This window comes from Jannaschia maritima, from assembly GCF_030973515.1.
Lineage (GTDB): Bacteria > Pseudomonadota > Alphaproteobacteria > Rhodobacterales > Rhodobacteraceae > Jannaschia > Jannaschia maritima.
The window spans coordinates 1-55,216 of record NZ_JARGZA010000010.1 but is presented as its reverse complement, the minus strand read 5'-3'; the positions used below and the strand labels follow the sequence as shown (position 1 = coordinate 55,216).

Below are 55,216 nucleotides of genomic sequence, written 5' to 3'. Positions count from 1 at the left end.
TGGCGCGAGGCGTGGAACAACGACTTCATGACCGGCGTGCGGATGGCGAAGGCGTTCATCCCGGGCATGAACGATCGCGGCTGGGGCCGCGTGGTGTTCGTCACGTCCGAGAACGTCGCGCAGCCCTATCCCGACGAGGTCGTCTACAACGCGTCGAAGGCGGCTGTGCTGACCTTCGCGAAGGGCATGTCCCAGATCTATGCTCAGAAGGGCACGCTGATCAACTGTGTCGCTCCCGCCTTCATAGAGACCGACATGACCGACGGGATGATGGAGAAGCGCGCGAAGGAGCGCGGCACCGACATGGAAGAGGCGATCGATAGCTTCCTGAAGGAGGAACGCCCCCATCTGGCGCTGGACCGGCGGGGCCGCCCGGACGAGGTGGCCTTCGTGATCGCCTGCCTGTGCAGTGAGCGGGCCTCGTTCGTGAACGGCTCCAACTGGCGTGTGGACGGGGGGTCCGTCCAGACGATCAACGTCTGATGTTCGACCCTGGCGTCGACCGCGCCGCCATCGTCGCGCGGATCGAGGCGCACCCCCTGGGCGACACCCCGGAAGCGATGCGGCGCGACTTCCGGCGGTTGATGCTGGGTGACGTGGCCGAGCCGCTGGCCGGTGGCTGGGATGCCGCGCTCCGGGACCATCCGGCTCTGGCGCTCGACGGGGTGACGGTCACGGCGGACCCGCTGACGGTCACCGTCGGGTCCGGCCCCCGGATCGCGTGGCTGCACGGCGGCGGATACGTCTTCGGGTCGCCCGAAACGCATCTGCGGGCCGCCGCCCATCTGGCGCGCCTGCTGGGCGGAACGGTCGTGCTGCCACGCTATCGGCTGGCGCCCGAACACGGCTGGCCCGCGCCCCTGGACGACGTGCTGGACGTCTGCCGGGAGGCGGACGGGATCGTCGGCGACAGCGCGGGCGGCCACCTGGCACTGGTGGCCGGCCTGCGTTTGGCGGCGGCGGGGGTGGGAAAGCCGCTGGCGCTGTTGTCGCCGAACACCGACCGTAGCGGTCTGGCGCGGTATCGCGGGCCGATGGGCGGGGTGGATCCGATGAACGCCGACGATGACGATCGCGCGTTGGCCGCCCTGTGCTTCGGCGACCGGCCCGCGGCGGATCCGGACGTCTCGCCGGCCTTGGCGGACCTGTCCCGCCTGCCGTCCACCTGGATCGAGGCGGGCACGCCGGAGGTGCTGCTGTCGGACGCGACGCTGCTGGTGGAACGGGCCGGCTTGGCGCAGCGGGACGTGACGCTGCATGTCGAGCCGGCACTGCTGCACATGGGCCAGCTCTGGGTGCCGTGGTGGGATGCGGGATGCGCGTCGCTTGCCCGGGTGGCGGCATTCTTCGCCGGGTCGGTCGACTAGGGTGGCGGTCGTTCCCCGTCCAAGCCCACCCGGGCCTTCGCCTTCACGTGCCGGAGCACCGCGATGCGGATGGCGGAGGCGAGGCCTGCGCTGACGCCTCGGTCGCGGTCGATCCTGGCGGCCAGCGCGTTGACGCTGACGCCCCTGTCGGCGGCCATCAGCTGGAACTCGTACCAGAAGGCGTCCTCGAGGGACACGCTGGTCCGGTGGCCGTGGAGCGTCAGGCTGCGCTTGCGGGGCCGCGCGTCGGTCATTCCCGCTCGTGGCCGTCCAGGTCGCGCCGTCGGCGTTCCGCGGCCTTCGCCTCGGCCTCGCGCTGCGCCTTCGTGCGTCCGAAACGGGTCGCGTTCGCGTCCGCCGCCGCGCGCCGCTCGTCGCGGTCCCGCGCCTTCCGGGCCGCACGCAGGTTGACCACCTTGCCCGTCACCGAGGTCCGATCATCAGCTCGGGCCGCACGACGCGGTCGAACGTCTCGGCGTCGACCAGGCCCAGGGCGATGGCCTCCTCGCGCAGGGTGGTGCCGTTCCTGTGCGCGGTCTTGGCGACCTTCGTCGCGTTGTCGTAGCCGATCGTGGGCGCGAGCGCCGTGACCAGCATCAGGGATTCCCGCATCAGCTTTTCGATCCGGTCCGTGTTGGCCTTCGTGCCCGCGACCATGTTGTCCGTGAAGCTGGATGCGGCGTCGCCCAACAGCTGCATGCTTTGCAGGACGTTGTAGGACATCATCGGGTTGTAGACGTTCAACTCGAAATGGCCCTGGCTGCCCGCCATGCCGACGGCGGCATCGTTGCCCATGACGTGGACGCAGACCATGGTCAGCGCCTCCGCCTGGGTGGGGTTCACCTTGCCGGGCATGATGCTGGATCCGGGCTCGTTCTCCGGCAGGATCAGTTCGCCCAGGCCGGAGCGGGGGCCGGAGCCGAGCAGGCGAATATCGTTTGCGATCTTGAACAGGCTCGCGGCGACCGTCTTGAGCGCGCCCGAGAACATGACCATCGCGTCGTGGGCGGCCAGCGCCTCGAACTTGTTCGGCGCGGTGACGAAGGGAAGCCCTGTGATTACAGCGATTTCCGCGGCGACCTTCTCGGCGAAGCCCACCCGCGTGTTCAGCCCCGTGCCCACCGCCGTGCCGCCCTGCGCCAGCTCGTAGATGTCGGCCAGGCAGGCTTCCACCCGTTCGATCCCCTTGGCGACCTGGTGGGCGTAGCCGCCGAACTCCTGCCCTAGGGTCAGAGGGGTGGCGTCCTGGGTGTGGGTGCGGCCGATCTTGATGATGTCGGCGAACTCGTCGGACTTGGCGGCCAGGGCGCGCTGCAGCTTGCGCAATCCGGGCAGCAGGACGTCGCGCGCCATCGTGCCGATCGCCACGTGCATGGCGGTGGGAAACGTGTCGTTCGACGACTGGCCCATGTTGCAATGGTCGTTGGGGTGGACCGGGTCCTTCGATCCGATCGTGCCGCCCATGATCTCGATCGCCCGGTTGGCGACGACCTCGTTGGCGTTCATGTTGGACTGCGTGCCCGACCCGGTCTGCCAGACGACGAGGGGGAAGTGGTCGTCGAACCGACCCTCCGCCACCTCGGATGCGGCTTGGCGGATGGCCTTCGCGCGGTCGGCGTCGAGGTCGCCGAACCCTTCGTTCACCGTGGCGGCAGCCTGCTTGATGACGCCCAGGGCGCGGACGATGGCGACGGGCTGGCGTTCCCAGCCGATCGGGAAGTTGATGATGCTGCGCTGGGTCTGCGCGCCCCAGTACCTGTCGGCCGGCACCTCCAGCGGGCCGAAGCTGTCGGTCTCGGTGCGGGTATCGGTCATCGGGCGGCCCTCTCGTCGTGCGACGACGTGCTAGCGCGCGGCGGGGAGGGGGGCAATGCCGGCGGCGGGTCCGTTAACCTTGGGGTAACTCCGGCTTGGACGCGGGGGGCCGCGAGGCGCTAGCCCTGGGGCGCACCCGAACGAATTTTAGACAAACCGAGGATACAGACATCATGCGCACATTCACGACCACCGCCCTCGCCCTGACGCTCGTCGCCGGCACCTTCGCGGCGGCGCCGCACGCCGCGGACGCGGCCACGCTGACCAGCGCGGATCAGCCGACATTCACCGGCGACGCGGCCACCCGCTTCCGGTCGTTCAACAACACCGGCGGGCAGGAGGTGTATGTCGGGTCGGGCAACCTGGGCAGCCCGTCCAACCGCAACGCGGCGGAATACAATTGGGCGCCGGGTTCCTACGACTTCTCGTTCACAGTCGATCTGGCCAACGACGTGCTGACCACGACGCTGCCGGGCCTGGCGCCGCTGACGCGGGCGTTCACGTCGGACGATGCGATCAACGCGTTCCGCATATCGGTCGTGGACCGTGACGCGAACGGGGAGGTATGGCTGAGCGACCTGTCGGTCAACGGCGAATCACTGGGCGACGTCACCGACGCGAACGACGAGGGGTTCCAGACCTTCTTCGTGACGGGCCTGGCAAGCGCCAGCACCTATTCGGTGACGGGCACGCTGAACCTGAGCGGGTCCTTCGGCAACAGCCAGGAGCGCAGCAAGCTCGACATCGTCGCGGGCGCGACGGACCTTCCGCCGGTTCCGGTGCCCGCCGCGTTGCCGCTGCTGCTGGCGGGCTTGGGCGGGATCGCCGCCCTGGGACGCCGCAAGGCCGCTTGACCGCGTCGGGGCGGTCCCCGGTGGGTCGCCTCGTCCTATTTGCGGAACTTGTCGAGCTGCACCACCTCCGCGTCGCCCTTTGGCGGGTCCTTCGCCACCGGGGCGGGCGCGGGAACGGAGGCGGGCAGGACCTCCGCCTCGGGGTCGTGGTCGTCGTCGGCCGCGTCCTCCTCTTGCGCTTCGAAGCGCAGGCCGAACTCGACGGAAGGGTCCACGAAGGTGCGCAGCGAATCCCAGGGGATCGACAGGGGTTCGGGCGTGTCGCCGAAGTTCAGCGTGACCGAGAAGCCGTCGTCGCGGACCTCCAGGGCGTCGAACCAGTGCTGCAGGACGACCGTCATCTCCTCCGGATAGCGTTCGCGCAGCCAGTCCGCGATGCCCACGTCCGGATGGGTCGTGTCGAAGGTGACGAAGAAGTGGTGGTCCCCCGGCAATCCGTCCTGCGCCACGCCGCGCAGGACGCGCGCGATCAGCTGCCGCATCGCGTCGTGCATCATCCGGCCATAGTCGATCCGGTCCGCCATCCGCCGTTCCTCCAACACGTCGGTCCGACTAGACCAGAGGGTGCGGGGGGCGACAACCCTGCGGGTCGGCGCAACGGGGGCATGGGCGATGTGGGGGAGGTGAAGTGCAGGCTTCTGTTGCCAGGTGCCTGCGAACCCCGCCTTACGCTGCTAGGCGCAAGGGCTTAGGTTTTGGTCTTCCGCACAGCTTACGCTGCGAGGGCAACCGGAGCTTTGTTGTCATTGGCAACTATAAAGCTTGAACCGATAACGGTGGTATCTCACCGAGCGAAAGCTAACCCCTTTAAACGTCCGTCGATCCTGTTTCGGCCCCATCTGTCCCCCAATGAAGGAACGGTTGGTGGAGCCGCCGGGTACCGCCCCCGGGTCCGAGCCGCGTATTACGAGCGCGTTTATCGCCATAGTCCCCGAGGGAACGTCCTAGAAATATGCGAGTGCGGACGGCCGATCAAGAGGGTGCGTTCGCGGAAAGGTTAACGGAGGCGCGGTTCGACCGGATTCATCGTTTTACGTCATGGGTTTGCATCGTCCGAGGGGCATCTGGGGGTGGGATGCACCCCCCGTACACCCCCCGTACACCCCCCGTGCATACGCGGTTCACCGGGGCGGGGGCGTTAGGGACTGTTGCAGCGGATCACGGGCGGGGCGGACGGGACGGGCGGAGGCGACCGGTGCCGTGACCCGCGGCGTTCGGTCGGGCCGCCCGCGGGGCCGTCAGACGATCCGGCACAAGGCGGCGACGATGTCGACGCCCAGGGCGGGCTTGCGGATGACCGGGGCGCCGGAGGACCGGACGAAGCCGTCCCCGTCGCGCTGGTTGCCCGTGTGAAAGACGAACGGGACGCGTAGCCGGATCAGCCGCATCGCGACCCTCTCGCAGGTATGCGAGCCGAGATGGACGTCCAGCACCGCGCCGCCGAGGCGGGGCGACCCGCCGCGTTCCGCGGTGTCGATCACCTCCATCGCGCCGCGTTCGCCTCGGGTCGGCCCCACCACGCGTGCGCCGGCATCCTGAAGCGCCGTTTCCACGTCGAGGGCGATGAGAGGTTCGTCCTCCAGGAGGAGTATGGTGAAGCCCGCGAGGTTCTGGCGGCATGACATGACGTATCCCGTTCCGGTCCCGATCCGGCCGGGTCGCTTCCTTAACGTCGAGTATGCCGCGTTGTTCGGTCCGATCTCCCATTTGTTATGAATTGCCGCGTGGTGTAACATCCCGAAGCCCACCGTCCGGTGGCCGGGACGGGGGAGGCCGATGAGCCACGACGACGACTGGACGAGCCTGGGTGCCGCCGATGCGACCCCTGCGGGGACCGGGGCCCGAAACGCGGGCGGGGGCCGTGGTTCGAAGCTTCCGATCGACGACGCCGACCTTGGCCGCATCATCCTCGACAGCGCGCTGGACTATGCGATCGTGACGCTGTCACCCGAAGGGCTGGTCACGTCCTGGAGCGACGGGGCGGAGCGCATCCTGGGCTGGCGGGAGGACGAGATCGTCGGGCAATCGGTCGAGTTGTTCTTCACGGACGCGGACAACGCGGTGGAGCGTGCCCGGACGGAGATGCGGGAAGCGGCCGCGACGGGGCGAGCGCGCGACGAACGCTATCATATGTGTCGCGACGGCAGCCGGTTCTACGCCGAGGGGATGATGGTCCCCCTGCGTCCGGGGCGGGACGGGCGCTTCGCCCCCGAGGACGGGCCTGTCGAGAACCCCGTCGGGTTCCTGAAGATCTTCCGCGACCGCACCCACGTCCACGAGACGGAGGTCCGCGCGCGCGAATTGGAAACCGGCGTGGCGATGGCGCTGCGGGCTTCGGGATCCATCGGCCTGTATCAGTTCGATCCGGAGGCGCGTCTGGTCTGGGGGGACGAGAGCTGCTCGCGGATGTTCGACCTGGACGCATCCGAGCTAGACGGGGGCATGCCGGCGGATCGCTTCTTCGAGCGCATCCACCTCGACGACGTGGACCGCGTCGCGGACGCGCAGAAGCACGCGGCGGAGGCGGAGGCCCATCTCGACATCACGTTCCGCGTCGTCCACCGCGACGGCGCGACACGCTGGGTCCACACGCTGTCGGACTTCAATCCGCCGGCGGAGGATGCCGGTGGCGACGGGTCGGGCGACGGAACCGTCCGGGTCCGGTCGGGCATGATGATCGACGTCACCCGTCAGCATTACGAGGCGCGGATGAGCACCGCCCTGCTGGAGACCGGCGACCGCCTGCGTGGCCTGGACGATCCCCGCGCGATGGGGGCCCTGGCCGCGGAGGTCCTGGGCCGCACGCTCGGCGTGAACCGGGCCGGCCATGGGGAGCTGGACGCCGACGGCGACACGATCACGATCCTGGACGACTGGACGGCGCGCGGCGCCGAAAGCCTGGCGGGCGTCCTGCGCTACAGCGATTTCGGGACCTTCGCCGAACCGCTGCGCCGGGGGGAAGCGGTGGTGATCGAGGATGCGCGTTCGGACGACCGCGTGCCGGATGCGGCCGCCCTGGAGGGGATCGGCATCCGATCGCTGGTGAACGTGCCGCTGCTGGAACACGGCCGCTTGAAGGCGGTGCTGTTCGTGAACGACGACCGACCCCGGGCGTGGACGGAGACCGAGCTGGCCTTCGTGCGCGGCGTGTTCGACCGCACCTATGCCGCGATCGACCGGACGCGCGCGGTCAACGAGCGCGAGTTGATGAACAAGGAACTGGCGCACCGCATGAAGAACGTGCTGACGATCGCGCAGGTCGTCGCCACGCAGTCGCTGCGCCACGCGCGCACGCTGGAGGAGGGGCACCGGATGGTGGGCGCGCGCCTGGCCGCGCTGGGGCGGGCGCAGGACATGCTGACCCAGGAGAGCCGGGACGCGGTGGACATCCGGTCGGTGATCGAGGACGCGATGCGGCCGCATATGGGCGTGGACGATGCGCGGCTGATGCTGGACGGACCGCGCGTGGTGCTGTCCCCGCAGCAGGTCCTGGGCCTGTCGCTGGGCGTCCACGAACTGGCGACCAACGCGGGCAAGTACGGCGCCCTGGCGGGCGATGCGGGCCGGGTCGAGGTCCGCTGGCGGGTCGATGCGGGGGACGCGTTCGGTCTGACCTGGACGGAAAGCGGCGCGTGCGCGGCCGTGGCGGATGGTGGTGCGGGCCGGGACGCGGTCGCGAAGGGGTTCGGGTCGAACATCCTGGAGCGCGTGGTGGGCGGGTACTTCAACGGCCGATCCAAGCTCGACATCAGGCCGGACGGGGCCGTGTTCACCATCGAGGGGCGGCTGGACGACGTGGAGGCGCGGTAGCGGCGCCACGCGTCCCGGGGTCGCGGCATCGGGGGTTGGGTCGATCGAAGGGGGAGGTCCCCGGGTCGAGCCCGGGGACGACGGCCGGTATCGTGGATGGATGGCGCCTCGCGCGGGGCGGAGCGCCCGTCGTTCAGAAGCCGGCCTTGATCCGCTCGAACTCCTCCGCCTGGCGGGCGCGAAGCTGGCCGTCCATCGGCAACTGGGCCAGGACGGGGGCGTCGATGGGGCCCAGGCCGCCGGCGACCTGCTCGTCTTCCGTGATCTGGTCGGTGAAGGCCGCGTCGTTGGCGTGGCCGAAGCCCGCATCCATCAGGGGCTGCGTCGAGGACGGGTCCAGGATCGCGTTGATGTAGTCGTAGACCAGATCCTCGTCGCTGTCGGATTCGGCCATGTTGACGTAGCCGCAGAGCCACAGGCTGGAGCCTTCGGCCGCTTCCCGCTCGAACCCGATGGGGAAGCCTTCGTCGGCCAGCGTCGGCAGCGTCTCGTTCCAGGCCCAGGCGACCAGCACCTCGCCGGAGGTCATCAGCTGCGCCAGCTCGGCCGGGTCCACCCAATAGGTCCGCAGGTTGCCGTGCGCCTGTCGCAGCCAGTCGGAGGCGGCCTGGAACTGCTCGTCCGTCGCGGTGGTCCAGTCGGTCGTCCCCGTCGCCAGGTAGGCCAGGGCATAGGCGTCGTCGACGTTGTCGGGGATCGACATGCGGCCGGCGTACTGGGGGTCCAGGAACACGTCGAGGGAGGCCACGTCCTCGGCCGGGACTTCCTCGGTGTTGTAGGCGGTGGCGGTGGAGCCGTAATCGGTGGGGATGAAGTAGGTGTCGCCGTCGCCCCGGACGTCCGTGCCCGTCAGGGCGGTGTTCAGGTTGTCGTAGTTCGTGATCCGCGACGTGTCCCACGGCTCTACGATGCCGGATTCGGCGAACTTGGTGACGGAGCCTGCACAGATGTGCGTCAGGCCCGGCGCGGTGAAGCCGGAGGACAGCTTCTGGAACGCCTCCTCCTCGTCGCCGAGGAAGGCGAAGTCGGGGCTGCCGCCGTGGGCGTCGATGTAGGTCTGGTGGTATTCGGGCAGTTCGTAGCCCGAATATTCGAACACGGTCAGGTCCTGGGCCGCGGCGGGGGCGGCGACGACGCCGGCGAGCAGAAGGGCACGGATGGTCATGATGCAATCTCCCGTTGGGACGGACGTCTGGGCGGTCCGTTTCGGGGGGACGATATGCGTCGCGCCCACCCCCCGCAAGGCGCGCCGATTGCGCCGGGCGGCGCCATCTGGAAGGGTGCCCGGCGGATAGGCAGGGGGACCGGATCATGCGCGCCTTGGTGGTGGAGAAGGACGACGACGGCACGCGGGCGTCCGTCCAGGACGTAGACGAGGCGCGGCTGCCGGAGGGGACCGTCACCGTGGCGGTCAGTCATTCGACGGTGAACTACAAGGACGGGCTGTGCTTGGGGCCCGGGGGCGGGCTGGTGCGGACCTATCCGCACGTGCCGGGCATCGACTTCGCCGGCGTCGTGGAAGCGTCGGAGGACGACCGCTATGTGCCCGGGGACGCGGTGGTCCTGACCGGCTGGCGGGTGGGCGAGACCCGCTGGGGCGGCTATGCCGAGAAGGCGCGGGTGGACGCGGACATGCTGGTGCCGCTGCCGGACGGGATGACGGCGCGGCAGGCGATGGCGGTGGGCACCGCGGGCCTGACGGCGATGCTGGCGATCCAGGCGATCGAGGATCGGGGGATCCGGGAGGGGCCCGTCCTGGTGACGGGCGCGGCGGGCGGCGTGGGATCCGTGGCGGTCGCGCTGCTGGCCGCGATGGGGCATCCGGTCGCCGCCGTCACGGGGCGGCCCGAACAGGAAGGATACCTGCGCGACCTGGGCGCGTCGCAGATGGTGGCGCGCGCGGATCTGGCGGACACGGTCAAGCGCCCCCTGGAGGCGGAGACCTGGGGCGGGTGCGTCGACGCGGTGGGCGGCGCGATGCTGGCCCGCGTGCTGGGGCAGATGCGCTATGGGGCGTCGGTCGCCGCCGTGGGCCTGGCGGGGGGCGCGGCCCTGCCGGCGACGGTCATCCCGTTCCTCCTGCGCGGCGTGGCGCTTCTGGGGATCGACAGCGTGATGCAGCCCTTCGACGCCCGCGTCCGGGCGTGGCGGCGGATCGCCGACGTTCTGCCGATGGACCGGTTGGAGGCGATGATCGTCCCCGCCACGCTGGACGACCTGCCCCGGCTGGGGGCCGACATCCTGCAGGGCCAGGTGCGCGGCCGCGTGGTGGTCGAGGTGGCGTAGCCAAGGGGCGCGTCCGTTCTAGCTTGGGGGCCATGACAGCACCCATCCTCCTGTGGCACCGCCGCGACTTGCGGCTGACGGACAACGCGGCGATGGATTGGGCCGCCCGGCAGGGGCGCCCGGTGATCCCGGTCTTCCTGCACGACGAGGTGGTGGAAGGCTGGGGCGCGGCGCCCCGCTGGCGGATGGACAAGGCCCTGCGCGCGTTCCGCGACCGGCTGCGGGAGATCGGGTCCGACCTGGTGCTGCGCCGGGGGCCCGCGCTGCACAACCTGCGCGCGCTGGTGGCCGAGACGGGCGCGGACACGGTGGTGTGGAACCGCCTGTACGTCGCGGACGAGCGTGCCCGCGACACGGACGCCAAGGAGGGGCTTCGCGACGACGGGCTGACGGTGGAAAGCTTCGGCAACCACGTCCTGTTCGAGCCGTGGGAGGTGAAGACGGGGCAGGGCGGGTACTATCGCGTGTATTCCCCCTTCTGGCGTGCCGTGAAGGACAGAGACCTGGACGAGCCCCTGGCCCCCGTGGAGGCGCTGCAGGCGCCCGACGCCTGGCCCGAGGGGGACGCGCTGGACGACTGGGAGATGGGCCGCGCGATGCGCCGGGGCGCCGAGTACGTGGCGCAGCACGCCTGCGTGGGCGAGCTGGCCGCGCGGGACCGGCTGGTGACCTTTATCGAGGAACGGGTCGAGGATTACGCCGAGGCGCGCGACATGCTGGGCGTGGACGGCACGTCCGGCCTGTCGGAGAACCTGACCCATGGCGAGATATCAGCGCGCGAATGCTGGTTCGCGGGGCTGCGGGCGCGCGAGGACGGCAAGGCGGGGGCGGAGACGTTCCTGAAGGAGCTGGTGTGGCGCGACTTCGCGCACCACCTGGCGTACCACACCCCGCAGTTGACGAAGGAGAACTGGAAGCCCGAATGGGACGCCTTCCCCTGGCGCGACGACAACGACGAGGCGGAGGCGTGGCGCCGTGGGCGGACCGGCGTGCCGGTGGTGGACGCGGCGATGCGGCAGATGTGGGTCACGGGCACCATGCACAACCGCGCCCGGATGCTGGTCGCCAGCTATCTTACGAAGCATCTGCTGACGCATTGGCGCGTGGGCTGCGACCACTTCGCGGACTGCCTGATCGACTGGGATCCGGCGAACAACGCCCTGGGCTGGCAGTGGACCGCCGGATCGGGGCCCGACGCGTCGCCGTTCTTCCGCGTCTTCAACCCCGACACGCAGGCGGAGCGGTTCGACCCCGACGGGGTGTACCGCCGCCGGTGGGTCGCCGAGATCCGGGACGCCGGGTCCGATCGGCGGAACGACGACCTGGGGCTGGACTATTTCGACGCCATCCCCCGCAGTTGGGCGATGCACCCGGACGACCCGTATCCGGCGGAGCCGATCGTGGGCCTGAAGGAAGGGCGCGCGCGGGCGTTGGAGGCGTACGGGAACCGCGACGCGGCCTAGCCCCCGACGGGGCGGTCCGGGGGCGTGAACCTTTCGGCAAGGGTTGCGTGGCAAGGTCGCCCGCGACCCCTGACGGAGGCTATCCGATGCCCACGCCCGCCAAGCTGATCGCCGCGCTGGCGCTGATCGCGGCCGCCGTCGCCACGGTGCGCGTGGCGACGGAGCACGCGATGCCGGATGCCCGCGCGGTGCCGGCCGCGCAACTGGTCGCCGGATCGCTGGCCCTGCTGCTGGGGTGGACCACCGTGGGGCGCGCCGCGTCGAAGGCGGGGGCGTCGCGGGTGCCGGTGGTCCACGTGATGTCGACCGGGGCCGCGGCGGCCGTGATCGTCGCGGTCGCGACGCTGACGGTGGCCGTCGCCTGGGACGTCATGGACGCGGCCCTGTCGGGCATGATGCGCGACCCGTCGCGCGCGCCGTCCGTCTTCCTGGACCAGCTGGCCCGCCGGGGGCGGCAGGTCCTGGAGCCCGCCGTCGTCGCCACCCTTCTGGGCGGCGGCGCGCTGGCGGGCCTGGCGGCGGCGGTGGGCGGCCGGATGTGGCGCTAGGGGCGGACGCTCAATAGGGCATGGGGTGGGCGCGATGGGTTGCGTCGATCGCCTTCACCACGTCGTCCGGCAGGACCAGGTCCTGCGCCTTCAGCCCGTGCTCCAGCTGTTCGGCGGTGGTGGCGCCGAGGATGGCGCTGCATGCGAAGGGGCGGGTCTGGAGCCAGGCCAGCGCCATGTGGACGGGATCGAGCCCCGCGTCGCGGGCGACGGCGTGATAGGCGTCGACCGCGGCCTCCACCCGTTCGCCGCCGCGGGTCCATCGACCGCCCAGTTCCTCGTTGATCGCGCGGCGGGACCCGTCGGGCACGGCGCCGCCCTGGTACTTGCCGGTCAGGATGCCCGCCGCGAGGGGCGAGAAGGCCAGCATCGTGACGTCTTCGTAGACCATCATCTCGGTCAGGTCCGTGTCGCCGATGCGGCACAGGAGCGAGTACTCGTTCTGCAGGGACACCGGACGGACCGGGTCGGCGCAGGCCCCGATCCACCGGTCCATGCCCCAGGTGGATTCGTTGGACAGGCCGAAGGCGCGGATCGTGCCGCGCGACACCTCCTCCGCCAGGGCGCCGGCGCAGTCGGCGATGTCCTGCACGATCGCGTCGCGGCGGCCTTCGGGGCGGTAGGACCAGTACTGCCGGAACTGGAAGCTGCCGCGGTTGGGCCAGTGGAACTGGTAGAGGTCGATGGCGTCCACGCCCAGGCGGCGCAGCGATTCCTCGATCGTGGGCCGGATCGTGTCCGCCGTGATCGGTGCGCCATCGCGGCTGGGGCCACCTTCACCGCCATGCTTCGTCGCGATGCGCATGCGGCCCGCGTTGCCCTCCGCCAGCCATTCGCCGACGATCGTCTCGGTCACGCCGACCGTTTCGGCGCGCATGGGGTTCACCGGATACACCTCCGCGGTGTCGAGCCAGGTGACGCCCGCATCGGCGGCCATGTCCATTTGGCGATATGCGTCCGGGCGGTCCGTCTGGGTCCCGTACGTCATGGTGCCCAGCATGATCTCCGAGATGGTGTCGTCGCGGCCCAGGGGGACGTGTCGCATCGATGGCCTGCCTTTGGATGGGGGTGGGGGGGAGTCAGAGGTCCAGCGTCACCCAGACGGGAACGTGGTCGGACGGCCGGTCGCGCGCCCGCATGTTGGATTGGATCGTGCAGTCGGTCATCCGGTCGGCCATCGGGGGCGACAGGAGGACATGGTCGATCCGCAGCCCGTGGTTCCGGTCGAACGCGTTCGCCTGGTAGTCCCAGAAGCTGTAATGCCCCGGCTGGCCCGGATGGCGGACGCGGAACGCGTCGGTCAGGCCGAGGTTCGTGAGGCGCCGCCAGGCCGCGCGGGTCGGCGGCAGCATCAGCGCATCGTCCTTCATGACCTGGGGGCGCGCGACGTCGATGTCCGCCGGCAGGACGTTGAAGTCGCCGGTCATCAGGAACGGCACCTCGTCCGCCAGCAGGGCTTCGGCGCGGGCCTGGAGGCGCTCCATCCAGGCGAGCTTGTAGTCGTATTTCGGACCCGGCGCGGGGTTGCCGTTCGGCAGGTAGAGGCCGCAGATCCGCACGGCGCCCCCGTTCCCGATGGCCGTCGCCTCCATGTAGCGGGCCTGTTCGTCCGCATCGTCGCCGGGCAGGCCGCGGGTGACGTCGTCGAGTTCCACCCGCGTGGCGATGGCCACGCCGTTGAAGCCCTTCTGTCCGTGCGTGTGCAGCGTGTAGCCCGCATCCTCGACAACCTCGCGGGGGAAGGCGTCGTCGGTGGACTTGATCTCCTGCAGGATCGCGATGTCGGGGGCGTCGTCGCGCAGCCAGTCCTCCACCGTCTGCGCGCGGGCCTTGATGCCGTTTACGTTGAACGTGGCGATCCGCATGGGCGGTAGGGGTAGGGGACGGTTCGGGGCTTGTCCATGCGCGACCGCCAGCGATCGTCGATTGACCGGCGGGGAAACCCGGTTAACGCTGACGATCCACCATTCCAGGGGTTCGGGCATGAAGATCACGACCATCGCGGCAGTCGGTCTGCTGAGCGCGGGGGCGGCCGGGGCCGTTCCCTTCGATCTGGCGTTCAACGTCCCCGACGCGGCGACGGACGGGCAGCGCGCCCTTCTGGCGGGTGCGGAATCGTTCTGGGAAAGCGTCCTGGTGAGTTACCGCGACGGATTGGCGGTCGACGTCGTGGTCGTCGACGTCTTCGCCCGCGAGATCGACGGCGCGGGCGGGACCCTGGCCTCCGCGGGGCCGACCTTCGTGAGCGATCAGATCGCGGCGGACGGCACGCCCTATGTGCTGGCCACCGATGGCGAGGTGGAGTTCGACATTGCCGACCTCGATACGCAGTCGGAGGCGCTGCTGTTCGCGACGCTGGTGCACGAGATCGCGCATGTGTTGGGCTTCGGCACGCTGTGGGAGGATAACGGCCTCTACGTGCGGGGCAGCGGTCGGTACACCGGGGCGGAGGGCGTGGCCGCCTATCGCGCAGAGTTCGGGGCGGTGGACTCCTTCGTGCCCGCCGAGCTCGACGGCGGGCCGGGCTCGATCGACGCGCATTGGGACGACGGGTGGCTGGGTCCGGACAACGAGCTGATGCTGGCGGAGGCGGTGGACGACGCGCTGGTCGTGAGTCGCACCACGGTCGCATCGTTCCGGGACCTGGGTTTCGTCACCTTCGACCAGATCGCGCCGATCCCCCTGCCGGCGGGGATGTGGTTGACGATCGGGGCGTTCGGCCTGCTGGCGGGGCTGCGCCGACGCCGCTGACCCCGCCGGTGGCGGAGGGAGCTTTGCGCGGGGAAGCGCCCGGTCCAGACGATGGCATACCATGGTATGCACTTGCGCCCGTGGGGCGCATCGGGCATAGGCCCGTCATGCCATTCCACCACCGGACCGGAGGATAGCCCCCATGACGATCGAAGTCGGAACCGACAGCGCGAAGACCCGCCGCGAGCTGGAGGTCGGTGGCGCGACCTATGCGTATTATTCGCTGGACGCCGCCCAGGAGGCGGGCCTGGGCGACGTGTCGACGCTGCCGGCCTGCCTGAAGGTCGTGATGGAGAACCTGCTGCGGTTCGAGGATGGCGGCCGCACGGTCGGCACGGACGACATCCGCGCCTTCGCCGAATGGGCTGAGAACGGCGGTCGCAGCCCGCGCGAGATCGCGTACCGTCCGGCCCGCGTGCTGATGCAGGACTTCACGGGCGTGCCGGCCGTCGTCGACCTGGCCGCCATGCGGGACGGCATCGTGTCGCTGGGGGGCGACGCGCAGAAGATCAACCCGCTGAACCCCGTCGACCTGGTGATCGACCATTCGGTCATGATCGACGAGTTTGGCAACCCGCGTGCGTTCCAGATGAACGTGGACCGCGAGTACGAGCGCAACATCGAGCGGTATCAGTTCCTGAAGTGGGGGCAAACGGCGTTCGACAACTTCCGCGTGGTGCCGCCGGGCACGGGCATCTGCCATCAGGTGAACCTGGAATACCTGGCGCAGACGGTGTGGACGGATGCCGATCAGACCGGTGCGCAGGTGGCCTATCCGGACACGCTGGTAGGGACGGACAGCCACACCACCATGGTGAACGGCGCGGCCGTGCTGGGCTGGGGCGTCGGCGGCATCGAGGCGGAGGCCGCGATGCTGGGCCAGCCCATCAGCATGATCATCCCAGAGGTCGTGGGCTTCGAGCTGACGGGCGCGATGACCGAAGGGACGACAGGCACCGACCTGGTCCTGAAGGTGGTCGAGATGCTGCGCGAGAAGGGCGTGGTCGGCAAGTTCGTCGAGTTCTATGGCGCGGGCCTGGACGGGCTGCCCTTGGCCGACCGCGCGACCATCGCCAACATGGCGCCTGAATACGGGGCGACATGCGGCTTCTTCCCCATCGACGGCGAGACGATCAGATATCTGCGCACGACGGGGCGCGACGAGGACCGCATCGCGCTGGTCGAGGCCTATGCCAAGGCGAACGGGATGTGGCGGGGCGCGGATTACGCGCCCGTCTATACGGACACGCTGTCGCTGGACATGGGCACGATCGTGCCCGCCATCTCCGGTCCGAAGCGGCCGCAGGACTACATCGCGCTGGACCGTGCCGCGTCGGCGTTCGGCCAGTACGTCAAGGGCATCCGCGAGGGGCGGGACGCGAGCCCGCGGGCCGAGATCCGTTGGGAAGGCGAGGGCGGGGCGCCTGAGCCGGTCGACATCCCCGGCGACGAGGGGCACCATGCCCGCGGCTATGTCCAGGGGGGCGAGGCGGACCGCGCGCAGATCCACGACGGCAGCATCGTGATCGCGTCGATCACATCCTGCACCAATACGTCGAACCCGTACGTCATGATCGGGGCGGGCCTGGTCGCGCGCAAGGCGCGGGCGCTGGGCTTGAACCGCAAGCCCTGGGTCAAGACCTCGCTGGCGCCCGGCAGCCAGGTCGTGTCGGCCTATCTGGAGGCGGCGGAGCTGCAGGACGACCTGGACGCCATCGGGTTCAACCTGGTGGGGTACGGCTGCACGACCTGCATCGGCAACAGCGGACCGCTCGCGCCCGAGATCAGCAAGGCGATCAACGAGAACGACATCATCGCCACGTCGGTCCTGTCGGGGAACCGCAACTTCGAGGGCCGGATCAGCCCCGACGTGCGCGCGAACTATCTGGCGTCGCCGCCCCTGGTGGTGGCCTATGCGCTGGTGGGCGACATGAACGTCGACATCGCTACGGCGTCCTTGGGCAAGGACCGGGATGGCAACGATGTCTATCTGAGGGACATCTGGCCCTCGCAGGCGGAGATCGCCGAATTGGTCGAGGCGACCGTGACGCGGGAGGCGTTCCAGGAAAAGTACGCCGACGTCTTCGCGGGCGACGAGAAGTGGCAGAGCGTCGATGTTCCGCAACAGGAGACGTACGACTGGCCGGCGACGTCGACGTATGTCCAGAACCCCCCGTACTTCCAGGACATGTCGCCCGATGCGGGAACGATCGAGGATGTGCGCGACGCCCGGATCCTGGGAATCTTCGGGGACATGATCACCACCGATCACATCAGCCCCGCCGGGTCCTTCAAGGAGACGTCGCCCGCCGGTCGGTACCTGACCGAACGCCAGGTGCCGCCGCGGGAGTTCAACAGCTACGGCTCGCGGCGCGGCAACCACGAGGTGATGATGCGCGGGACCTTCGCCAACATCCGCATCCGCAACGAGATGCTGGACGGGGTCGAGGGCGGCTATACGTTGGATCCGGACGGCAACCAGACGTCGATCTACGACGCGGCGATGGCCTGGCAGGAGCGGGGCACCCCGCTGGTCGTCTTCGGGGGCGAGCAGTACGGCGCGGGATCGTCCCGCGACTGGGCGGCCAAGGGCACCGCGTTGCTTGGCGTGAAGGCCGTGATCGCCGAATCGTTCGAGCGGATCCACCGGTCGAACCTGGTCGGCATGGGCGTCATCCCGTTCGAGTTCACGGGCGGCGACACGCGCGCGTCGCTCGGTCTGAAGGGCGACGAGAGCGTGTCGATCCAGGGTCTGCCGGACGTCCGCCCCCTTCAGGAGGTCACGGCGACGATCACCCGAGCCGACGGCACGACGCAGGACATCACGCTGAAGTGCCGGATCGATACCGAGGTCGAGATCGAGTACATCAAGAACGGCGGCGTGCTGCATTACGTGCTGCGCAACCTGGCGCAGGCGCCCATGGCGGCGGAATGACGTGACGGTCGACGGGCGGCCCCTGTGCGGCCCGTCGACCACGCTCGAGCGCGACGATGCGGCCGTGGTCCGACCACGTCCCGGCCGTTAACGAACCTCTCAGATTTCCAACGTGCAAAGGGGGTTGGGCATTCCCTTCGGTCATCCGACCGACTAAATCCGGTCGCATTGAAACGAGTTTAGGGAGTGGTTCGATGAAGATACTTGGTATTGCAGCAGCGTTGGTTCTGTGTGGCGGCTCGGCCTTCGGGGCGACGCAGGTCAATTTTCCGGCCAGCTATGGGGACGCGCAGTTCAGGGCCGAATGCGGCGCGAACGGCAACGGCACGCAGGGCTGCGAGACGGCGGTCGCCCAGGTCCTCGGCGGCGACGGCGAGGGCGGTGGACAGCGCTTCAACGAGCTGAAGCTCGTGGACGTGGTGGGCGGTGTCGTTCAAGGTCAACCCGCCGGGACGCAGGCGCAGTTCGACCTGGCCAATCAGAGCTATCGCTTCTCGCTGGACTTCGATGCCTCGACCGACATCCTGTCGCTGACCTTCGGCGGCACGACGATCACCCGTTCCGATGATCTGGCCGGCACTCGGTCGCTGTTCATCCGCAATCGGAACGACCGTGGTTCGGTGTCGGTGTCGAACTTGATGCTGGGGGGCATGTCGCTGGACGGCCTGCCGGGTTCGGGCACGAATTATACCGCCATCGGGGGGGTCGACTTCACGTCCGGCTTCTCGCTGACCGGGGACATCGCGTTCGACTTCACCGGCTCGAACAAGACGCCCAACGCGGCGACGATCGTCGAGTTCAAGTTCACCGATCTCGATGTGGCGCCGATCCCGCTGCCGGCGGGCGGCCTGCTGCTGCTGGGCGGCTTGGGTGCCTTGGGTGCGATGCGCGCCCGCAGGACCCGCGGGTGACGTGACCCCTGGCCGGGCGGGCTCGCCCGGCCCCTCACGATTGGTTGACGGCCGGGCGCTGGCGCGCGCGGCCGTCCGCGGCTAGGTGCTTCGCCCACCAGCGATGGATGTCCCGATGCGCCTTTCCGACGTCACCCCCCGTCTCGCCGCCCTCGCCGCGGCGACGGTCCTGTCCTTCGGACCCGCGCAGGCCGACCCGGTGGTGGTGGAGCTGTTCACGTCGCAGGGGTGTTCGTCCTGTCCCCCCGCCGACGCGATCCTGCACGAGCTGGGGGGGCGCACGGACGTCATCCCCTTGGCGTTCCACGTGGATTACTGGGACTGGATCGGGTGGGCCGACACCTTCGCGGACCCGGCCTTCACGCAACGGCAGCGGGACTATGCCGCCGCCGCGCGGTCGACGATGGTCTATACCCCGCAATTCGTGGTGGGGGGCGTCGATCACGTAGCCGGAGCGAAGCCGATGGCGCTGCGCGACAAGATCGAGGCGCATGCCGATGCCGGGGCGGCGGACGTGCTGTCGGTGCGTGCCGACGGTCAGCTGGCGATGGGCGATCTGGGCCGCCCCGCACGCCTGTACCTGCTGCACGTCGAGCCGCGGGCGGATGTGTCGATCCTGCGGGGGGAGAATGCGGGCCACGATGCGACCTATGCCCATGTGGTCCGGGACTGGCAGGACCTCGGCGCCTGGAACGGTCGGGCCGGGGCGATGGAGCTGCCGCCCGCGCGGGACGGGCTGTACCGCGTGATCCTGGCGCAGGGTTGGAACGCGGACGGCACGATCGGCCCGATCCAGGGTGCCGTGGCGGTCGATTGAGGTGAGCGGGAACGGGACCGCTATCCAGGCGATCCTGTTCGACAAGGACGGGACGCTGACCGACTTTCGCGCGACCTGGGCCGACTGGTTGGGTCGCACCCTCGTGGATCTGTCGGATGCGACAGGCGTGCCCGCCGCCGTCCTGGGGGACGCGGTCGGTTACGACGTCGTGGCGGGAGCGTTCCGGCCCCGGGCGACCTTCGTCACCGCGCCCTTCGCCCGGACCTGCCTGGCGCTGGCGACGGCCGCGGAGCGGCATCCCGCCTGGATGGAGGCGTGGCTGGCGGACCGGCAGCATCCGGTCGCGCAGGTCCCGGTCGGAGACGTCGCCGGTCTGCTTCGTTCCCTGCGGGACCGCGGCTTGCGATTGGGCGTCCTGACCAACGATTCGCAGGAGGGCGCACGGCGGCATCTGGATGCGGGGGGACTGACGCCGATGTTGGACCGTATCGTGGGCGTGGACGACGGCTTCGGTGCGAAGCCCGGTCCGGGCGGCGCCCTGGCCTTCGCGGATGGGCTGTCCCTGGACCCCGCCGGGGTGCTTTTCGTCGGCGACGGTCTGACCGACCTGCAGGCCGCGCAGGGTGCCGGAATGCCGTTCGTCGGCGTCCTGACGGGCACCTTGGACGAAGGGGCCTTCGCGGGCGCCGCCGCGATCCTGCCCGACATTCACCATCTGCCGCGCTGGTTGGACGCGCAGCCCGGCACGCCTGCCGATTAACGCGATCTTGATGTTTGCCCGTCATCGCTGAGCCCCATCACAAGGGACGGGCTCGGTCGATGCATGGCATCATCTGCAAGGCGGTGGAGACGTACCTCACCGCGCAGTACGGACAGGACAGTTGGGCCCGCATCGCCGAGGATGCGGGGTTCGACGCCCTGCATTTCGAGGCGGTCCGGATCTACGACGATTCGCTGATCCGCCGCATCTTCGAGGCGTCCACCGACGTGGTCGGCGTCCGGCCCGCCGCGCTGCTGGAGGACATGGGGACCTGGATCTGCACCCATCCCCCCCTGGAGCCGGTCCGCCGCCTGTTCCGGTTCTCGGGCGCGACGTTCGAGGAGATGCTGTTCGCCTTGGACGAGGTTCACGAGCGGGCGCGGATGGCCCTGCCGGACCTGGAGCTTCCGGTCCTGTCCCTGATCGAGATGGGCGGCGGGAAGTACCGCGTCGCGAGCACCTGGGCCACGCCGGGGGCGGGGGCCGTCGTCATCGGCATCCTGCGCGCCATGGCCGACGATTATGGCGTCCTGGCCTTCCTGGAGTTCGAGACGGGCGCGGAGGTCAACGGCGCCTGGGCCGAGATCATATCGATCAGCACCCTGGACGAGAGCTTCGCGGCCCCGCGGGAGTTCTCGCTGGGAGGGGCGGCATGAAGGTCGCGCGCATCGACGGACGGGCGCTGGACTGCCTGTTACCCATGAACGTGATGTTCGACCGGGCCGGACGCATCCTGCATGCGGGGCCGACGATCACGAAGATGGCGGGCCACGACGTGACGGGCGCGCAACTGGACCACGCGATCCGGTTCCGCCGTCCGCAGATGCAGGGCGATCCGGACGAGTTGCTGGAGCGGCCCGGCCGCCGCCTGATGGTCGACCTGCGATGCGAGGACCGCAGTGGCGGCAAGCCGACGATGCAGCGCCTCCGTGCCGTCGTGGCGCCGCTGCCGCAGGGGGGCGGCATCCTGCAGTTCGCCTTCGGACCCGACATCGCCCAGGCGATCCGGCGGCACGACCTGTCGGCGACCGACTTCTCACCCACCGACCCGGTGATCGAGATCCTGTACCTGTTGGAATCGCAGGCGCTGATCCGGGCGGAGATGGGCGCGATGGCGGAGCGCATGGACGAGGCGCGCCGTTTGGCCGAGAAGGAGGCCGCGACCGACCGGCTGACCGGCCTGGCCAACCGCCGGGCCATGGACCGCCATCTGGCGAACCTGACGGCGTCAGACGATCCCGTCTTCGGAATCATGCATCTCGACCTGGATCACTTCAAGAACGTCAACGACACGCTCGGCCATGCCGCAGGCGACCTGGTGCTGGAGGAGGTCGCGCGCATCCTCCGCGAGGAGACGCGGGAGGACGACTTCATCGCCCGCATCGGCGGCGACGAGTTCGTGATGATCTTCGAGGACTGCACGGATCCCGACATCCTGTCGTCCATTGCGGAACGCGTGCTGATCCGCCTGAACCAGCCGATCCCCTACGACGGCCGGGCCTGCCGGATCTCGGGCAGCATCGGGATCACGCTGTCCCCGCTCTACGACGTGCCGGAACCCGATCGCCTGCTGTCGGATGCGGATGCGGCGCTTTACATGTCGAAGCGGGCGGGACGGTCGCGATACGCGTTCCACCGCCTGCCGCCGGGAGCCGACGATTCCGCAGCCTGACATCTATGGATGTGGGAAAGCACCGCTGGCAGCCCGTAGGGGAATCGAACCCCTCTTTCCAGGTTGAAAACCTGGCGTCCTAACCGATAGACGAACGGGCCATCAGCGGTGGGGGGCTGATACGCAACGCCCCCTCGCCGTGCAACCCCTTTCCGACCGCTATGTCGCCGTCGGGGCGGGTGCGGCATCGTCCAGGCGCAGGCGGACGGTCTCGCGGCCGCGCCACCGGTTGACCTCCAACTTGCCGACCACGTGGACGGGGCCGCCCGCGCCTTCCAGCAGATCGGTCAGGGCGGGGTCTACGCGGAAGCCGAACGCATCGAGCCGGAACGCGCCGTCGGCGAAGGTGGCCTGCAGATGTCCGTCGCCGACGCGCCGCGTGCGGACAACGCGGAGGTCCGGCAGCGCGAAGCGCGGGGCCGGGGCGCCCTGGCCGAAGGGCCCGGCCGCTTCCAGCAGATCGACCAGTTCGCGGGTCGCGGCCCCCGCCATGATCGCGCCGTCGAGGCGCAGGGCTCGCGGTCCCGCGGGCACGCCCATCTGCCGTTCCACCAGTTCCGTCAGACGGGCCATGGCGGGTTCCACCTTCGCGGCCTCCACCGTCAGGCCGGCGGCCATGCGGTGCCCGCCCCCCTTCATCAACAGTCCTTCCGCCGCCAAGCGCTGGATCGCCGCGCCGATATCGATGCCGGACACGGATCGCGCCGAGCCCTGACCCGTCCCGTCGTTCCGCAAGCCGATCACGACCGAAGGGCGATCCGTCGCTTCCTTCAGCCGGGATGCGACGATGCCCACGACGCCCGGATGCCATCCTTCGCCCGCGGCCCAGGACAGCGCGCCGCCCCTGTGGGTCGCCTGATCCAGGGCGGCCTCCACGATCGCGCTCTCGACGGCGCGGCGTTGCCCGTTCAGATCGTCGAGACGCTCGGCCAGGGCCGCGGCCTCCGCCGCATCGGCGGTGGACAGGAGGCGTGCGCCCAGGTCGGACCGACCCACGCGTCCGCCCGCGTTGATCCGCGGCCCAAGGAGGTAGCCAAGGTGATAGGCGGCGGGCGGGCCGTCCATGCGCGCGGCGTCGGCCAGCGCACGCAGCCCGGGGCGGTCACGGCGCGCCATGACGGTCAGGCCGCGCCGGACGAACGCCCGGTTCACGCCGACCAAGGGCGCGACGTCGGCGACCGTGGCCAGCGCCACCAGGTCGAGGAGGGCCATCAGGTCGGGGGCCTTGGTCCCCATGGCCCGGACCTTCCGGTTGGCGTCGACCAGGCAAAGGAACACGACCGCCGCGGCGCACAGATGGGCGAGGGTCCCGTCCTCGTCCACCCGGTTCGGGTTCACGACGGCCAGCGCCGGGGGCAGCGTCTCGATGCCCAGATGGTGGTCCAGGACGACGACGTCGGTCTCGCCCGTAGCGGCCAAGGCATCGTGGGACAGGGTGCCGCAATCGACACAGACGATCAGGTCGTGCGCGTCCGCCAAAGCTGCGATCGCCGGAGCGTTCGGGCCATAGCCTTCATCGATGCGGTCCGGGACGTAGACCGTCGCCTCCCGTCCCAGGGCCCGCAGCCACCAGACCAGGAGGGCCGCCGACGCCGCGCCGTCGACGTCGTAGTCGGCGAACACGGCGATCCGTTCCGCCCGCGTGACGGCCCGCAGCAGGCGGTCCGATGCGACGTCCATGTCCCGCAGGGTGGACGGGTCGGGCAACAGGTCGCGCAACGACGGATCCAGGAAGGTCGGTACGTCGTCCGGGGTCAGGCCGCGCCCGGCAAGGTGCTGCGACAAGGCGCGGGGGTGGCCGGACTGCTCGATCGCCTCCGCCAAGCGCGCGCCGGCATCGTCCGGTCCGATCCAGCGCCGCCCCGTCGCGGACCGTTCTATGCCCAGGAACCCCATCGCCGCGATGTGCCCCGCGCTGCGGGTGCGGACAAGGGGCGGGGGGATCAGCTGCCGCGGAACAGCCGTTCGGGCAGGGGGCGCAGGAACAACCGTCGGATGCCGTCGGGTTCGGTCACGAAGATCTCGGCCCGGGGGCCGGGAACGCCGCCCTGGAGGGTGCCGGACGGTTCCTCGATGCGGAAGCGCGCGGGGCTGCCGCCACGCGCGAACGTCACCGCGAAGGGCATCGCATAGCGGCATCCGCCGGTCACGCCGGACCAGCCCGACTGCACGCCTTCGGGACGCTCCGCCTCGCAGCGCTCGCCATCGGTCATGCGCAGCGACAGGCGGGACGGACGGATCGTCACCTCCGCCACGCGGGCCGGCCCGCTCTCCACGACGGGACCCACGGGTCCGCCGCCGGCGGGCGCGCTGACCGTGTCGATGCAGGCCGCCAGCACGAGCGGAAGCAGCAGGGGGGTGGGACGCATGGAACCTCCGGCTCGGGGTGGCGCGTCAAAGCGGCCAGATCAGCGGGATCATGAACGCCGATATGGCGCCCACGCTCAAGTTCAGCGGGATACCGGCACGCATGAAGTCGGTAAAGCGGTAGCCGCCCGGGCCGTAGACGAGTGTGTTCGTCTGGTACCCGATGGGCGTGGAGAAGCTAGCGGATGCTGCGACCATGACGGTCACGACCAGGGGCCGCGGGTCCACCCCCAGCGCGCCGCCCAGCGCGATGACGATGGGTGTCACGACGACCGCGACGGCATTGTTGCTGACCATCTCCGTCAGGATGCTGGTCATCAGGAAGATCGACCAGATCAGCAGGGGCGCGGGCAGGCCGCTGATATGGGGGGCAACGACGTCCACGATCATGGCCACGGCGCCCGATGCCTGCAGACCCGCGCCCACGGCGAGCATGGAGAAGATCATCACGAGCAGACGCCCCTCGACCAGTTCGAACGCCTCCTCCGCGTCGACGCAGCGCGACACCAACACGACCACTACGCCCAGCACGGCGAGGGGCAGGATGGGGGCCGCGCCGATCGCGGCGAGCGTGACCAGCAGGGCGATGACGAGGACGGGGATCCACCAGCGTTCGCGGCGGAAGGCCATGGCGATGGGATGCGACACCTCCTGCAGGCGCATGTCCTGCGCGAAGCGGTGGATGTCGTCCTCCGCCCCTTCGATCAGCAGCGTGTCGCCGACGCGCAGCTCCGTCGCCTCGATCTTGCCGGACAGGTTCTTGTCGCGGCGGTGGATCGCCAAAGGATAGACGCCGTAGCGACGGCGCAGGCGCAGGACGCCCAGGGTCCGGCCGACCAGGCGCGCCCCCGGGGTGACGAGCACCTCCACCGTCGTCGTCTCGACCGCGCCGATCTGGTCGAGGGGCTTCAGGTCCGCGTCCCGCTGGATGGTCAAAAGCTCCGCCACCTCCGTGCGCAGGACGACCCGGTCGCCGCGTCGCAGGACGACCTCGTCCAGTTCGCGACGCAGGGAGCGGTCGCCGCGCACCACGTCGAGGAGGCGGACGCCCGGCCGCTTGAACGTCTGCTCCTCCGACACCTTGGAGCCGATCAGGTCGGAGCCGTCGGGGATGACGATCTCGGCGAAAAACTTGGCCTTCGACTTGTCGCCGCCCGCCAGCATGGCGCCGACGGAGGTGCGCTCCGGCAGGAGGCGTGGGGCGATCAACCAAAGGTAGAGCAGGCCCCAGACGCAGATGATCGCGGCCAGGGGCGTGACCTCGAAGATGGTGAAGGGCGCCAGTCCCTCGGCCCGGGCGACGCCGTCGACCAGCAGGTTCGTGGACGTGCCGATCAGCGTCAGCATCCCCCCCACGATGGAAGCATAGCTGAGGGGTATCAGCATCTTGGACGGCACGACGCCCAAGGTTGCGGACAGCTGCACCATCACGGGGATCATCACGACCACGACGGGGGTGTTCGCCACGAAGCCGGACGCCAGCACCACGGCCCCGATCAGGAGCGCCACGGCCACGCGGGGGCGGGACCGCGCGCGGGCCTCGGCGAAGCGGGTGAAGGCGTTCAGGGCGCCCGTGCGGATCAGTCCGCCCATCAGCAGGAACATCGCCCCGATCGTCCAGGGCGCGGGGTTCGACAGAACGGCGAGCGCGTCGTCGTAGGGCAGGATCCCCAGGGCCAGCAGGGTCGCGGCGCCGGTCATGGCGACGACCTCCGTGGGATAGGCTTCGGTCACGAAGAGGACGAACATCCCCAGCACGATCGCCAGCGCGTAATAGGCCTGGACGTCCTGGGGGAGCGAGAGCCAGGTCAATCGGCGGGTCCCTGCGGGGCGAGGCGGCCACCCTGACGGACGGGTACGATCTGGCGGGCCAGGCCCGTGGCGTCATCGGTGTCGACGAAGGCGCCGGAAAGGGTGGCGGGTCCGCCCGCGGGCTCGAACCGGGCGCGGGTCATGCCGGTCACGAAGCGCCGCAGGGGTTCGACCTTGTCCATGCCGATGACGGAATCGTAGTCGCCGCACATGCCCGCATCGGTCAGGTAGGCCGTGCCGCCCGGCAGGATCTGGGCGTCGGCGGTGGGGACATGGGTGTGCGTGCCCACGACGAGGGAGGCGCGGCCGTCGCAGAAATGTCCGACGGCCATCTTCTCGGAGGTGGCTTCGGCGTGGACGTCCACGATCGTCGCGTGGACGGCCCGGCCGAGGGGATGGGCCCGCAGGGGGGCGTCGAGCGCGCTGAACGGGTCGTCGTAGGTGCGCGACATGAAGACCTGGCCGAGCACCTGTATCACGAGGATCTTCCTGCCCGCGACGTCGAACGTCCGTGCGCCCCTGCCGGGGGCCGCCTTGGCGTAGTTGACGGGCCGGAGGATGCGCGGATCCCGTTCGACGGCCTGCAGCATGTCCTTCTGATCGAAGGCATGGTCACCCAGGGTGACGACGTCGGCGCCGGCCTCGAACATCGCCGCCGCCTGCGCCGCGTTGAGGCCCCGGCCGGAGGATGCGTTCTCGCCGTTCACGATCACCGCGTCGAGGCGCCAATCGCGTCGTAGCTGCGGCAAACGCTCCTGCAACGCGGTGCGGCCCGCACGGCCCATGACGTCGCCTAAGAACATGATTCGCATGGACGGGACCTAGGCCCCGCCCCTGGGCCGCGCAATACACGCCGGAGCGGAGCCCAGAGCAAGCGTCAGGCGCCGCGTCCGGTCTTGCCCTGCAGCGCATCGATGCGCTTGGACGCGTCGGCCTTCGACAGGCCGGGGTCGAACTCCTCGCCGGCTTCTTCCGACAAGGTCTTGAGATAGCTGGCCTGAGCGCCAGTCATCGCCTCGTCCCCCGTGGTCCAATCGTCGGGGTTCTTGGCGGCGTTTCCGGGGGCGTCCTGCTTCGGCGTCTCGGTCGGTCGGTCGGTCATGGGGGTCTCCGATGGTCGTGGATGTTCGCACAACGTTCCGGGTCCACGGAGGTTCCAGGGAGGGGGCACCCCCCGTACACCCCCCGTACACCCCCCGTGCATACGCAGCAGCCCCCCCCAAGGGAGCCGCATCAGGCCGGCTCGATCAAGTCCCAACGGTTGCCGCAGGGGTCGGTCCAGACGGCGACCGTGCCATAGCCCTCCATCCGGGGATCTTCGGCGAACGTGCCGCCGGCCGTCCGTATGCGGGCGGAGTCGCGGGTGAAGTCGTCGGTATGGAGGAACAGGCCGACCCGTCCGGCGAACTGATCGCCGATGCCCCGCGCCTGCTCGCCTGCGGCGCGGGCAAGCAACACGTCCGCGCCGCCGCCGGGCGGGCGGACCGTCACCCAACGCTTCCGGCCCTGGTCGATGTCGGCCGTGCACGTCCAGCCGAGGCCTTCCACGAAGAAGCGCAAGGCCTCGTCGTAATCGGGAACCAGCAGGGCGATGAGGGCGAGGCGCATGACGCGATGCATGCCCCCGGGGGGCCATCCGTGCAAGACGCCGCGTCAGTCATGGTCCTTGCGCCTTGCCAAGGGCTTGCCCGGTCCCGTTAACCTGTTCCGGGCGGCCCCGTGGGCTGCGACGATCCTGGGGAGGTGAGGACGATGGCGTATCGGATGGTGATTGGCGCGGCGCTCTGCGTGGCGGCGGCGGGGCCGGTGGCGGCGCAGAACGTGGTGGATGGCCTGTCGGCGAACGCGCCCGCGCTGGCACCGCAGGAACCGCGGTCGGTTGGTGTCACGACGCTGACGCTGACGAATCCGGATCAGCCGGACATCACGGCGGCGGTGGCCGGGCAGACGTCGCTGGGCGCCGTGCCGTCGCGGGACCGCGACTTGGTGCTGGACGTCTGGTATCCGGCCGTGGACGGCGCCACCGGCGACACCACGCTGAACGCGTTCCTGCGCGACGGCGTCACGCAGGTCGAACTGCAGGGCCGGGCGGTGCGCGACGCGCAGGCCGCCGATACGGGGCCGCTGCCCCTGGTCCTGCTGAGCCATGGGTATCCGGGGAACCGTTACCTGATGTCCCATCTGGGCGAGAACCTGGCGTCGAAGGGTTATGTCGTCGCCAGCATCGACCACGACGAATCGACCTATCGGACCGCCAATGGGTTCGCGACGTTCCCGTCCACCCTGCTGAACCGCCCTCGGGATCAGATGTTCGTCCTGGACCAACTGGCACGGAAGAACGGGGAGGCCGGCTTCGCGCTCGAAGGTCGGATCGATGCGGAGAACACGGGCATCGTGGGCTATTCGATGGGCGGCTATGGCGCGCTGATCGCGGCGGGCGCGGGGCTCGCCGACAGGACCGGATTGTTCGGTCTGGACCCGTACCTGACCGCGAACCAATCGGGGACGCAGTCGCATGCCGACCTGCAGGATGACCGGTTGAAGACGGTTGTGGCGATCGGCCCCTGGGGTCGGCAGCGGGACGCGTGGGACCGCGACGGCCTGTCGGAGATCGACATCCCAGCGCTGTTCATCGCGGGATCGGCCGACGACGTGTCGCTGTACGAGGACGGGGTGCGCCAGATCTTCGCCGACACGGTGGGCACGGACCGCGCGCTGCTGACCTTTGAGGGGGAGGGCCACAACGCTGCGGCGCCGATCCCCGCGCCCGACGAGGCGGTGGCCATCGGGGGGAACGTGCTGGCCCATTACGAGGGGCGGGCGTTCTCGAACCTGTTCATGAACGACGTGGCGCAGCATTTCCTGACCGCCTGGTTCGACGCGGAACTGAAGGGCGACGATGCGAAGCGGGCGTTCCTGGAGCTAGTCGAGGACGGGGCGGACGGTTGGACCGGCTTCGCCGACGGCGCCGCGGACGGGCTGCGCTGGGAGACGCTGGCGGCGGGCGCCACGTTGCAGCCGATCCCGTTGCCCGCGGGTGTCTGGTTGCTGGGTGGCGCGCTGCTGGGCCTGGGGGCGTTGCGGCGGCGCTGAGGCGCGGTCTTCCGACCCGCGGTCCGTTCGCGGACCGGGGCGGGATCGGCGACGGAAGGTCCCCGCGCTGGGCGAGGACCTTCTGCCGGACGTGACCCGTCAGCCTTCGCCGGGGCCGGTGAAGCCTTCGACACGGCCCCAGTTGCACGGCACGTTGGTCGTCGACGCGCCTTCGGGGATGGAAGCGCAGTCGACCAGGTCGACATGGATGTCGAGGTCGATCACCGTGCCCGTGGGCGAGCCGGGGAACGCGATGAAGTCCATGCCCCAGGCCGTGCGGTCGAGCGAGCCGGTCGCCTCGAACGAGGCGGTACGGATCTCGTCGTAGTTCGGGATGAAGTCGGGATAGCGGCGATCCGCCTTCAGGACGAAGTCGAGCGTGAGCGGCGCCTCCACCCCCAGCATCGTCAGGGTCCCATCGATCGTGCCCGTCGTGTCGGAGGTCATCGCGATGGCGGCGGAGGTGAAGGTGATCTTCGGGAAGGTCGCCGCGTCCAGGTAGTCGGCGGTCCGGACGTGATTGTCGCGGCCCAGGTGGTTCGAGTTCACGGACGCCGCATCAACGGTGACTGTGATCGTGCTGTTCGCCGGGTCGTCCTCGTCGATCAGGAAGGTCCCGTCGAAATCGTCGAACCGCCCGGCTGTGCGGGCGAGGTCCATGTGATCGACCTCCCACCCGATATGGGCATGGCCCTTGTCGAGGGTCCATTCCGTGGGGTCGGCGAGGGCAGGGGCCGCCAGGACGGCCAGGGCGGCGAGGAGGGTGGGGGTGCGCATGTCGCGTCTCCGCTTCGGTGTCGTTACGGGGCGATCATGGCGGGTGGGTGTCGTGCGCGATACGGGTTGCCCCGCACGGCGGGCGTGCGCATCCTGCACGGATGGATCTGAACGGATTGCAGATGGCCCTGCGCGTGGCGGAGCTGGGAAGCTTCGCGGCCGTGGCGCGCGAGGTGGAGGTCAACCATTCCAGCGTGTCCCGCGCGGTCGCCGCGCTGGAGGACCGGTTGGGTCTGCGCTTGTTCCAACGCACGTCGCGCCATCTGTCGCTGACCGCGGAAGGGGAGCGGTACCTGGACCGGGTCGCGCCGTTGCTGGCCGAACTGGAAGCGGCGCGCCTGGACGCGCGGGGCGACCGCGCGCGTCCGCGCGGGCACCTGCGGCTGACGGCGTCCGTGGCCTATGGCACGACGCGGTTGGTGCCGCTCCTGCCCGCGCTGCGGCGCGCGGCGCCCGATCTGGGGGTCGAGCTGGTCCTGTCCGACGGGAACCTGGACCTCGTGGCCGACCGGATCGACCTGGCGATCCGCTTGGCGCCAGCCCCGTCCGGGGACGTCGTGTCGTCGCGGCTGCACGGGACGCGGTACCGCGTGGTCGCCGCGCCCGGCTGGGTGGACGCGCACGGCGCGCCGGAGATGCCAGCGGACCTTGCGGAAATCGACTGCCTGCGCAACGCCCTGCCTGGACACCGGGACGCCTGGCGCTTCCGCCGCGCCGGCGTGGAGACGGGCGTGACGGTGGGGGGCACGGTCCTGATCTCGAACGCCCTGGCCCTGGTGGAGGCGGCGCGCGCGGGCCTGGGTCCCGCCCTGCTGGCCGATTGGTTGATCGGCCCGGACCTCGCGGCGGGCCGCCTGGTGGATCTGTTCCCGGATCACGAGGCCACGGCGACCACGTTCGAGACGGCGGCCTGGATCCTGTATCCGAGCCGAACCTATCTTCCAGCGAAGGTCCGGGTGACGATCGATCTGCTGCGAGCGTCCGCGCGCGCGGCGTGACCGGCGGCGGAACGCCGACGTCTCGCAAGTGTGTTCCCCTTACCTCTTGGGAATATCCCGAACGAATTCTATACGCGCGGCAACATATTGTTGTCGGAGTTGCCCATGCCGCAGGCGGAGATCCATTTCCCGTCCGAACTGGCCGAATTCTCGGTCGTGTTCACGGACCGAAGTCTGAATCACATGTCGAGCGCGTTCCAGACGGCGTTCCGCGACATCCATCGCGGTCTGTGCGCCGCCTACAACGCGGCGCATGCCGTGGTGGTGCCCGGCGGCGGCACCTTCGCGATGGAGGCGGTGGCCCGGCAGTTCGGTCGCGACGCGGACGTGCTGGTCGTGCGGAACGGCTGGTTCAGCTATCGCTGGACGCAGATCTTCGAGGCGACGGGCGACGCCGCCTCCGTCGACGTGATGACGGCGAGGCCGATGGACAACGCGACCGCGCAGCCCCGGTACGCCCCACCGCCCGTAGACGAGGTCGTGGCCCGCATCCGCGAAACGCAGCCCGACGTCGTGTTCGCCCCCCACGTGGAGACGTCGGCCGGCATCATGCTGCCCGACGATTACGTGGCGGCATTGGCGGACGCGGCGCACGGCGTCGGCGCCCTGATGGTGCTGGACTGCGTGGCGTCGGGCTGCGTGTGGGTGGACATGCAGGCCACCGGCGTGGACGTCCTGATCTCCGCCCCGCAGAAGGGCTGGTCGTCCACGCCGTGCGCGGGGCTGGTGATGCTGTCGGACCGGGCGGTCGAACGGCTGGGGCAGACGACGTCCGACAGCTTCGCGGTGGACCTAGCCAAGTGGTCGGGGATCATGCGGGCCTATCTGGATGGGGGGCACGCGTATCATGCGACGCTGCCGACGGATTCGCTGGTTCAGTTCCGCGATGCCCTGCACGAGACGCGCGACTTCGGGTTCGAGGCGGCGCGCGCGGCGCAGCTGGGACTGGGGCGCCGGGTCCGCGCGATGCTGGGGGCCAAGGGCCTGACGTCGCTGGCCGCGCCTGGCTTCGAGGCGATGGGCGTCGTGGTGTATCACGCCCCCGGCCGGGAGGTGCAGAGCGGACGCGCCTTCGCCGCCGAAGGGGTGCAGATCGCCGCGGGCGTGCCCTTGCAGGTGGGCGAGCCGGACGGGTTCAGCACGTTCCGCATCGGCCTGTTCGGTCTTGACAAGCTGCGCGACGTGGACGGCACGGTCCGGCGCCTGGCGCCCGTGCTGGACAAGGTGTTCGGCTGACGGCATCGGCGCGGGGCCTGCGGCCCCGTGCCCGCCTTGACCCGCCATCCCCCTGCGATAGCGTCCGGGTGGAGCCATCCGAAGGACGCCGCCCCATGACCCCCTTTCCGCCGAAGTTCGGCCTGCACCAATCCGCCCCCCGGTCGGAGGACCCGCGCTTCCTGACGGGGCGGGGGCGTTACGTCGACGACACGGCGCCCGCGGGCGCGCTGCATGGCGTGATGGTGCGCGCGCAGGTGGCGCACGGCACGGTCGCCGAGCTGGACGTCGCCCCGGCGCGAGAGATGGACGGCGTGCGTCTCGTTCTGACCGCCGCCGACCTGGTGGCCGCCGGGCTGGACGCCACCCTGCGCACCACCCCCGCCGAAAGCCCCGTGGGCGGGCGAAAGGGGGCGACGCCGGTGCGGCCCCTGCTGGCGTGCGACCGGGTGCGGTTCGTGGGCGAGGGGGTCGCCTTCGTCGTGGCCGACACCGCCGCGCAGGCCCGCGACGCCGCGGAGGCCGTGTCGCTGGACGTGGACGACCTGGCGGTGAAGATGGACCTGGCTCCGGGCGGGCCCGCAATCCACGACGCGGCGCCCGACAACGTCGCCTATGTCTGGGAAACGGGGGACGGGGCGGCCGTGGACCGTGCCCTGGCGGGGGCCGCGCACCGCATCGCCCTGCGGGTGGAGGACAACCGCGTCATCTGCGCATCCCTCGAGCCGCGGGGCACCTGGGCGGAGCCGTCGGGCGACGGACGGCTACACGTCTGCGTCAACGGGCAGGGCGTCTGGGGGATGAAGCGCGACCTCGTCCGCGTGCTGGGGCTGGGCAAGGACGACGTGCGCGTCACCAACCCCGACGTCGGCGGGGGCTTCGGCATGAAGGCCATGGCCTATCCGGAGACGTTCCTGGTGGCCCATGCGGCGCGGGTGCTGGACCGGCCCGTCCGGTGGATGGCGGACCGGTCGGAGTCGATGCTGTCGGACAATGCGGGCCGGGATCTGGTCTGCGACACGGAGCTGGGCTTCGACGCCGACCTCCGGCTGGTGGCCTATCGCTGCACCAACGTCGCGAACATGGGAGCGCACAATTCCGGCTATGCGCAGAACATCCAGTCGGAGCTGTTCGCCAAGGTCCTGACCGGCGCCTACGACGTGCAGGCGGCGCATCTGGTCAGCACGGGCGTCTATACGAACACGACGCAGGTCGACGCCTATCGCGGCGCGGGCCGGCCGGAAGCGATCCACGCGCTGGAGCGTTCGATGGACCACGCCGCCGCAGTGCTGGGGGTGGACCGCTTCGACCTGCGGCGGCGGTCGTTCATCCGACCCGAACGATTCCCGTACCGCTCGGCCACGGGCGAGACCTACGACGTGGGGGATTTCGGCCGCGTGCTGGACCGAGCGCTCGATCTGGCGAACGTCGCCGGGTTCGCGGACCGCAAGGCCGCATCGGCACGGGACGGCCGCCTGCGGGGTCTGGGGGCGTGCTACTACATCGAATCGATCCTGGGCTCGCCGGAGGAGACCGCGGAGATCGCGTTCGAGGACGCGGGGCGCGTCACACTGTATGTCGGCACGCAGTCGAACGGGCAGGGGCACGAAACCGTGTACCGCCAGTTCCTGGCCACCGACCTGGGCGTGCCGCCCGAGGCGATCGACGTCGTGCAGGGCGACAGCGACCGCATCGCCAAGGGCGGGGGCACCGGGGGGTCCCGGTCGGTGACGGTGCAGGGCACGGCCAACCGCGCGACCGCGCGGGCGGTGGTGCAGCGGTTCGTGTCCTTCGTGGCCGAATGGATGGGGCAGGACGACGTGGCGTTCGAGGACGGGATCTTCCGGTCGCGCGGCACAAACCAGGTCGCCGACATCCTGGAGGTGGCGGACGCGGCGCGCCGGCATGGCCGCGACGACCTGCTGCGCACGCGGGAGACGACGACGCTGCCGGGCCGGTCCTATCCCAACGGGTGCCACATCGCGGAGGTGGAGGTGGACCCGGAGACGGGGCAGCTGGACGTGGTCAAGTACTCGGTCGTGGACGATTTCGGCGTCCTGATGAACCCGATGCTGGCCGAAGGGCAGGTCCATGGCGGCGTGGCGCAGGGCATCGGGCAGGCGATCAGCGAACGTGTCGTGTTCGACGCCGATGGCCAACTGCTGACGGCGTCGTTCATGGATTACGGGATGCCCCGCTCCGTGATGATCCCAAGCATCGCCTTCGCGTCCGAACCCGTGCCGTCGACGGCGAACGTCCTGGGCATGAAGGGCTGCGGCGAGGCGGGGACCGTGGGCGCCATGGCCGCCGTGGGCAACGCCGCGTTGGACGCGATGTGGGACAGCGGGGTGCGCGTGGCGGACATGCCGTTCACGCCCGCACGGGTCTGGGCCATGCTGCGCGACGCCCGCGCCGCGCCCCTGGCCGCGGAGTAGCGCTCCCGCCCGGGTGGCCCTGCGCGGCGGCCCGCTGATGCGGCTGGTCGTTTGGGGTGGATCCCGCCGAACGGGGTCCTCCCGGACCCGCCCCCTGGCCCTTCGATTTGCAGTCTGACAGCCCCTGCGGGCGGTCCATGTCGGACCGCGGGCACGAGGAGCAGGACATGACCGGAATGGAACTGGCGGAGGACGCGCTCGCCGGCGCGAAGCGGGCGCTGGACGCGGCTTTGATGCGCGCGGCGGCGGAGGCCGCCGATGACGGGGCCGTGGGCGGACGGGTCGTCGTCCGGGGAACGGACGGGGCGGAAACGCTGCACCGGGGCGGGACGTCCGGCGACGTGTTCCTGGCCGGCGCGGGCGACGACCAGGTCTGGATGGGCGCGGGCGACGACATCCTGCGCGCGGGTGCGGGCGACGACATGGCATCGGGCGATGCGGGCGACGACCGCATGTACGGCGAGGCCGGGAACGACCGCCTGTGGGGTGGCGACGGCGCGGACGTGATCGATGGTGGCACGGGCGACGACCGGGTCCACGGCGGTGACGGCGACGACGTCCTGCTGGGCGGCGCGGGCGCGGACCGCATCGTCGGCGGGGCCGGCGACGACGTGGCCGATGGGGGCGACGGCGACGACGAGATGACCGGCGAAGGCGGCGCCGACCTGATGCAAGGCGGGGGCGGAAACGACCGCATCTGGACCGGATCGGGCAACGACGTGGCCGATGGCGGCGCGGGCGACGATCGCTTGGGCGGCGGGGACGGCGACGACACGCTGCTGGGCGGGGCGGGCGACGACACGCTGACCGGCGATGGCGGGGACGACCGCCTGTCGGGCGGCGACGGCGACGACCACCTGGGCGGCGGCGATGGCGACGACGTGCTGCTGGGCGGCGACGGCGACGACGAGTTCGCGGGCCAGGCGGGTGCCGACACGATCGCGGGCGGGGCGGGTGACGACCGCATCTGGGCCGGATCCGGGAACGACACGATCGAAGGTGGCGATGGCGACGATCACATCGTGTCGGAGACGGGCGACGACGTGGCCGACGGCGGCGCGGGCGACGACGTCGTGTGCGGCAACGACGGCGACGACATCGTGCGCGGCGGCACGGGTGACGACGTCGTCAACGGTCAGAACGGCGATGACACCGTGATGGGCGGGGACGGGAACGACACCGTAACGGGCGGATCGGGCCGCGACGTCTTCGTCGGCGGCAAGGGGCGCGACCTGTTGCTGGACTGGGAGCCGGGCAACCAGGCCGACGTCTTCGTCTTCGCCGACGGCGACACGGGCGTCACGGATGCCACGCGCGACGAGATCCGCGGCTTCACGCGGGGCACCGACATGATCGATCTGACCGCGTTCGGGGGCCTCGACTTCGTAGGCGAGGCGGGCTTCGATGGCGGCGGCGCGGGGCAGGTGCGTGCGGTGCGCGACCTGGTCGAGATCGACGCCGACGGCGACGGCAGGGCGGATGGCGCCATCGCGCTGGAATGGGGCGGCGTGCTGGGGGCGGACGACTTCGTCCTCTGACGCCCGGGGGGCGGGGCGCCGGTCCGGGCGCCCCGCTACAGCATCCACATCGCCGCGAGGCCGAGGAAGGCGAAGAAGCCGACGACGTCGGTGACGGTGGTGACGAACGCCCCCGATGCGAGGGCCGGATCGACGCCGATCTTCTGCAGCAGGACGGGCACGCCCACCCCCGCGAGGCCCGCGACGGCGAGGTTGATGACCATCGCGACCGCGATGACGAGCCCCAGCATCGGCTCGCCGAACCAGACGATCCCGACGATCCCCATGATGACGGCGAAGGCCAAGCCATTGATGGCGCCGCCCACGACCTCCCGCCGTATGACGCGCAGGACGTTGGCGCCCGTCAGGTCGCGCGTGGCGAGCGCGCGCACGGCCACGGTCAGGGACTGCGTGCCCGCGTTGCCGCCCATGGAGGCCACGATGGGCATCAGCACCGCCAGGGCCACGATCTGGGTCAGCACGTCCTCGAACTGAGCGATGACGAGGGAGGCTAGGATCGCCGTGACCAGGTTCACGAACAGCCAGGGGAAGCGACGGCGCACGACGTCCACCGTGCGGTTCGACAGCGACTCCTCCGAATCTACGCCCGCAAGGCGGAGGATGTCCTCCTCCGCCTCCTCGTCGAGGATGCGGATGGCGTCGTCGATGGTGATGATGCCCAGCAGTCGGTCGGCCTCGTCCACCACGGGGGCGGAGATGAGGTGGTACTGGTTGAACGCATAGGCGACCTCGGATTCCGGATCGGTCGCTTCGAAGGTGCGGAAGCTGTCTTCCTCGATGTCAGCGAGCGGCGTGTCGGGGGACGACGACAGGATGCGCCCCAGCGTGACATAGCCGACGGGCCGATGGCGCGGGTCGATCAGGACGACGTGATAGAACTGCTGGGGCAGGTCGCCCGCGTCCATGGCCTGGATGTGCCGCGTGACCTGTTCCACCGTCCAATGGGACGGCGCGGTCACGACCTCGCGCTGCATCAGGCGGCCGGCGGAGTATTCGGGGAAGCCCAACGCCAGCTCGACCGCGATGCGGTCGGAATCGTCCAGCGCCTCCATGATGGCGTCGGCGCGGTCCCCGTCCTCGATGTTTTCGATCAGGTCGACCAGGTCGTCGGTGTCGAGTTCCCGGACGGCTTCGGCGACGTCCTCCGGGGGCAGGTCCTCGATCACCTCCTCGCGCAGGGATTCGTCCAACTCGGACAGGATCTCGCCGTCGATCGTGCCGGACCACAGGCGCAGGAGGGCGCGGCGGTCGTCCTCGTCCAGCTGTTCCAGCAGGTCCGCGATGTCCGCGTCGTGCAAGGGTTCGAGCAGGGCGTCGACGGCGGGCGCGTCCTCGTCGTCGATGGCCTGCGCGATCAGGCGGATGCGCGCCTCGTCGAGGGTCTGCTCCTCCTCCGCGGGGGGGTCGATGGTGGTCTGGTCATCGGTCATGGGGGACCCTCCGTCCGGGTGGTGGGGGTGGGATAGCGGGTCGGGCCGGGGGCCGGAAGTGGGGCGCGACGGCTGTCTGCATCGCGTCTGCTCCGCGTCTGCGGACCGTCTGCCCTTTCCGCCGCCGCGCACCGGCGATCAGGCGCGGCGCGGACCCCGCGCGGCCAGCCAGACGAGCGAGCCGCCCGCCAGCGCGAGGAACGGCGCCATGGCCCAGTTGACCGCCGACCAGCCCGCGACCGCATCGACCGCGGTGCCCATCAGTCCGCCCGAGGACAGCGACGCGATCGTGACGCAGCCGAAGACGATGGCATCGTTCATGCCCTGCACGGTGCCGCGTTCGTGCGGCGCGTGCGCCCGGGTCAGCATCGTGGTCGCGCCGATGAAGCCGAAGTTCCAGCCGAGCCCCAAGAGGATCAGCGCGACGTAGAAGTGGACGAGCGTCACGCCGGACAGGCCGACCAGACCCGCCGCCGCCAGGAGGATCAGGCCCGTCGACACGATCGTGCGGACGCCGAACCGCGCGATCAGGTGGCCGGTGAAGAACGACGGCGCGTACATCGCGACCACGTGGGCGGACACGATGTCGGCGGCCGTGGCCGTCGCGAAGCCGCAGCCGACGACCGCGAGCGGGGTGGAGGTCATCACGAGGTTCATCAGCGCATAGCTGACCATCGCGCACACGATGCTGACCGCGATGGCGGGCTGCGACAGCAGTTGCAGCTTGGTCCGCCCCGCCGCCGTGCCGGGGGCCGGGGGCGCCGGGCGCGGGATGTCCAGGGCTAGGAACAGCCACATCCCCGCCAGGTTCATCAGCGCCGCCGCCCCATAGGTCGCGACGAAGGGGATCACCGTCGTTTCGGCCGTCAGCTTGACCAGCTGCGGACCGATGATCGCGGACAGGAGGCCCCCCGCCATGACGTAGCTGATGGCCTTAGGCTTGAACGCGTCGGACGCCGTGTCGGCGGCGGCGAAGCGATAGAAGCCCAAGGTCGACATGTAGATGCCCGTGACATAGCTGCCGAGCAGGAAGACGGGGAAGGACCCGGTCCACAGACCCGCCATGCCGATCAGGCTGCCGACCGCGCCCGCTAGGCTGCCGATCATGAAGCCCGCGCGCCGTCCGTGCCGCTGCATCAGGGGGCTGATCCAAGGCGCGGTGGTCATGGAGCCGAAGACGATGAGGCTGATGGGCAGGGTCGCCAGCAAGGGCGTCGGCGCGAGCGTCATGCCAGCCAGGCCGCCGACCACGAAGTACATCGACATCTGCGCCCCAAGGAACGCCTGGGCGGCCACGAGGATCCAGACGTTGCGCCGCGCGCGGGCGTCGTCGACCGGGTCCGGGGTGTCGGCGAGGGTGGTCATGGTCCCCGCCTACGCCCGGCGGGGATGGGGGTCCAGCATCGCATTGTACCGCTACATCCCGGCGGGTGCGATGAGGTGCGCGAAGGACCCCGTGGCCCCGCCCTCGCGCAGGCCCATCGGGGGCAGGGCCGCGCCGGTCGCGTCCGCCGCGTCGTAGAGCGGCGCGCCCTGCGCGCGCAGGGTCGTGGCGTAGTGATATTCGTGCCCGTTCCAGGCGCCGTCGAAGGGCCCGCCCCGCGCCCTCAGGCGGCGATAGCCCAGGTGGAGGCGGGGCCGGGCGAACGACGTCTCCAACCGCAGGAGGCCCGCCATCCGGTGGCTCCGTCCGTCCGCGTCGGTCAGTGCGTCGCCCATGACCATGTAGCCGCCGCATTCGCCGTGGACGGGGCGGTCCCGCAGACTGCCCAGGAACGCGGCGTTGGCGGCGAGGCGGCCGGCGTGCAGCTCCGGATAGCCACCGGGGAGGTACACGAGGTCGGCGGGCGGCGCGGGCTCGTCCGCCAGGGGCGAGAAGGGGAGGAGGGTCGCGCCCGCCGCGTGCCAGGCGTCGAGCAGGTGAGGGTAGGCGAAGGCGAAGGCGTCGTCGCGCGCGACGGCGATGGTTCCGGCCGGGGGCGGAAGGCGGATGGGGGCCGGGTCCGGCAGGGGGCGGGCGAGCGCCGTCAGAGCGTCGAGGTCGACGCTGCGGGCCACGCTTTCGGCTGCACGGGCCAGGAACGCGTCGAGGTCGGGACGCTCCCCCGCCTGGACGAGGCCCAGGTGTCGAGACGGGGTGGACAGCGCGGGGTCGCGGCGGACTGCGCCCAAGACGGGCAGGGGGCAGGCCGCGCGCAGCATGGCGTCGTGCCGGTCGCTGCCGACGCGGTTCAGGATGATCCCGGCCACGTCGACGCGGGGGTCGTGGCGCGCAAAGCCCGCGACCAGGGGGGCCACGGACTGCGCCATGCGCGCCGCATCCACGACCAGCACGACGGGCAGGTCCATCAGGCGCGCCAGGTCCGCGACCGCGCCCCGCCCGTCGGGGGCCGCGTCGAACAGACCCATCGCGCCCTCGATCAGCAACAGGCCCGGTCCGGCGGCCAGCGCGCGGAGGGTGTCCGCGTCCATCGCCCAGGCGTCGAGGTTGGGGCAGGGACGCCCCGTGGCGGCGCGGTGGAACTGGGGGTCGATGTAGTCCGGGCCCGACTTGGCGCCGCGCACGTCGCGCCCCGCGTCCCGCAGCGCCCGCAGCAGCCCCAGCGTCACGGTGGTCTTGCCCGCGCCCGAGGACGGGGCGGCCAGGATCAGGCCGGGCATGTCAGGCGGATTGCGCCGGTCTCCCCCGGCCCAGGGGGTCGAGGTTCCGGGGCGGGTCGCCGCCGGCCATCGCGCGCCATTCCAGCACCTGCCGCATGGCGACGGCGTGGCCCACGCAGATGATTGCGGGCGGTTCCAGGTCCGCGTCGCGGGCGTCGGCGGCGCAGGTGCCGAGCGTCGTCTCGATCGTGCGCTGGGCGTCCAGCGTGGCGGTCGTGGTGATCGCGACGGGTTCGGCCGGGTCGCGGCCGGCGGCGATCAGCTTGCTGGCGATGCCGTCCAGGTGCTTCATGCCCATGTAGATCACGATGACCTGGCTGCCCCGGGCGATGCCGTCCCAGTCAAGGCTGGCGGTCTGGTTGCCGGTCGCGTCGTGGCCCGTGACGAAGGTCACGGATTGGTTCACGTCGCGGTGCGTGACGGGGATTCCGGCATAGGCCAGTCCCGCGATGCCCGCCGTGATGCCCGGGATCACGCGGATGGGGATCCCGTGCTGCACGAGGGTCTGCGCCTCCTCGCCCCCGCGGCCGAACACGAAGGGGTCGCCGCCCTTTAGGCGCAGGACGCGGCGGCCCGCGCGCGCCAGCTCGATCAGACGCAGCGAGATGTCGCGCTGCTTGGGGCTGGGCTTGCCGCCGCGCTTGCCCGCGAAAACCTGCTCCGCCCCCGGGGCCCAATCCAGGATGCCGTCGTGGACGAGCGCGTCGTAGACCACGACGTCCGCCTGCCGCAGCGCGTTCAGGGCGTGCAGGGTCAGCAACCCCGGATCGCCCGGCCCCGCACCGCAGAGCCAGACCCATCCGGGCTCGAATCGGGGCCAGTCGTGGCGGGGCAGGTCGGTCATGGACCGTTCATGGAGCGCATCGGACCCGATGGAAAGCGTGTTGGCGACCCGTGCGGGGCGTGGCACGACGGATGGCATGACGGATGCCCCCCTTCGCACCGGGTTCACGACGGGCGCCTGCGCCACGGCGGCCTGCAAGGCGGCCCTGACGGGCCTGTGGGGCGGGGCGTTGCCCGATGCGGTGACCATCGCGCTGCCGCGCGGGCAGACCCCGCGCTTTGCGGTCGTGGACGCCCGGCGGGGCGACGGATGGGCGGAGGCCGGGATCGTCAAGGATGCGGGCGACGACCCGGACGTGACCCACGGGGCCACGGTGCGGGTCCGGGTGACGCCGTCGGCGGGCGGCGTCGTGTTCCGCGCGGGCGAGGGGGTGGGGACGGTGACGAAGCCTGGCCTGCCGCTGGCGGTGGGGGAGCCTGCCATCAACCCGGTCCCGCGCGCCATGATGGACGAGGTGGTCGCTGAACTGGCGGTCCGGTTCGAGCGGTCCCCGGACGTCGCGATCACGGTCGCCATCCCCGGGGGCGCGGCCATCGCGGAGCGCACCTGGAACCCGCGCCTGGGCATCGCGGGCGGCCTGTCGATCCTCGGCACGACGGGGATCGTCCGGCCGTTCAGCTGCGCGGCCTGGATCGCGTCGATCCACCGCGGCGTGGACGTGGCGCGCGCGAGCGGCCTGGATCACGTTGCCGGCTGCACGGGCGCCACGTCCGAGCGGGTGGTGCAGACGATGCACGGCCTGCCGGACCACGCGATGCTGGACATGGGCGACTTCGCGGGGGGGCTGCTGAAGTACCTGGCGAAGCACCCCGTGCCGCGCGTCACGGTGGGCGGCGGCATCGGCAAGATGACGAAGCTGGCGCAGGGTGCGCTGGACCTTCATTCCGGACGCTCCCGGGTGGACTTCCGGGCGCTGTCGGATTGGGCCGGATCGGACCTGACGGGATGCAACACGGCGTTGGAGGCGGTGGGCCGGGCGCCCGTACTGGCCCGGATCGTGGCGGACCGGGCGCGGGCGCGGGTCGGCGGGATCGTCGCGGCGGACGTGGACGTGGTGGTGATCGACCGGGCGGGCACGGTGCTGGCCCATGCTCCCTAGACCCGTCCTGATCCTGGCCGGCACGCGCGAGGCGCGCGCGCTGTGCGGCCGGGCGGCGGCGGCAGGGCTGGACGTCCTAGCCTCGCTCGCCGGGCGGACGGCGCGGCCCGACCTGGGCGTTCCGGTGCGCGTGGGCGGCTTCGGGGGCGACGACGGGTTCCGGGCCGCCCTGGCCGGGGTCGGCGCCGTGCTGGATGCCACGCATCCCTTCGCGGCGACCATGTCCCGCCGCGCCGCCACGATCTGCGCGGCGGAGGGCGTTCCGCACCTGCGCCTGACCCGCCCGCCCTGGCCGGTCGAACCGGGCTGGCGGCTGCATCCGGACGCGGGCGCCGTCGCGCGCGCGATCCCGCCCGACGCCCGGCTGCTGATCGCGTCCGGGCCCGGCACGCTGGACGCGCTGGCGGGGGCGGGCGCGCGGCGATGGTGCCGCCGCGTCGATCCCGCGCCGCCCGATCGCCGCGCGGCGTGGATCGTGGGGCTGCCCGCCGACGAGGATGTGGAGGTCGCGACGATGCGGGACCTGGACGTCACGCATCTGGTCGCCAAGAACAGCGGCGGGTCCGGACGCGCCAAGCTGGACGCGGCCCGCCGTTTGGGCGTCGCCGTCCACATGATCGAACGCCCGCCCGTGCCCGCGGCGGGGGAGGAGACCCATGATCCCGAACGCGCCTTCGCCTTCCTCCGCGCCCATGCGGATCATCCACGGTCCGGCTGACGTCGCCGAAGGGGCGGCCTGGCTGGCGGCGCGCGATCCCGCCTTCGCGGCCGCCCTGGCGGTCACGGGGCCCTTGCCGCTGCGCCGGCGGGGGGACGGGTTCAAGGCGGTGCAGGCCGCGATCGTGGGCCAACAGGTCAGCGTGGCCGCGGCGCGGGTCATCAACGGGCGTCTGCGGGATGCGGGCCTCACCGGCCCGCGCAAGGTGATGTGGGCCACCGACGACGACCTTCGGGCCTGCGGCCTGAGCCGGCAGAAGATCCGGTACATGCGCGAGCTGGCCGCGGCGCGGATCGACTGGGCGGGGTTGCGCACGGCCCCCACGGAGGAGGTGGTGGACACCTTGGTCCGGGTGCCCGGGATCGGTCGCTGGACGGCGGAGATCTATGCGATGTTCAGCCTGGGCCACGCGGACGTCTTCGCGCCCGGCGACCTGGCCCTGCAGGAGAGCGCACGCCTGGTCTTCGGCCTGACGGAGCGGCCGTCCGAGCGGGCCCTGCGCGCGATGGCGGAACGCTGGTCGCCCTGGCGGGCCGTTGCGGCGCGGCTGCTGTGGGACTACTACGCCCGGGCGAAGGCGCGGGAGGGCGTGATATGAGCCTGAACTACGAACGTCGGGGCCCCGACGCGCCGGACCGGCTGGTCGTGCTGGTCCACGGTTACGGGGCGAACGGGGCCGACCTGATCGGCCTTGCGGATCCCCTAATGCCGCATCTGCCGGGAACCGCGTTCATAGCCCCCGACGCACCGGAGGTCAGCGCCGCGAACCCGGCCGGGTTCCAATGGTTCCCCATCCCCTGGATCGACGGATCGTCGGAGGAGGAGGCGACCGCCGGCATGGAGCGCGCGGTGGCCGATCTGGACGCCTTCCTGGACGAGACCTTCGCGCGCGAAGGGGTCGCGCCGGCCGCTGTGGCGCTGTTCGGGTTCAGCCAGGGCACGATGATGTCGCTGCATGTCGGGCCCCGCCGGACCGAGGGCGTGGCGGGCATCGTCGGCTTCTCGGGCCGCCTGCTGGCGCCGGAGCGCCTGGCCGAGGAGGTCGTGACGCGGCCCCCCGTGCTGCTGGTCCACGGCGATGCCGACGAGGTCGTGCCGCCCCAATCGCTGCCCCTGGCCGCGGAGGCGCTGGAGCAGGCGGGGTTCGAGAAGATATTCGCCCACGTGATGAAGGGCACCGGCCATGGGATCGCGCCGGACGGGCTGTCCGTGGCGCTGGCCTTCCTGCGCGACGTCTTCGCGTTGGAGGAGTGACGGGACCCCCGTCCCGTCCGTGCCGCCGGCCGCGTCACATGGGCGGTTGAACGCCCACGGCGCGGAGATATAGTCCCGCGCAAGGGCCGCGCGCCCGAGGTCGGGTGCGGGTCGGAGCGAGGAAGCGACCGGATGCACGCCGAGAGTCCCGATACCGATTTCCGCACCGCGTTCACGCGGGACCCGGCCGGATGCAGGCACTTCCCCGCGCTCGTCCTGAACGCGGACTACCGGCCGCTGTCCTATCTGCCGCTGTCGCTGTGGCCCTGGCAGGACGCGATCAAGGCGGCGGTGCTGGACCGGGTGACCATCGTCAGCGAGTACGACGAGGTCGTGCGCTCGCCCTCGACCACGATCCGGATCCCGTCGGTGGTGGTGCTGAAGGACTACGTCGCGCCGCAGAAGACGGTGGCGTTCACGCGGTTCAACCTGTTCCTGCGCGACGAGTTCCGGTGCCAGTATTGCGGCGCCAAGGGGGATCTGACCTTCGACCACGTGGTGCCGCGGGCCCGGGGCGGCATCACGTCGTGGGAGAACGTCGTCGCGGCCTGCGGGCGGTGCAACCTGCGCAAGGGGTCGCGGTCGCTCAAGCAGGTGGGGTTCACCCTGCGCAAGCCGCCCGTGCGTCCGGCGGCGGGCCAGTTGATGAACCTCGGCCGCAAGTTCCCGCCCAACCACCTGCACGAGAGCTGGATGGACTTCCTGTACTGGGATGCGGAGTTGGAAGCCTGAGGGGGACCGGTCCGGCGCCCCGTACCGTCAGCGGGCCGGGATGTCGAATCCGGGTGGTGCCAACTCGAACCCGTCGAAGGTGAAGCCCGGGCAGACGGTGCACGACACGAGCGTCCAGGGCCCGGTGGTCCGGGCCGCCTGCCAATGACCCGCGGGGACGACCACCTGCGGACGCATGGAGGTCAGGTCCGGGCCCAACGGGTGCGACGCGGTCGGCCCTTCGGCATTCGCGGCGATGCGCAGGTCGATGGGCGCGCCCGCGTGGAACAGCCATATCTCCGCCGCATCGACCCGGTGCCAATGGCTCGCTCCGCCGTCGCGCAGGAGGAAGTAGATCGCGGTTCCCGCCGGGCGTTCCCCCGCCGCGGCGGGCGCGGCCCAGGTCTGGCGATAGAAGCCCCCCTCGGGATGGGGCGACAGGTCGAGGGCTGCGATCACGTCGTCGGCGGTCATGGCTCACCTCGGCATCGACGCCGCACCTTCGACCTCCCCGGGGTCACTTGAAGGGTCGGGGGGGCTGGGTCGTCTGGCTGTCCAGATCGATCGGCAGGGTCAACTCGACGCGCGTCCCCTGGCCCACCTCCGAGTTGATGCGCAACGTGCCCTCGGCCTCGTCGACGAAGGACGCCACCATCGCCAGGCCCAGCCCCGTGCCCTGGCCGGGGGGCTTCGTCGTCTCGTAGGCTTCCGTCGCGCGGGACAGGACCGCCGGGGTCATCCCGGTCCCGTCGTCCGCCACCATCAGGCGGACGTGCCGGTCATCGGCACGCTCCGCCGTGACGCGGATCGTGCCGCCCTCGGGCATCGCGTCGCGCGCGTTCACCGCCAGGTTCAGGAGCGCGAGTTCCAGTTGCGCCGTGTCGCAGGCCAGGCGGTCAGGGACGTCCCCCATGTCGGTGCGAAGCGCCACGTTGGCGGGCAGGGTCCGCTGCGCCATCTGCACGAACCGCGCGATGGCGGGCCGCAGGCGCGTCGTGCGGGCGGCGGAAGGGCGGGGGCGGCCCGTGCGGGACAGCCGGTCGACCAGCTCGCCGCCGCGGTTGGCGGCCTCCTCGATCTGGGCCAGCAAGGCGGGGCGTTCGCGCTCGGGAACCTCGTGAAGAAGCTCCAGGTTGCCGCGCATCACGGTCAGCAGGTTGTTGAAGTCGTGCGCGATGCCGCCGACCAGCTCGCCCACCAGGCGGGACCGCTGCGCCTGCGACAGCTGGTCCACCGTCACCTGCAGGCGGGAATGCAGTCGCCAGGACTGATAGGCCGCGACGGCGTAGAAGCACAGCAACATGAACAGCAGGGCGTGGTAGTAGATCGCCAGGCCGGGCGGCGCCCAGTCGCCGAACCACAGGCCCGTGGCGTGGGCGCCCACGAAGATGACGAGCACGTCCATCGATAGGACATGGCCCGACGGCGCGTTGCTGCTGGTCGAGTGGATCGCGTGGCCCGCGATCAGCATGACCGCGGCCAGAAGCGTGATGACCCGCCCGTCGGAGGCGAGCCAGACTGCGAACGCCACCGAACCGGTCTGCCCGAGGGCATGCTGCACCATCAGCGACGCGAAGGCGGCGCCCGTCACGCGACGGCGCGCCGCGATCCGCCGGACGCGCCACCGAAAGACGAGGTCGGTCATGACGTTCAGCGGTGCGAACAAGAGGACGAGGGGGTTGCCCGTCAGGAACGTGAGGAGGAGGACGCCGCCCGCGATGATGATGTGCTTGGGCACCAGCATCGCGGCCTGCGCGTCGATCGTGGACAGCACGCCGCGCAGCGCGGGACGCCAATCGTCCCGATGGAATCCCACCCCTGCGGTCATCGAAGGTCCCCGAGCATTCGACGTAAAATGCGCCATAATCCGCCGACTAGCACAGCCCCAAGGAATTGTCTTTTCGCAAAACGAGATCCGTGGAGGAATTACCGCCTCGTGACCGAAGTGCCCGCATAGGTCGCCGTCTCGCCCAGCATCTCCTCGATGCGGATCAGTTGGTTGTACTTCGCCAGCCGGTCGGACCGTGCCAGACTGCCGGTCTTGATCTGCCCGCAATTGGTGGCGACGGCGAGGTCGGCGATCGTCGCATCTTCCGTTTCGCCGGAGCGGTGGGACATGACGCAGGTCATGCGGTTGCGGTGCGCCAGCGACACGGCCTCCAGCGTCTCCGACAGGGTGCCGATCTGGTTGACCTTGACCAGCAGCGAGTTCGCGCAGCCCTTCTCGATCCCTTCCGCCAGGCGGGTGGGGTTCGTGACGAACAGGTCGTCGCCCACCAGCTGCACCTTGTCGCCCAGCGTCTGGGTCACCGCGGCCCAGCCGTCCCAATCGTCCTCCGCCATGCCATCCTCGATCGACAGGATCGGATAGTCGCGGACCAGCGCCGCCAAATAGTCGACGTTCTCGTCGGACGACAGGACCTTTCCTTCGCCGTCAAGGCGATACGCGCCATCCTTGAAATACTCGGTCGCGGCACAGTCGAGTGCCAGCCAGATGTCCTCCCCCGGAGTATAGCCCGCCGTCTCGACCGCCTTCAGCACGAAGTCCAAGGCCTGCCGGGTGCCCGGCAGGTCGGGCGCGAACCCGCCCTCGTCGCCCAGGCCCGTGGACAGGCCGGCCGCCGACAAGTCCTTCTTGAGCGTGTGGAACACCTCCGACCCCATGCGAACGGCATCGGCGATGCTGCCCGCCGACACGGGCATGATCATGAACTCCTGGATGTCGATGGGGTTGTCCGCGTGCTCGCCGCCGTTGACGATGTTCATCATCGGCACGGGCAGGACGCGCGCCGCCGTGCCGCCGACATAGCGGAACAGCGGCATCGCGGACGCGTCCGCAGCCGCGCGCGCCGTCGCCAGCGACACCCCCAGGATGGCGTTCGCCCCCAGGCGGCCCTTGTTGTCGGTGCCGTCCAGCTCGATCATCAGGGCGTCGACGGCTTCCTGCTCAATCGCGTCGTGACCCACCAGCGCGTCCGCGATCTCTCCGTTCACCGCGTCCACGGCCCCCAGCACGCCCTTGCCCAGGTAGCGCGCCTTGTCGCCGTCGCGCCGCTCCACCGCCTCGTAGGCGCCGGTCGATGCGCCCGACGGCACCGCGGCCCGGCCCATGGTGCCGTCCTCCAGGGTCACGTCGACCTCCACCGTCGGGTTGCCCCGGCTGTCCAGGATCTCGCGGGCGTGGATGTCGGTGATCGTGAACATGGCGGGTCCTTTCGGCCGTGGGCTGATCCTCGCCCGGTTACCGCAGGGGACCGCCGGGGGAAAGCGGGCGGGGTCAGGCGCGGGCTCGCGCCTCCCGCCGCAGGGCATAGAGGCCGGACGCGACGATGATCGCCACCCCCGCGAGCGTCGTCGCGTCGGGCCGTTCGCCGAAGGTTAGCGCGCCGATCACCAGGGCGAACACCACGCGAGAGTACCGGAACGACGACACCACCGCGATGTCGCCCGTGCGGGTCGCGCCAACCACCGCCAGATAGCCCGCCATGCCGATCACCACGCAGATGCCCAGGATGCCCAGGTCCCGCCCGGTCGGGACGACCAGCGAATCGCCCTGCACCGCGTGCATCGCGACCGCCGCGGGGACCATTGCCGCGAAGGCCAGGAACGACAGGCGGACGCCCGACAGCGAGGGGGGCAGGCCGCGGGTCGCCAGGTCGCGCACGGCCAGGCCCAGCATGCCGCCCACCGCCAGCAGCGTCGCAGGGTCGAAGCTGTCGGCCCCGGGGCGCAGGATCAGCAGGACCCCCGCGAAGCCCGCCGCGATGGCCGCCCAGCGCCTGGGACCGACCCGCACCCCCAGGAACAGGGCCGCCCCCAGCGCCACGACCAGCGGCGTGGCCTGTATGACCGCGGACGCGGTGGAGAGCGGGATGGCCACGATGGCCGACACGAAGCACAGCCCCCCGAACACGTCGCCCGCTGTGCGGACCAGGACGCGGGGGCGCCACATCTCCGGGGTGGACAGGGACCGGCCTCGCGCCAGCAGGGCGGCGCCGAAGGCCAGGCCGCCGCCGCAGGCCAGCATCCAGATGATCTGCGCCGCGCCGAACCGCCCGCCCAACGTCTTGATGAACGCGTCCTCCACCGCGAAGCACAGCATGGAGGCGACCATCAGCGCGGCCCCCCGCAGCGTCCCCGCCCGCTCGGCGGCGTCCGAGAGATCCGGGACCGGGGCCGCGCCCGGCGGCGGGGCTGCGGGGTCAGCCAAGGTCCGGGTCGCGGCGGCTGCGCGGCGCGCCGCTCCGATCGGCCGGGGCGGTCACTTGCGGCGGACCCCGAACAGTTCCAGCCGATGGCCCCGCAGGTCATAGCCCAGGCGACGGGCGATGCGTTCCTGCAGGACCTCGATCTCGGGGTCCACGAACTCGACCACTTCGCCGGTCTGGAGGTCGATCAGATGGTCGTGGTGGTCGCGCTCCGCGTCCTCCCACCGCGCGCGGCCGTCGCCGAACTCGCGCCGTTCCAGGATGCCCGCCTCCTCGAACAGGTTGACGGTGCGATAGACCGTGGCGACAGAGATGGCGGGGTCGACCGCCGCGGCGCGGGCGTGGATCGTCTCGACGTCGGGATGGTCGTCCGCCCGTTCCAGCACGTCCGCGATCACGCGCCGCTGCCCGGTCAGGCGCAGGCCGCGATCCTCGCAGCGTCGGGTGATGGAATGGACCATGGCGGGCGTCTAGTCCGCCGCGTGGCGGAGGGGAAGCTATTCGACCACGATCTCGTCGGCGCGGGCCAGGCCCAGCACGTCGCGCGCGCGCTCGTCCAGCAGGTCCAGGTCGAGGTAGTCGTCGGACAGGCGCCGCGTCCGGTCGCGCATGGCCGCGACCCGATGCTGCAACGCGGCGAGGTTTTCTTCCAGCCCTTCGCGCTCGGCCTCCAGTTCGATGCGGTGGAACAGGCCGCCGTCGCCCTGCACCGCGGCGAAGGCGAAGTACCCGCCGAACGTCAGCAGGCACAGGGGCGCGAGGAAGCCGTAGCCGGGGGTGATGCGTCTGCCCATGTCGCCGTCCTTCGCCTGCGCCGCGTGGCCCGCGGTCCGATCGCGGGATGGCAGGGAACGGATTGGGGGACCAGTGAAAACGCGCCGCCCACGGCACGGGGCGGCGCGGTGTCGTCAGCCGGCGACAGAGGCCGCGGCGATCGAGTCGATCGTCTGCGCGATCGTCCGGTCGAACTCCTCCTCGGATTGCCCGGCCGACAGCCCTTCGGCGAGCGCCCGGCTGAAGCTGGCGATCATGCCGCGGTTCTGCGCCAGACGGCGGTTCGCCTCCTCCCGGCTGTAGCCGCCGGACAGCGCGACCACGGACAGGACCTTCGGATGATCGACCAGATCGGCGTAGAGGTTGCCCTGCTCGGGCAGGGTCAGCTTGAACATGACCCGCTGCCCGTCCGGCACGCCGTCCAGCCCCCGCAGCAGGGCGTCGCGCAGCATCGCCTCCGCGTCCGCCTTGTCGGGGATGCTGATCGTGACCTCCGGCTCCAGTATGGGCACCATGTCGTGGCGCAGGACGCGGGCGCCGACCTCGAACTGCTGCTCCGCCACCGCGGCGATGCCGTCGCGGTCCGCGCGACCGATCACCGAACGCTCCTTCGTGCCGAGGATGCCCTTGTCCTTCCCGCGCGACAGCGTGGCGTCCAGGTCGGGCATGTCCTTCATCAGCTGCATGCCGTCCCGTTCGTCGGCCAGTCCCTGGTCGATCTTCAGGAAGGGCACGACGCCGCGGTCGTTCCACAGGTATTCCGCCGCGGGCTTGCCGTGGAAAGTGCGGTCCATCGTCTGCTCGAACAGGATGGCGCCGATGACCTTGTCGCCGCGGAAGGCCGGCGCGCCGACGATGCGCTCGCGCATCTCGTGGATGCGGTCGAACATCTCGTCGTCGTTCGAATACGCGTCTTCGTCCACGCCGTAGAGCTTCAGCGCCTTGGGCGACGACCCCCCCGACTGGTCCAGCGCGGCGATGAAGCCCTGACCCCGGCGGATCTGCTCGGCTTGTTCGGAATGGGGCATGGGGGTCCTCGGGGGCTGTGGTCAGGGTGGCATGGACCTATTGTGCAGACGGCCCGTCAGCAAGCGCGCGGTTGCGCTAACGGTTCACCGGTCCATCAGGGCCGCGACGCCGGGCAGATCCTTGCCCTCCATCCATTCGAGGAACGCGCCCCCGGCGGTGGAGACGTAGGTGATGTCGTCCGCCACGCCCGCGTGGTTCAGGGCCGACACGGTGTCGCCGCCGCCCGCGACGGAGATCAGCGCGCCCGCCTTCGTCCGTTCGGCCGCGTGCCGGGCCAGCGCGGTGGTCGCGGCGTCGAAGGGGGGCACCTCGAACGCGCCCATGGGACCGTTCCAGACCAGCGTCGCGCAGCCGTCCAGCACGGTGGCCGCGTGGACCGTGCTGTCGGGCCCGGCATCGAGGATCATCCAGCCGTCCGGCACGTCCTCCACCCGGACGGTCCGCGTCTCGACGTCCGCCTCCAACCGCGGGGCGGTCACGACGTCGCGGGGCAGGAGGATCGTGCAGCCCTGCGCCTCCGCCTTCGCGGCGATGTCGCGGGCGGTGTCCAGCAGGTCGTGCTCGCACAGCGATGCGGCGACGTCGATGCCCTGCGCGGCCAGGAACGTGTTCGCCATGCCGCCGCCGATGATCAGGTGCTGCACGCGTCCGACCAGGTTCGACAGGAGGTCCAGCTTCGTGGATACCTTCGCCCCGCCCACCACGGCGGCGACGGGGGGCTTGGGATCGCTCAGCGCCTGCTGCAGCGCGTGCAACTCCGCCTGCATGGACCGCCCGGCGCAGGACGGCAGCAGGCGGGCCAGAGCATGCGTCGTGGCATGGGCCCGGTGGGCCGCGCTGAACGCGTCGTTGCAATAGACGTCGCCCACGGATGCCAGGCGGCGGGCGAAGCCTTCGTCGTCCGCCTCCTCGCCCGGGTTGAAGCGGACGTTCTCAAACAGGATCACGCCGTCGGCTGGCAGGTCGGCCACTCCCTGTCCATAGGATCCGTCGGCGAACGCGACCTCCCGGCCCAGCGCCTCCGACAGGGCGGGCACGACCTGGCGCAGCGACATCTCGGGCACGACCCGTCCCTTCGGACGGCCGAAATGGGCGAGCAGCACGACCTTCGCGCCGGCTGCGGAGAGGTCGCGGATGGTGGGGATCACGCGGTCGATGCGGGTCGTGTCGGTCACCTTCCCGTCCTTCACGGGGACGTTCAGGTCCACGCGGGTGAGCACCGTCTTGCCGGACAGGTCCATGTCGTCGATGGTCTCGTAGCGCATCCGTGCCTCCGTCGGCTGGGTGTCTGCTTTGCGTCTGCTGCGCGTCTGCCCGGCGTCGGACAAACCGTGCCGCCGGGGACGCCCGCCGGACGCCCCGGGGAATGGTCAGATCAGCTTGCCCATGGCGACGGCGGTGTCCGCCATCCGGTTCGAGAAGCCCCATTCGTTGTCGTACCACGTCAGGATGCGGACCATCTTGCCCGCGTCCATCACCTTGGTCTGGTCCAGCGCGAAGATCGACGACCGGGGGTCGTGGTTGAAGTCGGACGACACCAGCGGCTCGTCGGTATAGCCCAGGATGCCCTTCAACGGACCGGCATCGGCGGCGGCCTTCACCGCGTCGTTCACCTCCTCGACACTCGTGTCGCGGGCGGCGGTGAAGGTCAGGTCCACGACCGACACGTTGGGCGTGGGCACGCGGATCGCCACGCCGTCAAGCTTGCCGTTCAGCTCCGGCATCACGAGCCCCACGGCCTTCGCCGCCCCGGTGGAGGTCGGGATCATCGACAGCGCCGCGGCGCGGGCGCGGTAAAGATCCTTGTGCATCGTGTCCAGCGTCGGCTGGTCGCCGGTATAGCTGTGGATGGTCGTCATGAAGCCGCGCTCGATCCCGATGGCGTTGTTCAGAACGTAGGCCACGGGGGTCAGGCAGTTCGTCGTGCACGACGCGTTCGACACGATCAGGTCGTCCGCCGTGAGCGTGTCGTGGTTGACCCCATAGACGATGGTCTTGTCCGCGTCCTTGCCGGGGGCCGAGATCAGCACGCGGCTGGACCCGTTCTCCAGATGGGCCTGGCACTTCTCCTTCGACGTGAAGATGCCGGTGCATTCCATCACGACATCCACGTCCGACCACGGCAGTTCGGCGGGGTCGCGCATCGCGGTCACGCGCATCGGGCCCCGGCCCACGTCGATCGTGTCGCCGTCCACCGTGACGGTGGCGGGGAACCGCCCGTGGACGCTGTCATAGCGCAGCAGGTGGGCGTTCGTCTCGACGGGGCCCAGGTCGTTGATCGCCACGACCTCGACGTCGGTGCGGCCCGATTCGACGATCCCGCGCAGGACGTTGCGCCCGATCCGACCGAACCCGTTGATTGCTACCTTGACCATGTCGTGCGTCCCCCAGGGGTGTTCGTGTGCGTGTGCCGCGCCACCGGAACGAACGCCCGGGGCGGCGGTTCCGGCGCTAGCACGGGGGGCGTGGAACCCTCAACCGGCGGCCCGCGTCGACAGGGGGGCGGATGCGGGCTAGGTCCGCCGAAAAGCGGAAGGGTGGGACATGAGCGGACTTCTGGCGCTGCTGGACGACGTGGCGGCCATCGCCAAGGTGGCCTCGGCCAGCGTGGACGACATCATCGGCCAGGCCAGCCGGGCGGGCATGAAGGCGGCGGGCGCGGTGATCGACGACGCGGCGGTCACGCCGAAATACGTCCACGGCTTCCCCGCCGCGCGCGAGCTGCCGATCGTTTGGAAGATCGCGCGCGCGTCCGCGTTCAACAAGCTGGTCATCCTGCTGCCCGCGGCTCTTCTGCTGGGGCAGTTCGCGCCCTGGCTGATCCCGCCCCTGCTGATCCTGGGGGGCGGATACCTCTGCTACGAGGGGGCGGAGAAGATCTGGCACGCTTTGACGCACGAGGAGAACCACGCCGCCATCGACATGCCGGAGGTCCAGCCCCTGTCCGCCGCCAAGCTGGAGGAGCAGCGCGTGCGCGGCGCGATCAAGACCGACTTCATCCTGTCGGCCGAGATCATGACCATCGCGCTGGCCGCCACGGATGCGGAGGCGGGCTGGGTCATGCAGGCCGCCGTGCTGTTCGTCATCGCGATCGCCATCACGGTCGCCGTCTACGGATCGGTGGCCCTGATCGTGAAGGCCGACGACGTGGGCCTCGCACTGGCGTCGAACGGCCGGACGTCGTTCGGGCGGGCCCTGGGCCGGGGCATCGTGAAGGGCGTGCCCCCCTTCATGACGGTGCTGACGGTGGTGGGCACGGCGGCCATGCTGTGGGTCGGCGGCAACATCATCGTCCACGCCCTGCACGAGATGGGGTTCGACCTGTTCTACGACGCGATCAAGGGGGCGGCTGCCTATGTCGCCGGGCTGGTGGCGGCGGCCGAAGGGCTGATGCGCTGGCTTGCGACCGCGACGCTCGACGGGATCCTGGGCCTGATCCTGGGCTCGCTGATCGTGCCGGTCCTCGGCTTCTTCCGGGGCGGCAAGGCGAAGGGGGCGCATTGACGTCCGACGCACGACCGGACCCCGCTGCTGGGGCGGTCTGCAACGGGCCCGCCCTGTGGCGGGCGGCGTTCCCCTGGCCCGACGCGGAGGGCCACAAGTACGACCGGGGCCACGCCGCGATGCTGTCGGGACCGGCGGGGCGGGGCGGGGCGATCCGCTTGGCCGCGCGCGCGGCGCTGCGCGTGGGCGCGGGGCTGGTGACGGTGCTGGCCCCGGCCGACGCGGTCGCCGAACACGCCGCCCGGCTGGACGCCGTCATGGTCCGCGAGGCGGCCGACGACGGCGCGCTGGCCCGGATGGCCGCGCGGGACGGTCGCTTCGACGCGGTCTGCCTGGGCCCCGCCTTCGGCCGGGACAGGGCGGCATCTGTCCTGCCCGCCCTTCTGACGTCGGACCGGGCGCTCGTCCTCGACGCGGACGCCCTCCACGCGCTGCCGCCGCCCGCCACGCTGCGCGGGGCCGCGGGCCCGGTCGTTCTGACCCCCCATGCGGGCGAGTTCGCGGCCGCTTTTCCGGACATCGACCCTGCCGATCGCGTGGACGCCGCGATGCGGGCGGCGGAGCGGACGGGCTGCATCCTGATCCTGAAGGGGTCGCGCACGGTCGTCGCCGCCCCCGACGGGCGGCGCGCGGTCAACGATCCGGCCACCCCGTTCCTGGCCACGGCCGGCAGCGGGGACGTGCTGGCAGGGATCGCCACGGGGCTTCTGGCGCAGGGCATGCCCGCGTTCGAGGCCGCCGCCGCGGCGATCTGGCTTCACGCGGAATGCGCGGCTGCCGTGGGCCCGGGCCTGATCGC

At 70.8% G+C, this 55,216-nt stretch carries 54 protein-coding genes, 1 tRNA gene and 1 other RNA gene (1 of these 56 cut by a window edge); 26 read left to right on the top strand and 30 right to left on the bottom strand.

The window, feature by feature from the left end:
• Together P0084_RS11225 and P0084_RS11220 are read left to right on the top strand one after the other, a co-directional pair.
• Positions 1–483: the 3' portion of an SDR family NAD(P)-dependent oxidoreductase gene (locus tag P0084_RS11225; protein ID WP_308916940.1), read on the top strand. The gene continues 318 nt to the left of window position 1, outside the view; the window shows 483 of its 801 coding nt (coding positions 319–801); the start codon falls outside the window, past its left edge; it ends in the stop codon at positions 481–483.
• Entirely contained in the window at positions 483–1,367 is an 885-nt protein-coding gene (locus P0084_RS11220; RefSeq protein ID WP_308916939.1) for an alpha/beta hydrolase fold domain-containing protein, read from the top strand. Before P0084_RS11225 ends, P0084_RS11220 begins: the two co-directional genes overlap by 1 nt.
• Here the strand turns inward: P0084_RS11220 and P0084_RS11215 are convergent.
• The 3 genes from P0084_RS11215 to fumC are packed head-to-tail and all read right to left on the bottom strand — an operon-like array spanning position 1,364 to position 3,182.
• On the bottom strand, positions 1,364–1,621 hold the full coding sequence (locus tag P0084_RS11215; RefSeq protein ID WP_308916938.1) for a ribbon-helix-helix domain-containing protein: 258 nt from the start codon (positions 1,619–1,621) through the stop codon (positions 1,364–1,366). The genes P0084_RS11220 and P0084_RS11215 overlap by 4 nt on opposite strands.
• Positions 1,618–1,794, bottom strand: coding sequence for a DUF4169 family protein (locus P0084_RS11210; protein WP_308916937.1), 177 nt, complete (start codon positions 1,792–1,794; stop codon positions 1,618–1,620). Before P0084_RS11210 ends, P0084_RS11215 begins: the two co-directional genes overlap by 4 nt.
• Positions 1,791–3,182, bottom strand: coding sequence for a class II fumarate hydratase (gene fumC / locus P0084_RS11205; RefSeq protein ID WP_308916936.1), 1,392 nt, complete (start codon positions 3,180–3,182; stop codon positions 1,791–1,793). The genes P0084_RS11210 and fumC overlap by 4 nt, the downstream gene beginning before the upstream one ends.
• A 173-nt stretch (positions 3,183–3,355) precedes the next feature.
• Here fumC and P0084_RS11200 point away from each other — a divergent pair, with 173 nt between their 5' ends.
• Positions 3,356–4,036, top strand: a complete 681-nt coding sequence (locus P0084_RS11200; RefSeq protein ID WP_308916935.1) for a VPLPA-CTERM sorting domain-containing protein — start codon at positions 3,356–3,358, stop codon at positions 4,034–4,036.
• Positions 4,037–4,071: 35 nt separating this feature from the next.
• On the opposite strand, the gene P0084_RS11195 is transcribed toward P0084_RS11200, so the two are convergent.
• The 3 genes from P0084_RS11195 to P0084_RS11185 form a co-directional block, all read right to left on the bottom strand.
• Positions 4,072–4,560 carry an SspB family protein gene (locus P0084_RS11195; RefSeq protein ID WP_308916934.1) on the bottom strand — a complete coding sequence of 163 codons (489 nt, stop codon included), beginning with the start codon at positions 4,558–4,560 and terminating at the stop codon, positions 4,072–4,074.
• A 103-nt stretch (positions 4,561–4,663) separates the two neighbouring features.
• Positions 4,664–5,016: a transfer-messenger RNA gene (gene ssrA, locus P0084_RS11190) on the bottom strand.
• Positions 5,017–5,274: 258 nt separating this feature from the next.
• The gene (locus P0084_RS11185) at positions 5,275–5,661 is read right to left on the bottom strand and encodes a response regulator (protein ID WP_308916933.1); all 387 of its coding nucleotides are present in this window, start codon (positions 5,659–5,661) and stop codon (positions 5,275–5,277) included.
• A gap of 151 nt (positions 5,662–5,812) precedes the next feature.
• On the opposite strand from P0084_RS11185, the gene P0084_RS11180 reads away from it, so the two are divergent.
• The gene (locus P0084_RS11180) at positions 5,813–7,846 is read left to right on the top strand and encodes a PAS domain-containing sensor histidine kinase (protein WP_308916932.1); all 2,034 of its coding nucleotides are present in this window, start codon (positions 5,813–5,815) and stop codon (positions 7,844–7,846) included.
• A 133-nt stretch (positions 7,847–7,979) separates the two neighbouring features.
• On the opposite strand, the gene P0084_RS11175 is transcribed toward P0084_RS11180, so the two are convergent.
• A complete protein-coding gene (locus P0084_RS11175; protein ID WP_308916931.1) occupies positions 7,980–9,011 on the bottom strand; it encodes an ABC transporter substrate-binding protein in 1,032 nt (343 codons plus the stop codon).
• A gap of 143 nt (positions 9,012–9,154) precedes the next feature.
• Here P0084_RS11175 and P0084_RS11170 point away from each other — a divergent pair, with 143 nt between their 5' ends.
• The 3 genes from P0084_RS11170 to P0084_RS11160 all read left to right on the top strand — a co-directional run bounded on the left by P0084_RS11170 (position 9,155) and on the right by P0084_RS11160 (position 12,143).
• Entirely contained in the window at positions 9,155–10,132 is a 978-nt protein-coding gene (locus P0084_RS11170; RefSeq protein ID WP_308917033.1) for an MDR family oxidoreductase, read from the top strand.
• Between the two features lie 32 nt (positions 10,133–10,164).
• A complete protein-coding gene (locus tag P0084_RS11165; RefSeq protein WP_308916930.1) occupies positions 10,165–11,595 on the top strand; it encodes a cryptochrome/photolyase family protein in 1,431 nt (476 codons plus the stop codon).
• Between the two features lie 86 nt (positions 11,596–11,681).
• On the top strand, positions 11,682–12,143 hold the full coding sequence (locus P0084_RS11160) for a TrgA family protein (RefSeq protein ID WP_308916929.1): 462 nt from the start codon (positions 11,682–11,684) through the stop codon (positions 12,141–12,143).
• A gap of 10 nt (positions 12,144–12,153) precedes the next feature.
• On the opposite strand, the gene P0084_RS11155 is transcribed toward P0084_RS11160, so the two are convergent.
• Complete coding sequence (locus P0084_RS11155) at positions 12,154–13,188, bottom strand: aldo/keto reductase (protein WP_308916928.1); 1,035 nt, start codon at positions 13,186–13,188, stop codon at positions 12,154–12,156.
• 34 nt (positions 13,189–13,222) lie between these two features.
• Positions 13,223–14,008, bottom strand: a complete 786-nt coding sequence (gene xth, locus P0084_RS11150; protein WP_308916927.1) for an exodeoxyribonuclease III — start codon at positions 14,006–14,008, stop codon at positions 13,223–13,225.
• A 118-nt stretch (positions 14,009–14,126) separates the two neighbouring features.
• Between xth and P0084_RS11145 the strand changes: the two genes are divergently transcribed.
• The 7 genes from P0084_RS11145 to P0084_RS11115 all read left to right on the top strand — a co-directional run bounded on the left by P0084_RS11145 (position 14,127) and on the right by P0084_RS11115 (position 21,950).
• Positions 14,127–14,894: a leishmanolysin-related zinc metalloendopeptidase gene (locus P0084_RS11145; protein WP_308916926.1), complete on the top strand. Its 768-nt coding sequence runs from the start codon at positions 14,127–14,129 to the stop codon at positions 14,892–14,894.
• Positions 14,895–15,036: 142 nt separating this feature from the next.
• Complete coding sequence (acnA, locus tag P0084_RS11140) at positions 15,037–17,829, top strand: aconitate hydratase AcnA (protein ID WP_308916925.1); 2,793 nt, start codon at positions 15,037–15,039, stop codon at positions 17,827–17,829.
• A 194-nt stretch (positions 17,830–18,023) separates the two neighbouring features.
• Entirely contained in the window at positions 18,024–18,740 is a 717-nt protein-coding gene (locus P0084_RS11135; protein ID WP_308916924.1) for a choice-of-anchor W domain-containing protein, read from the top strand.
• 115 nt (positions 18,741–18,855) lie between these two features.
• Positions 18,856–19,557 (top strand): DUF1223 domain-containing protein, encoded by a 702-nt coding sequence (locus P0084_RS11130; protein ID WP_308916923.1) that lies wholly within the window; start codon positions 18,856–18,858, stop codon positions 19,555–19,557.
• Position 19,558: 1 nt separating this feature from the next.
• On the top strand, positions 19,559–20,278 hold the full coding sequence (locus P0084_RS11125; RefSeq protein ID WP_308916922.1) for an HAD family hydrolase: 720 nt from the start codon (positions 19,559–19,561) through the stop codon (positions 20,276–20,278).
• A 59-nt stretch (positions 20,279–20,337) separates the two neighbouring features.
• Positions 20,338–20,934, top strand: a complete 597-nt coding sequence (locus P0084_RS11120; RefSeq protein WP_308916921.1) for a heme NO-binding domain-containing protein — start codon at positions 20,338–20,340, stop codon at positions 20,932–20,934.
• Complete coding sequence (locus P0084_RS11115; RefSeq protein ID WP_308916920.1) at positions 20,931–21,950, top strand: GGDEF domain-containing protein; 1,020 nt, start codon at positions 20,931–20,933, stop codon at positions 21,948–21,950. Before P0084_RS11120 ends, P0084_RS11115 begins: the two co-directional genes overlap by 4 nt.
• 26 nt (positions 21,951–21,976) lie before the next feature.
• Here P0084_RS11115 and P0084_RS11110 read toward each other — a convergent pair.
• The 7 genes from P0084_RS11110 to P0084_RS11080 form a co-directional block, all read right to left on the bottom strand.
• Positions 21,977–22,051: transfer RNA gene (locus P0084_RS11110), tRNA-Glu, on the bottom strand.
• Between the two features lie 58 nt (positions 22,052–22,109).
• Positions 22,110–23,846, bottom strand: coding sequence for a single-stranded-DNA-specific exonuclease RecJ (recJ, locus tag P0084_RS11105; protein WP_308916919.1), 1,737 nt, complete (start codon positions 23,844–23,846; stop codon positions 22,110–22,112).
• A 47-nt stretch (positions 23,847–23,893) separates the two neighbouring features.
• Entirely contained in the window at positions 23,894–24,319 is a 426-nt protein-coding gene (locus P0084_RS11100) for a hypothetical protein (RefSeq protein ID WP_308916918.1), read from the bottom strand.
• 25 nt (positions 24,320–24,344) lie between these two features.
• Positions 24,345–26,129, bottom strand: coding sequence for an SLC13 family permease (locus tag P0084_RS11095; protein ID WP_308916917.1), 1,785 nt, complete (start codon positions 26,127–26,129; stop codon positions 24,345–24,347).
• Positions 26,126–26,941 carry a TIGR00282 family metallophosphoesterase gene (locus P0084_RS11090; RefSeq protein WP_308916916.1) on the bottom strand — a complete coding sequence of 272 codons (816 nt, stop codon included), beginning with the start codon at positions 26,939–26,941 and terminating at the stop codon, positions 26,126–26,128. The genes P0084_RS11095 and P0084_RS11090 overlap by 4 nt, the downstream gene beginning before the upstream one ends.
• A 65-nt stretch (positions 26,942–27,006) precedes the next feature.
• Entirely contained in the window at positions 27,007–27,231 is a 225-nt protein-coding gene (locus tag P0084_RS11085) for a DUF3072 domain-containing protein (protein ID WP_308916915.1), read from the bottom strand.
• A gap of 131 nt (positions 27,232–27,362) precedes the next feature.
• Entirely contained in the window at positions 27,363–27,737 is a 375-nt protein-coding gene (locus P0084_RS11080) for a VOC family protein (protein WP_308916914.1), read from the bottom strand.
• 144 nt (positions 27,738–27,881) lie between these two features.
• Here P0084_RS11080 and P0084_RS11075 point away from each other — a divergent pair, with 144 nt between their 5' ends.
• The gene (locus P0084_RS11075) at positions 27,882–29,222 is read left to right on the top strand and encodes an alpha/beta hydrolase family protein (protein WP_308916913.1); all 1,341 of its coding nucleotides are present in this window, start codon (positions 27,882–27,884) and stop codon (positions 29,220–29,222) included.
• 99 nt (positions 29,223–29,321) lie between these two features.
• On the opposite strand, the gene P0084_RS11070 is transcribed toward P0084_RS11075, so the two are convergent.
• Positions 29,322–29,999, bottom strand: coding sequence for a YceI family protein (locus P0084_RS11070; protein WP_308916912.1), 678 nt, complete (start codon positions 29,997–29,999; stop codon positions 29,322–29,324).
• 101 nt (positions 30,000–30,100) lie between these two features.
• Between P0084_RS11070 and P0084_RS11065 the strand changes: the two genes are divergently transcribed.
• The 4 genes from P0084_RS11065 to P0084_RS11050 all read left to right on the top strand — a co-directional run bounded on the left by P0084_RS11065 (position 30,101) and on the right by P0084_RS11050 (position 36,185).
• Complete coding sequence (locus tag P0084_RS11065) at positions 30,101–30,997, top strand: LysR family transcriptional regulator (RefSeq protein WP_308916911.1); 897 nt, start codon at positions 30,101–30,103, stop codon at positions 30,995–30,997.
• Between the two features lie 105 nt (positions 30,998–31,102).
• Positions 31,103–32,233, top strand: coding sequence for an aminotransferase class V-fold PLP-dependent enzyme (locus tag P0084_RS11060; RefSeq protein WP_308916910.1), 1,131 nt, complete (start codon positions 31,103–31,105; stop codon positions 32,231–32,233).
• A 95-nt stretch (positions 32,234–32,328) separates the two neighbouring features.
• Positions 32,329–34,647, top strand: coding sequence for a xanthine dehydrogenase family protein molybdopterin-binding subunit (locus P0084_RS11055; RefSeq protein ID WP_308916909.1), 2,319 nt, complete (start codon positions 32,329–32,331; stop codon positions 34,645–34,647).
• A 137-nt stretch (positions 34,648–34,784) separates the two neighbouring features.
• Positions 34,785–36,185 (top strand): calcium-binding protein, encoded by a 1,401-nt coding sequence (locus P0084_RS11050; RefSeq protein ID WP_308916908.1) that lies wholly within the window; start codon positions 34,785–34,787, stop codon positions 36,183–36,185.
• A gap of 35 nt (positions 36,186–36,220) precedes the next feature.
• On the opposite strand, the gene mgtE is transcribed toward P0084_RS11050, so the two are convergent.
• From mgtE to cobA, 4 genes are all read right to left on the bottom strand, one after another.
• Complete coding sequence (mgtE, locus tag P0084_RS11045; protein ID WP_308916907.1) at positions 36,221–37,615, bottom strand: magnesium transporter; 1,395 nt, start codon at positions 37,613–37,615, stop codon at positions 36,221–36,223.
• Positions 37,616–37,753: 138 nt separating this feature from the next.
• The gene (locus P0084_RS11040) at positions 37,754–38,980 is read right to left on the bottom strand and encodes an MFS transporter (protein ID WP_308916906.1); all 1,227 of its coding nucleotides are present in this window, start codon (positions 38,978–38,980) and stop codon (positions 37,754–37,756) included.
• Positions 38,981–39,031: 51 nt separating this feature from the next.
• A complete protein-coding gene (locus tag P0084_RS11035; RefSeq protein ID WP_308916905.1) occupies positions 39,032–40,276 on the bottom strand; it encodes a cobyrinate a,c-diamide synthase in 1,245 nt (414 codons plus the stop codon).
• 1 nt (position 40,277) lies between these two features.
• Complete coding sequence (gene cobA / locus P0084_RS11030; protein ID WP_308916904.1) at positions 40,278–41,120, bottom strand: uroporphyrinogen-III C-methyltransferase; 843 nt, start codon at positions 41,118–41,120, stop codon at positions 40,278–40,280.
• Between the two features lie 76 nt (positions 41,121–41,196).
• On the opposite strand from cobA, the gene P0084_RS11025 reads away from it, so the two are divergent.
• The 5 genes from P0084_RS11025 (at position 41,197) to P0084_RS11005 (ending at position 44,923) form a co-directional block, all read left to right on the top strand.
• A complete protein-coding gene (locus P0084_RS11025) occupies positions 41,197–42,219 on the top strand; it encodes a cobalt-precorrin-5B (C(1))-methyltransferase (protein ID WP_308916903.1) in 1,023 nt (340 codons plus the stop codon).
• Positions 42,209–42,937, top strand: a complete 729-nt coding sequence (locus P0084_RS11020) for a precorrin-6A/cobalt-precorrin-6A reductase (protein WP_308916902.1) — start codon at positions 42,209–42,211, stop codon at positions 42,935–42,937. Before P0084_RS11025 ends, P0084_RS11020 begins: the two co-directional genes overlap by 11 nt.
• A complete protein-coding gene (locus P0084_RS11015) occupies positions 42,912–43,535 on the top strand; it encodes a DNA-3-methyladenine glycosylase family protein (protein ID WP_308916901.1) in 624 nt (207 codons plus the stop codon). Before P0084_RS11020 ends, P0084_RS11015 begins: the two co-directional genes overlap by 26 nt.
• A complete protein-coding gene (locus P0084_RS11010; protein ID WP_308916900.1) occupies positions 43,532–44,191 on the top strand; it encodes an alpha/beta hydrolase in 660 nt (219 codons plus the stop codon). The genes P0084_RS11015 and P0084_RS11010 overlap by 4 nt, the downstream gene beginning before the upstream one ends.
• A gap of 132 nt (positions 44,192–44,323) precedes the next feature.
• Complete coding sequence (locus P0084_RS11005) at positions 44,324–44,923, top strand: HNH endonuclease (protein WP_308916899.1); 600 nt, start codon at positions 44,324–44,326, stop codon at positions 44,921–44,923.
• Between the two features lie 27 nt (positions 44,924–44,950).
• On the opposite strand, the gene P0084_RS11000 is transcribed toward P0084_RS11005, so the two are convergent.
• From P0084_RS11000 to gap, 9 genes are all read right to left on the bottom strand, one after another.
• Complete coding sequence (locus P0084_RS11000; protein WP_308916898.1) at positions 44,951–45,376, bottom strand: cupin domain-containing protein; 426 nt, start codon at positions 45,374–45,376, stop codon at positions 44,951–44,953.
• 43 nt (positions 45,377–45,419) lie between these two features.
• Positions 45,420–46,718, bottom strand: a complete 1,299-nt coding sequence (locus P0084_RS10995; protein ID WP_308916897.1) for a sensor histidine kinase — start codon at positions 46,716–46,718, stop codon at positions 45,420–45,422.
• Positions 46,719–46,828: 110 nt separating this feature from the next.
• The gene (eno, locus tag P0084_RS10990; RefSeq protein WP_308916896.1) at positions 46,829–48,106 is read right to left on the bottom strand and encodes a phosphopyruvate hydratase; all 1,278 of its coding nucleotides are present in this window, start codon (positions 48,104–48,106) and stop codon (positions 46,829–46,831) included.
• Positions 48,107–48,179: 73 nt separating this feature from the next.
• Complete coding sequence (locus tag P0084_RS10985; protein ID WP_308916895.1) at positions 48,180–49,112, bottom strand: DMT family transporter; 933 nt, start codon at positions 49,110–49,112, stop codon at positions 48,180–48,182.
• A gap of 51 nt (positions 49,113–49,163) precedes the next feature.
• Positions 49,164–49,571, bottom strand: a complete 408-nt coding sequence (locus P0084_RS10980) for a Fur family transcriptional regulator (protein WP_308916894.1) — start codon at positions 49,569–49,571, stop codon at positions 49,164–49,166.
• Positions 49,572–49,607: 36 nt separating this feature from the next.
• Positions 49,608–49,904: an FtsB family cell division protein gene (locus tag P0084_RS10975; RefSeq protein ID WP_308916893.1), complete on the bottom strand. Its 297-nt coding sequence runs from the start codon at positions 49,902–49,904 to the stop codon at positions 49,608–49,610.
• A gap of 114 nt (positions 49,905–50,018) precedes the next feature.
• Positions 50,019–50,912, bottom strand: coding sequence for a fructose bisphosphate aldolase (locus P0084_RS10970; RefSeq protein WP_308916892.1), 894 nt, complete (start codon positions 50,910–50,912; stop codon positions 50,019–50,021).
• 84 nt (positions 50,913–50,996) lie between these two features.
• Complete coding sequence (locus P0084_RS10965; protein ID WP_308916891.1) at positions 50,997–52,178, bottom strand: phosphoglycerate kinase; 1,182 nt, start codon at positions 52,176–52,178, stop codon at positions 50,997–50,999.
• Positions 52,179–52,283: 105 nt separating this feature from the next.
• Positions 52,284–53,288: a type I glyceraldehyde-3-phosphate dehydrogenase gene (gap, locus tag P0084_RS10960; RefSeq protein ID WP_308916890.1), complete on the bottom strand. Its 1,005-nt coding sequence runs from the start codon at positions 53,286–53,288 to the stop codon at positions 52,284–52,286.
• A gap of 169 nt (positions 53,289–53,457) precedes the next feature.
• Here gap and P0084_RS10955 point away from each other — a divergent pair, with 169 nt between their 5' ends.
• Positions 53,458–54,417: a DUF808 domain-containing protein gene (locus tag P0084_RS10955; protein ID WP_308916889.1), complete on the top strand. Its 960-nt coding sequence runs from the start codon at positions 53,458–53,460 to the stop codon at positions 54,415–54,417.
• Positions 54,414–55,216 (top strand): NAD(P)H-hydrate dehydratase (locus P0084_RS10950; protein WP_308916888.1); only part of this gene is annotated, 803 nt, incomplete at its 3' end. The genes P0084_RS10955 and P0084_RS10950, both read left to right, overlap by 4 nt.

What these genes read in the sequence shown, in the direction of transcription:
- P0084_RS11220 (WP_308916939.1), top strand. Translation starts at nt 483, where the DNA reads ATGTTCGACCCTGGCGTCGACCGCGCCGCCATCGTCGCGCGGATCGAG.
- P0084_RS11215 (WP_308916938.1), bottom strand. Translation starts at nt 1,621, where the DNA reads ATGACCGACGCGCGGCCCCGCAAGCGCAGCCTGACGCTCCACGGCCAC.
- fumC (WP_308916936.1), bottom strand. Translation starts at nt 3,182, where the DNA reads ATGACCGATACCCGCACCGAGACCGACAGCTTCGGCCCGCTGGAGGTG.
- P0084_RS11200 (WP_308916935.1), top strand. Translation starts at nt 3,356, where the DNA reads ATGCGCACATTCACGACCACCGCCCTCGCCCTGACGCTCGTCGCCGGC.
- P0084_RS11195 (WP_308916934.1), bottom strand. Translation starts at nt 4,560, where the DNA reads ATGGCGGACCGGATCGACTATGGCCGGATGATGCACGACGCGATGCGG.
- P0084_RS11185 (WP_308916933.1), bottom strand. Translation starts at nt 5,661, where the DNA reads ATGTCATGCCGCCAGAACCTCGCGGGCTTCACCATACTCCTCCTGGAG.
- P0084_RS11180 (WP_308916932.1), top strand. Translation starts at nt 5,813, where the DNA reads ATGAGCCACGACGACGACTGGACGAGCCTGGGTGCCGCCGATGCGACC.
- P0084_RS11175 (WP_308916931.1), bottom strand. Translation starts at nt 9,011, where the DNA reads ATGACCATCCGTGCCCTTCTGCTCGCCGGCGTCGTCGCCGCCCCCGCC.
- P0084_RS11165 (WP_308916930.1), top strand. Translation starts at nt 10,165, where the DNA reads ATGACAGCACCCATCCTCCTGTGGCACCGCCGCGACTTGCGGCTGACG.
- P0084_RS11160 (WP_308916929.1), top strand. Translation starts at nt 11,682, where the DNA reads ATGCCCACGCCCGCCAAGCTGATCGCCGCGCTGGCGCTGATCGCGGCC.
- P0084_RS11155 (WP_308916928.1), bottom strand. Translation starts at nt 13,188, where the DNA reads ATGCGACACGTCCCCCTGGGCCGCGACGACACCATCTCGGAGATCATG.
- xth (WP_308916927.1), bottom strand. Translation starts at nt 14,008, where the DNA reads ATGCGGATCGCCACGTTCAACGTAAACGGCATCAAGGCCCGCGCGCAG.
- P0084_RS11145 (WP_308916926.1), top strand. Translation starts at nt 14,127, where the DNA reads ATGAAGATCACGACCATCGCGGCAGTCGGTCTGCTGAGCGCGGGGGCG.
- acnA (WP_308916925.1), top strand. Translation starts at nt 15,037, where the DNA reads ATGACGATCGAAGTCGGAACCGACAGCGCGAAGACCCGCCGCGAGCTG.
- P0084_RS11135 (WP_308916924.1), top strand. Translation starts at nt 18,024, where the DNA reads ATGAAGATACTTGGTATTGCAGCAGCGTTGGTTCTGTGTGGCGGCTCG.
- P0084_RS11130 (WP_308916923.1), top strand. Translation starts at nt 18,856, where the DNA reads ATGCGCCTTTCCGACGTCACCCCCCGTCTCGCCGCCCTCGCCGCGGCG.
- P0084_RS11120 (WP_308916921.1), top strand. Translation starts at nt 20,338, where the DNA reads ATGCATGGCATCATCTGCAAGGCGGTGGAGACGTACCTCACCGCGCAG.
- P0084_RS11115 (WP_308916920.1), top strand. Translation starts at nt 20,931, where the DNA reads ATGAAGGTCGCGCGCATCGACGGACGGGCGCTGGACTGCCTGTTACCC.
- recJ (WP_308916919.1), bottom strand. Translation starts at nt 23,846, where the DNA reads ATGGGGTTCCTGGGCATAGAACGGTCCGCGACGGGGCGGCGCTGGATC.
- P0084_RS11100 (WP_308916918.1), bottom strand. Translation starts at nt 24,319, where the DNA reads ATGCGTCCCACCCCCCTGCTGCTTCCGCTCGTGCTGGCGGCCTGCATC.
- P0084_RS11090 (WP_308916916.1), bottom strand. Translation starts at nt 26,941, where the DNA reads ATGCGAATCATGTTCTTAGGCGACGTCATGGGCCGTGCGGGCCGCACC.
- P0084_RS11085 (WP_308916915.1), bottom strand. Translation starts at nt 27,231, where the DNA reads ATGACCGACCGACCGACCGAGACGCCGAAGCAGGACGCCCCCGGAAAC.
- P0084_RS11080 (WP_308916914.1), bottom strand. Translation starts at nt 27,737, where the DNA reads ATGCGCCTCGCCCTCATCGCCCTGCTGGTTCCCGATTACGACGAGGCC.
- P0084_RS11075 (WP_308916913.1), top strand. Translation starts at nt 27,882, where the DNA reads ATGGCGTATCGGATGGTGATTGGCGCGGCGCTCTGCGTGGCGGCGGCG.
- P0084_RS11070 (WP_308916912.1), bottom strand. Translation starts at nt 29,999, where the DNA reads ATGCGCACCCCCACCCTCCTCGCCGCCCTGGCCGTCCTGGCGGCCCCT.
- P0084_RS11065 (WP_308916911.1), top strand. Translation starts at nt 30,101, where the DNA reads ATGGATCTGAACGGATTGCAGATGGCCCTGCGCGTGGCGGAGCTGGGA.
- P0084_RS11060 (WP_308916910.1), top strand. Translation starts at nt 31,103, where the DNA reads ATGCCGCAGGCGGAGATCCATTTCCCGTCCGAACTGGCCGAATTCTCG.
- P0084_RS11055 (WP_308916909.1), top strand. Translation starts at nt 32,329, where the DNA reads ATGACCCCCTTTCCGCCGAAGTTCGGCCTGCACCAATCCGCCCCCCGG.
- P0084_RS11050 (WP_308916908.1), top strand. Translation starts at nt 34,785, where the DNA reads ATGTCGGACCGCGGGCACGAGGAGCAGGACATGACCGGAATGGAACTG.
- mgtE (WP_308916907.1), bottom strand. Translation starts at nt 37,615, where the DNA reads ATGACCGATGACCAGACCACCATCGACCCCCCCGCGGAGGAGGAGCAG.
- P0084_RS11040 (WP_308916906.1), bottom strand. Translation starts at nt 38,980, where the DNA reads ATGACCACCCTCGCCGACACCCCGGACCCGGTCGACGACGCCCGCGCG.
- P0084_RS11035 (WP_308916905.1), bottom strand. Translation starts at nt 40,276, where the DNA reads ATGCCCGGCCTGATCCTGGCCGCCCCGTCCTCGGGCGCGGGCAAGACC.
- cobA (WP_308916904.1), bottom strand. Translation starts at nt 41,120, where the DNA reads ATGACCGACCTGCCCCGCCACGACTGGCCCCGATTCGAGCCCGGATGG.
- P0084_RS11025 (WP_308916903.1), top strand. Translation starts at nt 41,197, where the DNA reads ATGACGGATGCCCCCCTTCGCACCGGGTTCACGACGGGCGCCTGCGCC.
- P0084_RS11020 (WP_308916902.1), top strand. Translation starts at nt 42,209, where the DNA reads ATGCTCCCTAGACCCGTCCTGATCCTGGCCGGCACGCGCGAGGCGCGC.
- P0084_RS11015 (WP_308916901.1), top strand. Translation starts at nt 42,912, where the DNA reads ATGCGGATCATCCACGGTCCGGCTGACGTCGCCGAAGGGGCGGCCTGG.
- P0084_RS11010 (WP_308916900.1), top strand. Translation starts at nt 43,532, where the DNA reads ATGAGCCTGAACTACGAACGTCGGGGCCCCGACGCGCCGGACCGGCTG.
- P0084_RS11005 (WP_308916899.1), top strand. Translation starts at nt 44,324, where the DNA reads ATGCACGCCGAGAGTCCCGATACCGATTTCCGCACCGCGTTCACGCGG.
- P0084_RS11000 (WP_308916898.1), bottom strand. Translation starts at nt 45,376, where the DNA reads ATGACCGCCGACGACGTGATCGCAGCCCTCGACCTGTCGCCCCATCCC.
- eno (WP_308916896.1), bottom strand. Translation starts at nt 48,106, where the DNA reads ATGTTCACGATCACCGACATCCACGCCCGCGAGATCCTGGACAGCCGG.
- P0084_RS10980 (WP_308916894.1), bottom strand. Translation starts at nt 49,571, where the DNA reads ATGGTCCATTCCATCACCCGACGCTGCGAGGATCGCGGCCTGCGCCTG.
- P0084_RS10975 (WP_308916893.1), bottom strand. Translation starts at nt 49,904, where the DNA reads ATGGGCAGACGCATCACCCCCGGCTACGGCTTCCTCGCGCCCCTGTGC.
- P0084_RS10970 (WP_308916892.1), bottom strand. Translation starts at nt 50,912, where the DNA reads ATGCCCCATTCCGAACAAGCCGAGCAGATCCGCCGGGGTCAGGGCTTC.
- P0084_RS10965 (WP_308916891.1), bottom strand. Translation starts at nt 52,178, where the DNA reads ATGCGCTACGAGACCATCGACGACATGGACCTGTCCGGCAAGACGGTG.
- gap (WP_308916890.1), bottom strand. Translation starts at nt 53,288, where the DNA reads ATGGTCAAGGTAGCAATCAACGGGTTCGGTCGGATCGGGCGCAACGTC.
- P0084_RS10955 (WP_308916889.1), top strand. Translation starts at nt 53,458, where the DNA reads ATGAGCGGACTTCTGGCGCTGCTGGACGACGTGGCGGCCATCGCCAAG.